This window comes from Bradyrhizobium sp. 27S5 (assembly GCF_037217225.1).
GTDB classification, from domain to species: domain Bacteria; phylum Pseudomonadota; class Alphaproteobacteria; order Rhizobiales; family Xanthobacteraceae; genus Bradyrhizobium; species Bradyrhizobium septentrionale.
Window position 1 is genome coordinate 1,249,294 of the sequence record NZ_CP147714.1, and the last position, 56,894, is coordinate 1,306,187.

Consider the following 56,894-nt stretch of genomic DNA (forward strand, 5'->3'; position numbering starts at 1 on the left):
TTATCGATCTGATCCAAGCCAGATGAGTCATGGGGCGATGGAGGCGGTCTAGCTGCAGCGGCCTCTTACACTCCGTGAGCGCGAAAGGGTTGTGTTAACACGGAGCGCAACATGGGCTCCGCTGTGTTACAGACGAGCCACTCACACTTGCTTGTCGGCGAAAAGCGTGTCGGCGGTCCCTGAAGGATTCGGAGGGCGACGACGTCGCTCTTCGCGTCAGTTTCCGCACGATAGCATTCATCATCTCATTACATCTGGAGACAGCCTGGGGCTTTTCCTTCGTGCGAACATCTCTCGAGATCATCTTGCGTCTTCTGGCCAAGCATTGACAATACGGGCTCGTCATCGAATCCGGCGTATCTTGCACCGTCGGCGTTGATCAGCGGGCGTCGGATCAGGAGCGGATCGCGCAGCATCAACGCGAGCGCGCTCGCCGCGTCGATTTCGTCGGGATTGATATCGCCCGACTTGATACGAGGCGCGGCTCGGTTGAACCAGGATGCGATCGGCTTATTGCCGAAGAAGAGGCGTAAATCCTCGGCGGTCCATGGCTCCTTCAAGATGTTCTTGGCTATCACGTCATGGCCAGCGGCCTTCAGCGCCTGCATCTGATACGCATTGGTGTCGCAGCCGGGTTTTTGATAAAAGATAATTGTCGCCATGGCCTGCTCCTTATGTAGGTACGCTGCGCTGAACGATCGGGCCGGCGACCGCCGCGTTCCAGAGTGCATTCGACCTTTTTTGAGAACCATCTCCAAGGTCAGCGGCTTTACCAACTGCCGCGGCTCATGCCGCCGACCGACTTGGCCTCCTCGAGCGTTTGCAAACGACCAAGATCCGGACATTTTGAAATTGAGCCGCTAACTCATCGATGAGCTCCTTTCGGTCTCGGAAAGAAGGCACCGAGCAGGAGTGCATTTGGCGTCAACCCATGGGTGACGCTTGAAAGGCGTCTTGGGCGGTAAGCTCGTGCGCCCCGATCTGGTTCATGCTGCATTGAATTTCAGGTCGCGCGGCAGATCGAACACCACCGGCGAAACACTACCTGCAAGGTTTCGCCGCCGACCTGTATCCTCACTCTCCTCCGATCGCCGACAAGGGGCTTGCAAGAAGAGTAGCAAGATCCGTTCCACACATGATGCATCGGACAAGCGCGCCAGACCGGCTTTTCCGATTGATTGGTTCTGGCCACTTGTTGGTTTCCTGACTGCTGCGCAGATCCTGTCAGGTCCAAAACAGCCAGGATCACGCATCGGCTCGCTGGCGTTTTTCAAAACGTAATCAGAAGCTTAATGTGCGCGGACAGGCGTTGGCATGGTGGTTGCTAATGAGCGGTAGCAACACTGAGTGAGGGCTGAGTGCGCGCCGACGCTTAAGACGAGCGATGCGCTCCTTCCCTTGAACCCGTGTGCCCCGTTTCTGAACGAGAACAAGCTGGCACGTACGAAGCGCGGAACTTTGGCAAATCGGTTGATGGAGAGCAACATGTCTTCACTGAGACAAATCGCGTTCTACGGAAAGGGTGGTATCGGCAAGTCGACCACTTCACAGAACACGCTGGCGGCGCTGGCCGAGATGGGTCAGAAAATCTTGATCGTAGGGTGCGATCCGAAGGCGGATTCGACCCGCCTGATCCTGCATGCCAAGGCGCAGGACACGATTTTGAGCCTTGCAGCGAGCGCCGGCAGCGTGGAGGACCTCGAGCTCGAGGACGTGATGAAGGTCGGCTACAAGGACATCCGCTGCGTGGAGTCCGGCGGTCCTGAGCCAGGGGTCGGCTGCGCCGGCCGCGGCGTCATCACCTCGATCAACTTCCTGGAGGAAAACGGTGCCTATGAGAACATTGACTACGTCTCTTACGACGTGCTCGGTGACGTCGTTTGCGGAGGCTTTGCGATGCCAATCCGCGAGAACAAGGCCCAGGAGATCTACATCGTCATGTCCGGGGAAATGATGGCGATGTATGCCGCAAACAACATCTCCAAGGGCATCCTGAAATACGCCAATTCCGGCGGCGTGCGGCTGGGCGGCCTGATCTGCAACGAGCGGCAAACCGATAAGGAGCTGGAACTGGCGGAGGCTCTGGCCAAGAAGCTAGGCACTCAGCTGATCTACTTCGTGCCGCGTGACAATGTGGTGCAGCATGCCGAGTTGCGCCGCATGACGGTGCTGGAGTATGCGCCCGAGTCGCAGCAGGCCGATCATTATCGCAATCTCGCGAAAAAGGTTCACAACAATGGCGGCAAGGGCATCATTCCGACCCCGATCTCCATGGACGAGCTCGAGGACATGCTGATGGAGCATGGTATTATGAAGCCTGTCGACGAATCCATCGTCGGCAAGACCGCCGCCGAGCTCGCGGCCTCGTAAAGGTCGCGAGTCGCGGCCTTGTGAAGGCGCGCGACGGATGCCGGTCTCCTCACCTACCCATCCGGGAGACCGGCATTCTGACGAACGACCGTGACCAAGATCAGGATGGGGCAGAGCAAACCAGATCGTGGAATCCATCGATTCATGTCCGAAGCGCACTTTCTTCCTTTTGTGGCTGCTTATGCCGTTGATGCGAGCAGCCGGATGCACAGAGCAATTGCAACCTACCGTCTGCTCACCGGTGTGCCTCCTGAAGATGCCGACATTGCCACTGACAGTAATTTCGATCGCCATGTCCTGGCGTCTATTCTGGCGGTTGCCTCGATGGATGGTGGCCCTCTTCCCGAGAAGGCGGGCCTGTCCGGCCACGAGCTAGCGGCCTTGCTGGAGCGGTACTTTCCCTCGGTAGGGGGCAAGCTCGTGGAGCGGCTCCTGTCGGTCGAGTGCGATGAGAACGACGAGATCGCAATGGTGCGCGATCTTTTGCTCAAGCAGCGCTCGACGGAAGGACATATCGGTCGCTGGCTGGCCGCGATGATCGCGCGCCGCGCCATTGAGCCGGACCACCTGTGGGAAGGCTTGGGATTACGAAATCGTGCCGAACTCTCTCGGCTGCTCAGCCGCCACTTCGCGCCGCTCGCCGCGCGCAATATCAACAATATGCGCTGGAAGCGCTTTTTCTACCGTACGCTGTGCGAGGATGAAGGCCTCGTAATGTGCACGACGCCCGTCTGTACGCAATGTAACGACTTTAGCCTCTGCTTCGGCGAGGAAAGCGGCGAGAGCCGGTTGGCCGAGCGCCGGCGCGACTTTCTGTCGCAGGCGGCTCGCCCGGTTGTCCGCGGCGACTGGCCCATCTGAGTTGCCACAGGAATCTTCGAACGCCTCGTCCGGATTTGGCGGGTTGGAGAGGGGGGGGGGGCTGGCTAGCGCCACTACAACGCGAGCCCATCATGTATCCAAGGCGATGCCGCGCCCAAGCGCTCCGCGACAGGTCGTGTATCCCGGCGCTCTGCAGTCGAGTTCGAATTGGGCGTGGCAACAAGCAAGGTGAGGCGTCTTTTCATCGGTGCTGAGTCGTCACCGGCGAGCCCGTGGGCCGCGGTATTGTGGACGCAGCTTTCCAGGGCCAGGCTTTGGCCGTGGAGAGCAGCCGCGCGAGCTAAGGCCTGCAGCAGGATCGTAGGTGCTGCCACAACTCGTCGAACGTCGACGAACTAACCCAAGGGAGATTTTTGCAATGAGCAACTCATGCTCGCCAGCCGGGATCCTGGATCGGCTCAGCAAGGCCTCGTCGGCGGAAGAGTTCTTTTCGCTGCTAGGCGTCGATTACGAGCCGAAAATCGTCAATGTTGCGCGCCTTCATATCCTAAAGCGCGTGGGACAATATTTTGCCAAGGAGCAGTTCGCCGGTGCCGCAGAGCCGGAGATCAGAGCTCGGTGCAAAGCGATGCTGGAGCAAGCCTATGCCGATTTCGTGGCATCGTCACCGATCGAGCAGCGAGTGTTCAAGGTCTTAAAGGAAGCCGTCGCAGACCCTAACAAGTCGGTGGCGTTTGTCCCGTTGAGCGCGCTGAAGTGATTTCGTGCTCCACTGCGGTGTGGTTTGTCCCACCTGGCCGGGTGACGGTGTCTTGTACAGCCTTCGTCTTCATTCAAATCAACCCCTCTGCAGCCTGACGCGAGCCGCGCTGTCGTATTCCCGACCCATGTCTGAGCTGCTGCTCGTGCCCTTGGTGTCAGGGGCCATTTTAAGTGTCTTCCAAGACGTTGCTTTCGCGCGAAATTCCATGGTTCTTTCGACTGGTACGACACTTGCTGTTGTCCTGCCGATCCCGTCTTCGATGCCGACAGATGGTGGCCGTCCGAGATGAGATTTGAAGGAGGACCTATGACATCGCTTCTACTGTCCGCCGAGCGCTGCGGCATGATCTTATGGCTCACGCCAATGCCGTTCGAAATAGCCTTTGACGCGACCGAAGCCGGCATGGACCGCGAGATGGTGGTCAATGGGTAAGTCACCCGTCCACGCTACGCCCGGAGCGGGTATGCACATGGTCGTCCGCATCGCGCAGGCCTCCGGTCATGCGCAGATCCGCATCCGCTCCATGGCTGATGGCAAGATGCGTCAAGAAACGGGGCCAACGTTGGCTCTTATGAGTTGTCGGCGCCGGAGGCAGGGCTGGGATTGCGTGTCAGGAGCGGTGGCCAGATCCCTCTGGCCGTCACAGTCAACGCGGAGCGCGGGGCCGAAAGCGAGACGCCGGTATTGCGCGATCACCGGACTGACTGACCCAAGGCTGGCAGCCGCCGGTCAGATTGACCGCGGCGGCCTGGCCGCCGCGGTGGCGCTCGTCGAAGGGAGCGCGCAAGGAACCAAGGTCGAGCATCTCTGCGAAGTCTGGCCCGTCCGCTACGTCTACCGCGGCGGCGCGTCTCGCCGCGTGGTGGGGCGCGCCGAACGGACGAGACGGGCGAGCGGCCGGTCAGGCACTGACCAAAAGTGATCTTCCGTTGAGCGAAGTAGAAAGCAATCCTGTGGTGCGTGCGCGCGTTATTTTGAGAGGATCTAGAGCATGAGCAATGTCATAAAAACGAGCACGCTGGCGGCTGGCGGCCGAGCGGCAGCGAAAAAGGAACTGCCCGAGCACTTTAAAGCATATAGGCATGTCTGGGTCTTCGTCGAGCAGGAGCGCGGCCAAGTGCACCCGGTTTCCTGGGAGCTGATGGGTGCGGGGCGCAGGCTCGCCGACAGGCTGAAGGTGAATCTAGCTGCGGTCGTTATCGGCCCGGAGGGACAGCCCACGCGTAACGCCGCGCTTGAATCCTTTTGCTATGGCGCAGATCTGGCTTATCTCGTGAGTGACAATGTCCTGTCAGATTATCGCAACGAGTCCTATACCAAAGCGCTAACCGAACTCGTCAACACCTACAAGCCGGAGATTCTGCTATTGGGTGCGACGACACTCGGTCGCGATCTCGCAGGTTCCGTGGCGACGACCTTGTCGACAGGGCTCACTGCCGACTGTACCGCGCTCGACGTCGACACCGACGGTTCGCTTGCAGCGACGCGTCCGACCTTTGGCGGCTCGCTGCTCTGCACGATCTATACCTTGAATTATCGTCCGCAGATGGCAACCGTTCGCCCACGCGTCATGCCGATGCCAGAGCGTGTGGTACGCGATGCTGCTCGTATCATTATCCACCCACTTGGCCTCGTTGAAGACGATATCATCACGAAAGTGCTCTCCTTCATCCCCGATCGCGATTCGGAAACGTCCAATTTGGCCTACGCCGATGTCGTGGTTGCCGGCGGCTTGGGGCTGGGGGCGCCTGACAATTTTCGGCTGGTGCGCGAGCTCGCAACTCTGCTTGGCGCCGAGTATGGCTGCTCGCGTCCTCTGGTGCAAAAAGGATGGGTTACGTCTGACCGGCAGATCGGCCAAACCGGCAAGACCATCCGGCCAAAGCTCTATATTGCTGCCGGAATTTCCGGCGCGATCCAGCACAGGGTCGGTGTGGAGGGGGCGGATCTGATCGTCGCCATCAATACCGACAAGAACGCGCCGATCTTCGACTTCGCCCATGTCGCGATCGTCAGTGACGCCCTGCATCTGCTACCGGCGCTGACAGCTGCGTTTCGGGCGCGGCTTTTGCCGAATTCCCGTGCTCGGATCGCAGTCTAGAGGAGACGATGATGATTGAGGAGAGGTTCGACGCGATCGTGGTCGGAGCGGGTATGGCAGGCAATGCGGCGGCCTTGACCATGGCCAAGCGCGGCCTGCAGGTGCTGCAGCTCGAGCGGGGCGAGTACCCCGGATCGAAGAATGTGCAGGGCGCGATCCTCTATGCGGATATGATGGAGAGGCTGATCCCCGACTTTCGCGAGGAAGCGCCGCTCGAACGTCATCTGGTCGAACAGCGGTTCTGGCTACTGGACGATCGCTCCCACGTCGGCATGCACTACCGCTCGGATGACTTCAACGAGGAGCGGCCGAACCGCTACACGATCATACGCGCGCCGTTTGACAAGTGGTTCTCGTCGAAGGTGCGGGAGGCCGGGGCGACCTTGTTGTGCGAGACGACAGTCACCGAGCTCGTGCGAGACGACCGTGAGAGGGTTGTGGGAGTTCGTACAGATCGCGGCGGCGGCGAAATACATGCCGACGTTGTCGTGCTGGCCGAGGGTGTCAATGGACTGCTCGGGACGCGCGCTGGCCTGCGCGCGCGGCCGACACCCGATAACGTCGCGCTCGCGGTGAAGGAAATGCACTTTTTGCCTCGCGAAACCATCGAGGCGCGTTTCAATCTTAAGGGCGATGAGGGCGTCGTGATCGAGGCGGCCGGAACCATTTCTCGCGGCATGACTGGAATGGGTTTCGTCTATGCCAACAAGGAATGCATTTCGGTCGGCATCGGCTGTCTCGTCGCCGATTTCCAGCGCACCGGCCAGACACCCTACGGCATGCTCGATCATTTCAAGCAGCATCCGTCCGTGGCACCGCTGATCGCAGGTTCTGAAATCAAGGAGTATGCGGCGCATCTCATTCCCGAAGGCGGCTACAAGGCAATCCCGCAGCTCTACGGTGATGGGTGGGTAGTGGTGGGGGACGCGGCGCAGCTCAACAACGCCATCCATCGTGAGGGTTCCAATCTTGCGATGACCTCAGGCCGGATCGCGGCGGAAGCAATCGCCGAGATGAAGTCGCGCCGCGAGCCCATGACGGCGAAAAATCTGTCGCTCTACAGGAAGATGCTAGCCGATTCCTTCGTGATCAAGGATCTCAAGAAGTACAAGGACTTGCCCATGCTGATGCACACCCATTCGCAAAACTTCTTTCTTACCTATCCGCAGCTCATCTCCAAGGCGATGCAGAACTTTGTGCGCGTCGATGGGACGCCGAAGCTTGAGAAGGAGAAGGCGACCCTGAAATCCTTTGTCAAGGCGCGGTCATGGAGGGGCCTGATCGGCGATGCGTCTCGCTTTGCTCGGGCCTGGCGCTGACCGCCAATAATGTGAGGTTCAGCAATGGAAGGTCAAAGCATGAATGTCGAGCCCTCGGTGCGCGTCGAAGACAAGCTGTATTACAACCGATATCTTGTCGACATCGGTCAGCCCCACGTCAAGGTACGCGCGCACACAACGCCGTCGGCGGAACTGCTTGCGCTCTTGAAAGTCTGCCCCGCACGATGCTACGAACTCAACGACAATGAACAGGTTGAGGTAACCGTCGATGGTTGCATCGAGTGCGGCACCTGCCGCGTGATCGCCGAGCCCACCGGCGACATCCAATGGAGCCATCCGCGCGGCGGATATGGGGTGTTGTTCAAGTTTGGCTGAAAGTGAACGAACAGAGCAGTATGATCGCCATGTAAAGGAGGATCTCGCCGTCACAGTTGCGCATTCCGCCTCTCTGCACGGGTTCAAGTTCGAACGAGGCGCGCACCTCGAGAGGACACCCCACAAGACAGACATTGCATCAGGATATCACGATCACTCGGGATGCGCGTAGGAATGGTTGTGGCGCCACTGAACTGCGCCACAACGGTGTCGAACCGGTGGAAAAGGAGGAATCAGCCGGTCGCCTAAGGGGGAGTAGACCCTGCGGCCTCGATAACAACTGCCACTGACTGCACGATCGCGGCAAAGCGCACGGCGGTCTGGATGGCTTCGGAACTTACGCCAGCGGCCCGCAGCGTCTTCTCGTGGGCGTCAATACAGGCACCGCAGCCGTTTATAGCCGAGACCGCCAACGACCAGAGCTCGAAGTCGGACTTGTCCGCTCCGGGATTGCCGATCACGTTCATGCGCAGCCGTGGTTGCATGGTATTGGAGACAAGGTGAACGAAGCGGTAGTAAACGTTGTTCATTGCCATCACAGAAGCGGCGGATTTCGCGGCGGCGATTGCCTCAGGCGTCATCACGGCGGCCGCAGCCGATTCCATCGCGGCACTAAGGGCCGCATTGCGGGGTGGCAATCGCGGTCGCGAGCATCAGGCCATATTGTCGCTGCGGCGAGAGCGTCTCATCGGCCACCAAGGACGTCAGATTGAGCCTGACGTCCTTGGCACAATCGGGAATCTTCTCGTGCAATTGCTCGATCGACGACATGGGGCCTCATGCAACCTTCAGGGTTTTGCCGCCGACTTCGCGGTTGCAGGGACAGAGCTCGTCGGTTTGCAGCGCGTCCAGAACGCGGAGTGTGTCCTTGGGGCTGCGCCCGACATTGAGATTAGTCGCATAGACGTGTTGGATTGTGTTGTCGGGGTCAACGATAAAGGTGTAGCGATAGGCGACACCCTCGGGTGAACGCACGCCAAGGCCATCGACCAGGGCCCCCTTTGTGTCGGCAAACTGCCAGATCGGTAGGTTGTGAAGGTCGACATGTGAGCGTCGCCAGGCGAGCTTGCAGAACTCGTTGTCGGTTGAACCGCCCAGTACGATCGCATCGCGGTCGGCGAATTCCTTGGACAGCCGGCCAAACTCGGCGATTTCGGTTGGGCAGACGAACGTAAAGTCCTTGGGATAAAAGAAGATGATCTTCCACTTTTCTGGAAAGCTTGTTTCTGTCAGCGTCTCGAACGCACTCTGTCCTTCTTCTTCTTGCGCTTGAAAGCCGGGCTTCACGCCTGTGACTTCGAACCGCGGCAACTGATTTCCAATTCCAAGCATGCTGTCCTCACGAGTTTGTTTTATGGTGATCGTGCCTCACCGGTGAAGCAAGCTATATGCCATCCGTTCTCAAGACCCGATTGCTGAGACGACGCCAACTAGTGACGTGGCTGCGTGCATTTGATCCATGTTTCGATTGAATCTCACACTCGCTTTCAATCATGCTTTGCGGATGCGCGATGTTCGCGTTGGAGTATCGGTTAGAGCCATGCTATGTGGCGATTGGGTTGCCGCGGTTCCGAAGATCCGCAGCCAGTGCACGGTCCGGGTTCGACGACTGCAGCGAAGACGGCAATCGGACCTGAACTTCGACGATCCGTCTTCGATCGACAGGCACTGCAAAACCGACTGAGGGGGTGATGCTAGCGTCGACCGGGTAAAGCACGCGCGCAGCTTGTCGAAGTGCGGCTTCTTGCCGATCAGGGTCCGCAATCAGCACGTTCACAGAGCATCACGGTGGCTCACAATGTAGGGCGGACGCCGGAGCTAAGCTTGCTTTCGTTGTCGGCGAAGTAGCCCGACGGGTGATTTCGGGGTCAACATATCCGAACTACACACATACGTCATCAAGCTGTCCGGTATCATAGCGCCCAAATGGCCGCAGCCGCGACTAACGCCCGCGCGGCGCGCTGGCGAGATGGAGATATCGCGCCACCATTCCTCGACACTAGTAGCAACCTACCAATGTCCCCAGTGAAAGTTTGCCAATCAGCAAGATATGTTCTTGGAACGGCCGTCAAGAGTGGCACACAGCGGGTGATGGCCTCTGTGAATTTGGCGCGCAGGCCGTGGCCAACGGCTTCTTGTCTGGCAAAATGTGCTGATCACAAGGAGATCGACCTTGTCGCAAAGCGCCCGGGAAGCGACAGCTGCGGCTTCGGCAAGTCCAGTCGTATTGAGATTACCGGACGTAGCTCCGCTGCCGAGTGACTGATAAATCGAGATCTCCTGCCCCGTCGCAACGTCCACTGCAAGCATAGGTGCGTACCGTTTGTTGCCCAGAAGCGACGCTGGACGATGCCGTCGACGCGTACGGCTTGCCGCGCAAGATCCTCAACGAAATCGGCGAGCAACCTATCGACGTCGTCTTTCGGCCGGTAGAAAATCGCAGCCACAGCACTCGGATCGATTTCTTCAAGGTTGCCGATCATGGCCGTGGTCCGATTTCTGTTTGTTTCTCGCGTCGACACTTACGTGTCGAGCTTCTCCTGCCGGTGTGGAAGGCGTTATGAGCAACCGCTCGGGGAGCACGGCCGGCAAGGCTCGCGCGACCTCGGCGAATACGCCCGTTCCATTGCTAAGGCCTAGTTCATCAAAGGAGCGGCGTGTGATGCGGGCCAAAAGTGGCGCGCCCGAACGGCCAGTTTCGAGAGCCAGAACCAACGTGACCTCAGCTTCGTCGAACGGCAGAGAGGCCTTGATGCGTGCCGGAAAGATATTGAGCATGGAACTTGCGCGCGGGGCCTCGCGCGCGATGCTGACGTCGCTGGCTGCGATGCGCAGCCGGAGCTGCGCGCCTGGTCTCAAGGGCGGTCCAGGTATCAACAGACGCGCACCTTGGAGGCGGAGGATGATCAGCCCGTAGCGCCCGTCATAGCCGCCGACTACGGTGTCGATGCAGACCGCCGCTTCGCCGCGCACGGCAAGCGCTGGATTGCTCTGTATGGCATGCAGGGGACCGACCGCAGTCACAACGCCATTTTTCATCATGACGAGATGATCAGCAAAGCGCTCGATGTCAGCCATGTCATGGCTGATATAGATCATCGGCAACGTGAGCTGTTCACGTATGCGCTCGAGAAATGGCATAATCTCGCGCTTGGCGGGGCGGTCGAGCAAAATGAGCGGGTCATCCAGCAAAAGTAGCCGGGGTTGGGCCAACAGCGCGCTGCCAAGGGCAAGCCGCTGTCGCTCGGCGCCCGAAAGGTGTGATGGCGAACTGTCAAGCAGTGACGCCAAGTCGAGCAATTCGACAACACCATCAAAGTCGATCAGTGCTGGCTTGGATTGTTTCGCGTTATACAAAAGGGTACGCTTGACGGATAAATGGGAAAAAAGGACCGGTCGGTGGAATACATACGTGACGGGACGCAGATGGGGCGGCCGAAACGTGGTCTCGTCCTGCCAAATCTCCCCATCGATCGCGCAGAATCCGCTCGGTAGACGCTGAAAGCCGGCGATGCAGCGCGCGAGCGTGGTCTTGCCGCACCCAGGGGGACCGAAAACGGCCGTGACACCTTTAGCTGGTACGCTGAATTGTGCATCTAGGGGGACTCTTGCGAGAGAGCCGTTGAAGGCGACTTCGATATGGCCAGGTTTTGCGTATCTCACTTGCCTGCACCTCTGCTGTAGCGATCAATCACGGTCGCGGGCGGAATGGCCGCAAGGGAGATGATCACCATGCCGCCGACAATCCAGTCTGTTTGGTTCCAGCGCGGCGTCTCCGCCCCCGGGGAGGCCACTAGGTGGTCGCTGGATTGCAGATTGACGGTGTTACGACAGCCGGCATCTTATGCGTCTCCGCGCCATCGAACATCGCGGCAATCGAACGCTCCCGCGCGCGTTTGCCGATGACACAGGTAAGGTGGGGTTCCAGTGTCGCGCAATTCGTAGCCGGGTTGGCCGGACGGAGATTATCCAATCGTTGAAATGGCACGGCTTGCGTCGTTTCGCTGTGGAGGCGTGGGCTATCGCGCCAGTTCAATACTGCCTCGCGGCTGGCAATCCAATTGCGCCACAGTGTTGATAGCCGAAATTAAAATGTGCGCCGGCGCCGATATTGATGGCTTCCGCTTTTTGCGGAGCAAGCAGCATCAAACTCAGATCGACCAGGATCAATCGGATAAGCCTCATTGGAACTCCGAGGGTGGTTCGCCGCGAGGAGCTTTCGACGCGGCAGCCCCTTGCTCCTTACCCAGCAATCCGCGTGCCGTTCAAAAATAGGGTGCGCGGCCTGCTCGGCTCATCGTGAACTCGCATAGGTCGGAGCACAGTGTGTGGAATGGCCGCATTGTATCGTTGGGTTTCAGACGTTCGCGTCGCCAACCGGCCATGCAGGGTAGACGAAATCAAAAGCTGAAGATGCTGCGGGCTTGCGTCGAGAAGTGGGCTGGTGACCGCACGGTCGTGACGATCGCTCTTGATGCAAAAGCTTAGATTATCCAATTTGTCGCCCGATCCGGTTAACGATCTATGATGATGGATATCCCCGGTTGCCTCCACAGCTGATCGGGTAAGTTCTCATCGGGTTGATCTATCGCGATCCTACGGTCAGCGTAGTCCGCGCTACCCGAAATCCTGAGGCGACTTGTTTGAGTGATTTGGCAACGGGCGCGACAAATACCTCCCATTCGCAATGACATTCCGGACATTGGTCGCTACAGCTGGCCGACACTGCATGCGTTTTGTGCTCCTCAGACTGGCGCCTTGTTTCAACAATGACCGATCTTGTCGGGTGACGATATCGTAGTCAAAAGAACGCGGAGGTACACTACTCGTTGGCATAGAGTCTGCACGCGATAAGCGGCGTGGAGGGAACACCGTAACGTCGGTGCTGCAGCAATCACAGGCGGATCGCGTGTTCGCGGAGCTATCGCCAAATTTTGGTGACGGCGCGGCCGGTCAGGCGGCGGCGGGTATGGGCTGACGGTCAGTCGGTTTGGCGATGACCTCGATCCCGTCGTTGAATGTCACACCGAGAACGAGTTTTGGCAACTGGTTGTGGCCATCGAGACGACGCCAGCTTTTCTGCGCGGCCTCAAGCAGTTTGAAGACCATCGCGAGCGCCGTTCTGTTGGACAGGCTATCGTGCGGTGGCGCACGGTAGCGAAGGTGCTTCCAATGGGATTGATGGTCCGCAGGTGTTTCCAGTGTTCGGCCGGGAAGTCGTAGAACGCCAGTAGCGTGTCCCGATCCTTGCTCAGGCAGTCGGCCGCCTTCTCGTATTTGGGCGTATAGCTCTCGATGAAGGCGTCGAACGCCAGCTCGGCGGCGGCCTTGGTTTCGGCCATCCAGATCTCCTGCAACGCGCGTTTGGCTTTAGGCTGCTGGCTCTTCGGCAACTTGGCGATCACGTTGGCGGTCTTGTGTACCCAGCAGCGCTGCTCGCGCGTTTTCGGCCAGACCTCGCCGGCGGCCTTCCAGAACCCGAGCGCGCCGTCGGCGATGGTGAGCCGCGGCGGCACGCCGAGCCCGCGCCGCTTCAGGTCGAGCAGCAGATCGCGCCAGTCCTGCGCGCTCTCGCGGGCGCCATCGGTGAAGCCGACCAGTTCCTTGCGGCCTTCCGGCGTCGCGCCGATCAGCACCAGGATGCAATGCTTTTCGTCTTCGAGGCGTGCTTGGAGATGGATGCCATCGGCCCAGATGTAGACGTAGCGCTTCGCCGACGGATCGCGCCTCTGCCACGCGGTGTGTTCGTCAAGCCAACCGTCCTTCAGACGGCCGCTGGCGGATGCCGACAACCCGGCAGCATCCTTGCCGAGCAGCGCCGCCAGAGCCTCGGAGAAGTCGCCGGTGGAGATACCCTTCAGGTAAAGGATCGGCAGCAGCGTCTCGATCGATTTCGAGCGGCGCATGTAGGGCGGCAGGATCGACGGAGAGAACCGGATGCGGTCGGGATCGGTAGCCTCCGCCTCGCGATCGCGTACACGCGGCTGGCGGACGCCGACCGGACCGATACCATCCATCACCTCGCGTTCCGGCAGGTGACCGTGGCGCACGACGCGCTGGTGGCCGTCCGCAGTCTTCAAATCGGCATGCTTGCCGAGAAAGTCCGCGACCTCGGCCTCGACCGCCTGGGCCAACAGAGCACGCGCCCCATTGCGCAAGATTTCGGTGAGTTGATCGTCGACGTTTCCTGGCTGAATCAACTTGATGATGTTATCTTTGGACACGGCATATCGCTCCTTCGGTGGAGAAGTGGAGGCGTCAAGCACCCCCACGATATGCCGCCTTCCCGATTCCCGCCGTCACCAACTTTCAGCGATAGCTCCTGTTCGCGTGGCGATATGCGATGTGGTGGATTGTTTGAGGCGCTTGCAGCTCTGGCGAGCCGCCAATGTCCATCAGAACACCGAACGGTTCTGTTCTTACCAAAGGCTAGTGCAGGCGTCACTAAAGAATCAAGGGCACGACAAAGGACAGCTGTGTCCACCGGAAATGGCATATCAATCGGGAAGTCACTCAGATTGACTTCAGCCTACAATTAGGAGCGGTGAATAAGAATGTACAAAGTTCTTGCCGTAACGGTGGCGCTGTTGGCCCAGCAAGAATGCAAGGCAGCGCAGAGCTCCTGCCAGAGGACATCGTGAATGCGCCGCTTGCACAATCCGATTACAAGCGGGCGCTCAGAACGGAGGACCGCTATGCCCGGCTTACTGTCAATGTGCCTGACGTGCCGTTCTGGCTCGGCGAGGGCGACGCGCTCGTCTACCGCCGGACAACGCGAGGCAAGCAGCAGTTCACTCTCGTTGATGCCGGCATTGGGGTAAGGCAGCCGGCGTTTGATCAAGCGCCTCGCGACGGCACTGAACAGGGCGAGCCACAAGCACTATAGGCCAGAGAATCTTCCTTTCGACCATTTCGAGCTGGCCGACAAGGGTGCCAAGATTACCTTCAATATCGAGCATATGCGTTGGAGCTGCGATCTTGTCAGCGATGCCTGCACAGGTGCTGCAATGCAACCGGGCGACAGCCAGCGGAGCCCTATGACGACACGCCACTGGCAGAGAACGATCCCGACAGGACAAGCGCCTCGCCTGACGGAAAATGGCTGGCCTACATTCGAAACTATAACCTCTACCTGCGCACCAGGATGGCTTGCAGGACATCCAGTTGACCTGGGACGGGTCCCAAGCCGACTATTATGCTCTCTTCACGCTAAGCTGGTCTCCGGCCTCAACGCACCTGGCTGCCTACCGAGTCCGTCCGGGTCTCCAGCGGGAGGTCCATTACCTCGAATCCTCGCCGGCGGACCAGCTCGAACCCAAGCATTCCACGATGACGTATCCTAAGCCGGGCGATGCCATCACACTACTCCAGCCCGTGCTGTTTGACGTCGCGAGCCGACGCGCGATTGCAATCGATAACGCCGCATTCCAAAATCCGTACAGTCTTTCGGCGGTCCAGTGGTGGAAAGACGGTCGGGGATTCACCTTCGAGTTTAATTAGCGTGGGCACCAGCTCTATCGTCTGATAGAGCTCGACGCCGCCACAGGTCAAGTGCGCTCGCTGATTGATGAGGTGAGCAAGACATTCGTCGACTTCCAGCCATTGGTGATGGACCAGGTGAATACTGGAAAAACGTTCCGCTACGACATCGATGATGGGAAGGAGATCATCTGGGCCTCGGAGCGCGATGGTAACGAGCATCTCGATTTATTCAATGGCAGGACAGGCGAGCTCCAAAACCAGATCACCAGAGGTGATTGGGTGGTCCGCGCGGTGTATCATATTGATCCGATCAAGCATCAGATCTAGTTTGGCGCGAGCGGAATGCACCCCGGCGGCGATCCCTATTTCGTCCATGCCTATCGCATTGACTTTGATGGGAAGGGACTCACGGCCTCACACCTGAGCCGGCAAATCATCACATCGAATTCTCGCCTAACGGTCGCTACTATGTCGACCTTTGGTCTCGCATTGATGTTCCGCCCCGCATGGTGCTGTACCGCGCAGTGATAATACCGAATTGATGCAGGTTGAGAGCGCCGAGATTGCCGAGCTCATCGCCGCTGGCTGGCAGCCACCCGTCAGTTTCAACGCCAAGGGGCGCGACGGCGAGACGGACATATGGGGCGTCATTCATCTGCCCGTTGATTTCGATCGAAACAAAAGATACCGCGTGGTGGAGCATATCTATGCAGGTCCGACAGGTTCCTTTGTTCCCAAATCCTTCTCGGCATCGTCTGAGCCGCTCACGCAGCTCGGCTTTATCGTTGTTCAGATCGATGGCATGGGTACGAATCATCACTCGCGCGCGTCCCATGATGTTGCTTTGAAAAATCTGAAAGACGCGGGCCTTCCCGACCGGATCCTATGGTACAAGGCGGCGAGCGCGAAGTATTCTTGGTACGATGTCGCCAGCGTCGGCATTTTTGGCGGGGCCGCTGGCGGGCAGAACGCGGCTAGCGCGTTGCTTTTCCATCCCGATTTCTACAAGGTCGCGGTCGCATACAGTGGCTGCTGCGACAACCGGCTGGACAAGATCTGGTGGAACGAACAGTGGATGGGCTGGCCGGTCGGGATCGAATATTCGCAGTCCTCCGCCATCGATAATGCCCACAGGTTAGAGGGCAAGCTGCTGCTCATTGTCGGCGAAATGGACCGCAATGTTGATCCGTCCGCCACCTTCCAGCTTGCAGATCGGCTCATTAAGGCGGGAAATACTTCGACATGCTTTATGTGCCCGGTGCAGATCATGGAGTTCCCGGCCGTTATGCGCAGCTCAAGCTCTTGCTTTTCTTCGTCCGCAACATTCTCGAGCAAGCACCGCCGAACTGGAACGCCAGCTCAATCGAGCGGCCGAAGAGCAAGTCAGGCCATGATGAATGAAGACCTATCGCGAGTCCGTCTAACAGCGCTATACCCGGCATTACCTGCTTCAATCCGGATCGGCGCGCGGCACCTTTCTGACACCGACGATCGAGGACGGATTGACGAGGGCCGCATCAGTTGCGCTCCCCAATCAGGAGCACGAAGGCCGCTCGCGCGACGGCGAGCATCGCGAAGCTGCGCGACATCGTGCTTGGTCCTCGCGACAAATAACAGTCGAAAGGAACTGACGGGCGAGCTGTTCGCGACCCGGATCGTGTGCACCATAATCGGAGCTAAATCCGTCTTGTCGGCCTTGTATCAAACTGCAAGTTCGGTCACGATCAGCGATCGATGACGTTTCACCCATCGTCGGAACGATCGCCTGAAGCGCTTTGACGATCTGGTCACTCGCGCTTGCCAGGTCAGGCGAGGGGGGCTGATGGAAGGAGAGATATAAGAGCTCACGGCACGCTCGGGCAATGTTTGCTTCTATGGCAAAGCCGATGGCACCCGCAGGAACTCGGAGCCGGATTGCTTTTTGCTGTCCAGAGTGTGAGCGAGCTCCAGCTTGAGACCGTGCCTTTTCACTTCGCCGCAGCGAACCGCATTCCTGCGCGACAAACGCCTGGTTCTGCTGCGGTGACGGCTCTATTTGTGCACGGAGGGCTTAGGCGTTGTGTCGGTACGCGTGGGCAATATCGGATAATCGATCTTAGGCAGCTGCCCGGTGAGTGAATTCAGAAATGCCACGATGTCATCTTTTTCTGTATCGCTAAGCTTCGCGCCGAGTTGACTCTCACTCATTACGCCAACCGCTTCTTTGAGGCTCCAAACCTGGCCGGAATGAAAGTAGGGCGGCCGCAATGCGACGTTGCGCAACGGCGCAGAGCGGAAAACATACTCGTCGCTGGGCATCTTGGTGACGGCGAAACGGCCCTTGTCGTTTCTCGGCAGTAGGCTTGCGGCGGGCCGCTCCACCGCCCCGAAAGCGAAGTAATCCTGCCCACCGACGTTGATACCATTGTGGCAAGACGAGCATCCCTTTTCGATAAACAGCTTTAATCCCGCTTTCTGCCGATCGCTAAGGGCATACGCATCACCCTCGAGGTACTGATCAAAAGGGGCGGCGGGCGTGATCAAGGTGGCCTCGAAAGCCTCGATGGCCTTGGCGAAATTTTCAAAGGTAACCGGCGTTGCATCGCTAGGGAACGCCTTACTGAACATAACGATATACTCGGCCATTGAATTCAATGTGTCGACCACGTGAACGGGCGTCGCATTCATTTCGACGCTAGCCTGGACGGGACCTTCGGCCTGGGCTTTGAGGTCTGCCGCTCGACCATCCCAGAACTGCGCCACATTGAAGACGGCGTTGTAGACTGTTGGTGCGCGACGTGAACCCAGCTGCCAGCGATGCCCAACCGATGTCGGGCCAGCATCCACTCCGCCGGTTCCAAGGTTATGACATGTATTGCAGCTAATGACCTCGCTCGCAGATAACCTCGGATCGAAGAACAGAGTCTTGCCGAGTGTGACCTTTTCGTGGGTGATGGGGTTGTCCTTGACCGCGGGAACGATTGAGGGGATCGGCCTGAAAATCCGCCTCGCGGCGCTCATCAAATCATTATCGGCGCCTGCCGCCGACGAAGCCAGGACCCCCGTGGCCAAGACATATAGCGTGCCCACCATGTAAAGCTCGCGTACCGCTGATTTCCTCATACTAAGCCTCACTCTCGTTGCCTTTGCCGGTATTTCGAACATCGGGGTGGGGCATGCGTGCCTGCTCGTCTCGCCCGGCTCGTGTTGCGGCTAGACTGCATACCAGGACTCATCCGCCGTCGTCGGAGTAGCAACCGCCGTGCCAGGGGAGCTTAAGGTCTAAGCCGCTGATCGGTCCAAGCAATTGCAGACTAGCAATTAGCAGAAGGCCGCTCGAATCTGCTGAATCGGGCGCCCGTCACAGACCGACAACCACTAGCCCCGACCAAAGGAGTTCTGGTCTACGCTTCGAACCTGTGTGCTCAGGTCGTGCGCTGTCGGTCCGGCGTTCTTCGACCGTGCAGGTTTCAAGACATTGGTCAGACGCCGAACAAAACGAGCAGCTTTGACGCAATCGGGCGATCGATTCGATGGATCCGCTGTGCCGTTGCGACGCCTTCAATAATACGCTGCGCTATCAACGGTGGGCCGCGATCATCGGCCGACATCAAATGGCGTTTTCGTGCGCGCTGCCGCGTGGAGTGCGCATTACTCGCTCACGTCAAGCTATAAATATTCCAGCCAAGAACGTTGTGACAGTGGCTTCGACGATCAAAGTGCTTGAATCGACCGTAGCGTCAGGTTGTAGGTGTGGGCCTTGCTAAGGAGGATCGGACGCCTTTGCAGAACGGAACATTAGTAAGGAACATAACATCGCGAATGTCTCAAGATCCAGAACGGGCTGCGGGATCTGCAAATGCAGCCAATCTCTATTGTTCTGTGGCCCGCAACAATTCTATTGCGCGTGGTGCAACAATGACTCGCAAGTGTTGCAAAGCCGGGTCCACAATAGCAGGACCGCTGCTACCGTTGCAGTGGCCTTTTCCATATGTTGCGCGTGGCGCAAAGAACGATAGTGAAGGATATGCAGTCTAGGGAGTTCTTGTTGAATGGGGAGCCACTAACGAGTTGGGCTTACCGGGCGCTTCGCTATCCAGCCGGCCTTGCAGCGATTGCGATTGCGGCCACGTGGTGTACAGGGAACGCCCGCGCTCGGGATCTGAGGTCAGAGGAGGTCTTGACGTCTTGCAGACCAGATGTGATGCGCTTCTGTGATCACTTCACAGGACGTGGAGATATAGACGCGGCCATGTTTTGTCTGAAGGACAATTTCAAAAGCTTGCGTATCGAATGTCGCCGAGTGATGCCCACCGCGGCGATGAGAAGCGGAAGATCGAAACCAGGCGTCAACAGCCAGCCGATCGTCCCGCATCGGGAATGATGCCGCCGGCGCGGCAATTTTGCAATATCAACCACAGTGACGTGCCAGAATTGATAGGGCGCCGGAGCTTTCGCCACGCTGGTTCTCGAAAGTCAATCGGGCTAAAAGCCTCGCCTAACTGGTTGCATCTGATCTTCCAGCGGGTACGTGCGCGCTACGACGCCATAGGCGTCGCTAGGCAATCAAAGCGCAAGCATGTGCGAGGTTTTAATGTGATCTAAAGATGGTAATTGCGGTGCTGTTGCGCTCGTTATCAGCGCTGCAGTCAATTCGGCGGCGTGCGAGGCCGCAGTAAATAAGCCATCGGTTCGCACCAACTGGTCCGGGGGATCTATCGGCTTGCATGTTTGGGTTAGGGTCGCGCGGTTCAACCCATGGCGGTCTTCAACTCAGAGCGCTCCGCGCTCGCCCTTCGAAGGGGCTTCTCGAGCACGAGCAGCCGTTCATATCAGCTACCAATCGACATTCCGAAGCGGTCGGTTGATGCCATTGCGGCGCTCTCGATGGGCGCTTCAGTGGAGCCGATTGTGGCGATCTTGGTCGAATTAACTTCAGAGCATAAAGTCAAGGGAATTGCGACCTGCAAGAGCCGCTTAAAGTCAGAAAGTTGTTCAAGCAGACGCTTCTCAACGACCTCGCGCTCCGCACCGGGCAGCTCCGTTTCGAGCAACCTACGACAGCGCCAGATCTCGTTCCGTATCCACCTGAGCTCACTTAATCGATCGTCAATCGAAATCATCGCGGATGTTCACCTGGCATTGGAGTATTAAGTGCACCGTCTGCAGTGCGCAGCCGATCCATGGCCCCACATTCACGCCGATTGATTGCGTCTGAGAACTTGCGGCTTGCTGCCATTCCCCGGCAAAATGTGGTGAGCGATTCAACGTATGCAAGGTTCTTATCAATCGCATATCATCTTACGATGTGCGTGGGACTAGAATTTGCAGCAGATTGCTGCGTTTTCCGGCGTTGAATCGTGTAGGTTGCATTATTCCTGCGTTCCATCTGTGTCCATAGAAGATTTAACAGTGAGGGGCGGCGCTTACCCCATCATGGGATTCGCATAGCGGTGATGTTTTCTCGCAAAGGGAATAAGATGAGCACCCGCAACTCGATCGAGTAAGCGGCACGCGCCGAGCTTGAGACCTCTGCGAGCAGATCGTAAAATGGCATTTAAAATAGTGTTGAACGAGAGAAGATCGGCGGCTGACGCCGTCCGCGTCGCAATGCCGATTTAGCAGCCTGAATCTAGCGTTGCGTCAGGTTGTAACCTCGCAGAGGTGTAAAGACAAAGGCGGTTGGCAGGCGTCTACGATTTATTGGCGATAATGATCGGGCAGGATGGCTCACTATTTGCCGATGTTCTCGCTTGGGCGACGGGCAGGAAAGTCGGCTGCATCCTCGGCGGGACGACGCCGTTCTGTCATTGTCGATCGGGGTGGAAAGAACGAAGTCGCGATATTGCGTGAGACGATAGAATGCTACGGACAGGAGTGACAACAGCTGCAACCGTGTGTCTCGTCGCGGCGACAGCGAGCTGAGTGAACAGCCGGGAGCTTGCAAGGAGATGCTCCAATTGCATAGGTGGCTAATTGCCAGCCAGAGGCGATGATCGGTCACATTGAGCGCGTGGCCGCACGGTGCGCCGTGGTGAAAGCTCGGAGGTCGTATGTCCGCTGAAGCTAACCTGACGACGGCGCTAAGCGAAATTGATCGTGCTCGTGACATCGTTGAATTCTCAACCGTAGTGGTCGCGCGCGACAAGCAGCTCCGCAAGGCAGACCAACTGGTGTTTCTGCAGAAAGCGGCCGTTGAGTTTCAATCTAGATTCTTGCCAAGCTTCGAGGACAGCATCCGTGCCGAAAGATCGTGGGGCTATGCCACGACGTGCAACGCGGTGAGTCGAAAAGCCGGAGGTCAGCCGGGGCGGGACGCTTGCGAAAAGATCGCTTCTCGCGTGTCGCAGATTGACCATGCTCTGATGGCGAAAATCGGAATCAGGGCCCTATCTATCTTTGCAGCGTCATTCGGCCGGCACTCCAGAAGCTCGGAATGTCACTATGGAGCGATCCGAATAGCTAGGCTTTGTCGCGAGGAAAGCAGGTCGCTTCAAGAGCTGAACAATCTGAGCCTGGCAGCGCTGATAAACGGTTTCAGCAAATGGCCAGAAGAGGCCGACTTTCGCCAGGCCGCCGTCGCAATCGCGGGTGAGGTTATTCGCCGTGCGAACCGCCACCACCAGCTCTCTGACTTTACACAGCAAGGGTTGGTGAGTCTGGTCAACGGTTTCAGCAAATGGCCGGAAGAAGTGACCTCGCGCCAAGCTGCGGCCGCGCTGGCACTTGAAATCGTGCGCCGTCCCGGTCGACTCCGCGCTTTTGCGCAGCAGGGATTGGCCATCCTGGTGAACGGTTTCAGCAAGTGGCCAGATGAGCGGCCCTACGGTCAAGTTACAGTCGCGATCGCGGGTGAAGTCCTTGGACGTGCCGCCCGGTTTCGTGAGTTTAGCGAGCAGGATCTGGCGAATTTGGTGAATGGCTTCAGTAAATGGCCAGATGACGCGGTCTCTCGTCAGGCGACAGTCGCGATCGCAAGTGAACTCCTGCGCCGTGCCACCCAGCTTCCTCATTATACCCAACAAGGGCTGGCGAACCTGGTGAACGGCTTTTGCAAATGGCCGGAAGATGCGGTCTGTCGTAAGGCTACAGTCGCGATCGCTGGGGAGGTTCTTCGCCGTGCTGCGCAACTCCGCGATCTTACGCAGCAGGGGTTGGCAAACCTGGTGAACGGTTTTAGCAAGTGGCCGGAGGAGCTGGCCGTTCGCCGCGCCGCGGTCGCACTCGCTCGTGAGGTCTTGCGCCGTGCTACCCAGTTAGACGATTTTTCACAGCAGGGGCTGGCGAATCTAGTGAACGGCTTCAGCAATTGGCCGGAGGAGCTGCCGTGTGCTCAAGTGACCGTTATGCTCGCGGGCGAGGTGCTTCGCCGCACCGAGCGCGGGACCGGGCTCTCAGATTTCTCTGCCCAGGACCTCAGGGGGATAGTGATCGGTTTCAACAGATGGCCGCGAGAGAGCGCCGCTCGCCAAGCCACGATCGCAGTCATCAATGAGGTCCTTGGCCGCGGTATCCGGCTCTTTGACTTTACCAAGCCGGATTCGGAGAATCTGCTGGATGGCTTCAGTAAATGGCCGCAAGACGCTGCCCGCCACCAGGCGATAGCGGAGATCATCAGGCAGCTGAAACTTACGCAAACTGGAGCAGCGCAGCTCCGTACTGAGGAGAAGTAGTCCCAGCAGCCGAGGTAATCGAGCAAAGAAATCTCCCGGTTGCGCTGTTCAATGCGTATCATGCAGCGACTCCGCGACACAACGAATCGACGCGGCGAGCTCCTAATGATGTGATCGGGAGCGTCACATCACACAGAAGTGAGTAAACAATCAGAAGGGACGCAATTGTTGATCGAGGCTGAAAAGGATGTCGTCGACCACATGCTCTCATCATTGACGACCAGCTTGTTGCAGAACCGTATCGTACCCTCCATCGAACAGGTCATGCATCATTTCGGGATCGCCTGCGAGAGTGCGGGACTGATCGCGACGGAAGAGGCGGCAATCCGGATATTGAATCGCGTCTCACGCGAGATCAGCAACGCGCAGTCGGTGCTTGAGTTCATCGGTCGCGGTGCGGATCGACTGCAGTGACTGGGCCTTAAGAAGCACCTATCGTATCGCTGCAGATGCTCAATTGTTGACCTGAACACGCGTGCGATCATGACTCGGGCCATGGGCGTTTGCCGGCCTCTATCTGTGATCGCCATGAGCGATGTTGGAAGATCGATCCTCGCGGCTGATGTCAAGCGAGACGGCAGTTCTTCATCCAAGAAGACATAGGATAGCTTTTGTTGATTACGTCGAGGGCGGGTGCCGCCTCGTGGTGGGGGTCAGCAACGTTACAGCGGATGAGCTTTGGGCTTTTCAAGAGCTGCGGCAGGTCGCTTCGGCATGCGGTTCCTGTCGCTAGAGTGTTTCACATTTTGACTGAAGCATAACCTGCGTTTGCGAAGTAGTTTGCGCATTCGCGAGGCTGGATGTCCTGAACGAGGTGACCGATGTGGCGCCAAGTGTCTTCGACGGTGCGCCTCTGAGCCTGCCGCATCCAGTGTTTGATCTTGGAGAAGGCCTGTTCGATCGGGTTGAGGTCGGGCGAGTATGGCGGCAGGTACCAGAGCCTGGCGCCAGCAGCCTGGATCATCTGCCTGACAGCTTTCGACTTATGGCTTCCGAGGTTGTCGAGAATGACGATGTCGCCTTCGCGCAGGGTTGGCAGGAGAAGGTGCTTCACATAAGCGCAGAAGCATTCGCCGTTGACCGGGCCGTCGAAGACGCAGGGTGCCGTGAGTTGGTCATGGCGGAGCGCGCCGAGGAATGTGAGGGTACGCCAGTGACCGTGCGGGGCGAAGCCGCGCAGGCGTGCGCCCTTGGGGCCCTAGCCCCGCAAAGGGGCCATGTTGGTCTTGATCCAAGTCTCATCGATGAAGACGAGCCGGCCCGGATCAAGTCCGGCCTAGCTGTGAAGCACCACTTGATGGAAGAGCCGTCGATACGTCTGGCTCCTCGCAACGTCAGCTGGTCACTGATCTTTCCGAGAGCCGGCGTGTCCGGATCGGCCGTTCGGCGTAAGCGCTGCCGCGGACGATCACGACAAAACGGAGTGCTCTCGACTCGGCGATCCCGGCAATGAATCTGGTAGTTGCATACGTTCATCTCTAATCGAAATGGACGGCGAGACAGAACCTCACGTGGCCCTTGTGCTCCTTAGGCTCGCGATGTTCGTCGCCCGAGATCGATAGGGGCCCCGCAGGATCATACTGGATTCCAGATCGCGAAACATAGTGTAATTTCCGCGGATCCACTGATGTAGTTCGGTAGACCAGTCCTTCTCGTTGCGCAGATACCCGGTGAATGAGAAGCTAAGTCGGTCGATATATCTCTTGAGAAACGGCGGCAGCGCGGCAATCCGAAGTACCCGCTCGCCATCCATCGCTCCAGGTAATTCTCCGCGGAGCACAAATTCATTGTGCACAGTGACTAGCGCCGGCGTCGGAATCCTTTGCCGCAGCATTTCATAACTTCGCATGGAGATGCGGTCAGTGCCAGCGACGAACAAGATGATAGGGGCGACATAGCAGCGCGCCGTCTCTTTGATGAAGCCAATCTCCTCGCACATCTTGAAGAACTCGTCGAAGGCATGAAAGCCGAGGTCGATCACCTTGGCTACCCGATCGTGGATGATCAGTGGGTCCATCAGCTGCATCTTGCCGTAAGTATCAATCACATTTGCGGTCTCCGTGATGTTGGGAAGGTAATCGAGCAATGACGGCTCCTTCAGATTGACATCAAACGACAACGCGGTGCCATGTTTCAGCAGCAAGAACTCGCTTACGAGGCGAGCGATGAGGGTTTTGCCGACCTGCGGGCTAGGAGAGCAGATGATGTAGAGTGGGGTCGCTAACATAGCCAGCAGATCAATGTTGTTTGGTACGTGGCTCAACCCGGAGCGCGCCGAGAATCGGATTACTTCTCGCCAGCCTGGGTGGCTGACCTGGCGCCGGCCAGCTCCGTCAAGTTGATACGGTCAAATTCCCTCCAGACATTTGCCAGCCAGTGCCGGACATAACCGCGCAGCACGAAGGAGTTGTTCGCTGGCTCATCGTTCCGCCCCTTGTTTGCGACGAAGTCCACGAATGGGACGGAAGCGACTTCGACCTGCTCATAGGCCATCTCGTTGAGTTTCGGTATGGTCAACTCGGTCGCATGCTTGATGCGGTGAAAATAGGAGTTGTAGGTCGATTGGTCCCACTGAAAGAACTGAGTGTCGTTGATGAAGTTCTTGACCAGATAGTACTTTGCGCCGCTCATGAAGGTCGCGGTCTCAGCGATCTCGTCCAGAGAAGCGATGGATGATCCCAAGATATGGAATACGGCAAAGGTGATCTGGCCGGACCGCGCCGAATCCAAAAAGCCGATGTCGCGCAAGGAGGCCAGTGCTGAGGACAATAAGCCGGCGCGAGCATCGATGACGGTGACGGATAGCCCTGAATTTAGGGTATCGAAAATCTTCATCTGGTCCGCGGTGGTTGTCATATCGACGATCTCGGTGATCTCGGGATAGAAGCGCTTCAGCGTTCCCCGCGGCGACTCCGTGTCGAATGCGCGTGTTTGCACCTTATTGACGCTGAAGTAGTCCAGAAGCGTTCGTGATACGGTCGTCTTTCCGACTCCTCCCTTGTCCGCACCCACCACAATCACAACTGGCTTCACCATGAAAATCTCCTGAGACACTCGCTGTTGCCGCGCGCGAAGTACGCGCTCGGCGAGCCTCTGCTTTGGACGCGAACATGGCAGAAAGAAGGGGCTATGGCATCTTTGATGCGGGAGCCGCGCAATTGATGAATATTCTGCAACAGCGAGCGGCAGAGGCCACTTGATTGCAGTGAGAATGTAGGTCGAGAACAGCAACTAATCACTCGTGATCGTACTCCACGAGAGGTTTGCGAGTAGCTGAAGGGAAGTTCTCGAGGAAACAACTGTGCGCGGGTGGTGATCACCGCGATCACCATTAGCTACTTGATGCTGCCGATTCTCGATCAGCATGAAATGGCGGGAATCGCACGTAGCGTCAGATTCAAGCGTTGATCGAACTGATCGAGGCGGTGCTATGAGGTGGGCTTGCGTCGAGGCTGCGGAGCAGGACCGAACGCTGCCCAGAAAACTTTGATGAAAGTCGTCCTCTGTCTGCAGCTCGGCAGATTGGCAGTCGTTGCAAGGTGTGCCGTTCCGCAATTCGCAGGACTTCCCTAAGACGCGCCTTGTGGTTTTTCCTCATCCACCAAGTTGACAGGAACATGTCGCGATGCAGAATAGGGCTAGGTCAGACGCATCCGCCAAACAGGCGGGCGCCGCCGCCTGCCGCAGCTTCAGCGATGACTGTTTCGGCGGATGTTATCCGGTCGGTGCCAGCCTTTCTTCGCGGGCCTGGACAGGAGGGCATCGGCCGAGTCACCTCAGCCGGGCTGGTCCGCAAGCCGCTGCTTGGGGGCTCGGCCCATTCCCCTGTGGGCTTCTCGGCCCAGTTGCCGTTCGTTAGCAGAGCTGGCGTCGCCGGCACGATGTGCGCAGCTCGACCCAGATGAATATTTGTCAGTGAGAGCCTTCATGGAGCTCAGCATCAAGCTGACTTTGGATTGTATGGTGTGCAGAGCCGCTCAGGCGGTGCGCGCCATCGAGTGGAGGGAACCAGGAGCGGCGCCTCGCACCTCGGTCGCCACGGAGCTCCATACTCAATGGCGATCGCCTTTCGTTACATCGGGGCCAAGTTCCGTCGCGGCCAAGGAAGCCGACAAAGCGGGAGCCGCACACCGTTCGCAAGCAGCCGAGCAAAGCTGGACCGATTGCTCGACGGCTCTCGATGGGCGCACTGCGTGGTCAAGTGACTGCAAAACAAAACGCGGAGTTTACCTTCTTGGCAGCGCGCTCAACCGTGAGAAGGTCACGAACACGATATTGCAGGTGAAATGGACGTGAACTCGGCAGCAACTGAGCAAGGATGGCGACTTGCGGCGCACGGCGGATCGCAGGGCAATGAGAGCGACGGTTTAGCTTTTCAGGCTCGCTGTGAGATTGATTTGGATGCGCATCTGTGCAAAGAGCCTATGAGGCTGCGCCGTCCAATAAGCTGTCCGGCTCAGGCCGTCGTGCACGGCTGCTCGATTGCTGCGCGGTGCCATGGGTCGTGGCCGATGGCTCCATCCACCTCTCTCTACACCGCGATTGGCTTGGCAACGTTTCTCATCACAGCGAGACGGGAGCTGGCAAACATCTCTCTATCGTACACTCCGCCGAAATAATCCAGGACGAAGGTTCTAGAATAATTCAGATTGTCGGTAACGCGCCTGATGAGGTTGTCGAGAATTGCGGCGACTTCGCCAATGCGGTCGCTGTATGAGCGCGAATAACGTCAACGGCGTTCATTGAGTGAACCGCCTCGTCGGCAATCACTTTCTCTGAGCCAATAATGGAACGTGTCGTTTCCAAGTCCATCATAGAACGACTTTTCGGCAGCATAGGCGGGGCAAGTGCACATCTCATCAAATGCGATCATAACCATCAAGGAGAATTCGTCATTCAGGTGTGCACCGATCGGATCAAAATCATGCGATCGAGTGTCTCGATAGCGCGCGTAGCGCGTTTTCGGATCCGTTAGCGACAAGTTCAATGATGCGGATGAATCCATCGGTGTGACGTTCTTCGTCGGCCGCCCAGCTTGAAAAAACGCCTCAGCGTCATCGGTAATGTCCAGATTTCGGACCTGTAATTCTTGCCTCTGATGCGTGGCGTCATATTCTGTGTACAGATCAGGCCACAATTTGTCCCAACGTGCGCGTACAACCGATGGTTCGGCGGTGAGCATTGTAAGACCATGGAACAATTCGTCTGGATTCCAGTTTCGGCGAACCGGCATGATCATCCGAGTGCTCCTGTCGTGGGCGGTGCGAGCGTCCCGGCGTACGCATGGTCTATAGTCCGAAAACCCGCAAAGCCTACTTACTACACGCAGAATGCGGGCGTCGCCTCCTTGTTCTGGCGGGGTGCAACGTCAGGCTGCGGAATCTTCGCAACTTGAGCAGTGTGGAGGTGCCTTCAGTGAAGCGTCAGGCCGCGGCGTCAAATGGCATGCCGTTCCTGGTGTGGTTTGAACTCCATGCCGCCACCGGGTCCATTCCCGCGCGGGATGCTTGGTGTCAGTGATCAAAGAGTACCTCGAATTGTATCAGAGTCGAGTCGGACCAGTGCGAGAATCCATCTTGCTGACCACCTGAGTTGTCTCATCGTGAGCGGCGCGATCTACATGAAGTCGTATCCATCATCGTACGGATCCTGCGCGGGAGTCGCTGAGTTCTGGGGCCGCCCAGCATCACTGCCGGCTCTGTCTTCAGTTGCGGCAAGATACAAGGGTGGTCTGCCCTCTCGCTGCCATTGTCCATCTTCGCTCTTCTTACACCTGTCCGCGCGCTTGGTAGGTTCAAGCACCATCATCGAATCGCTTACCTCAACGAAGCCCAATGCTCAGGCGCGAGCTTTCGCTTCCGGGTTGATCGAGTGAGACAGGACGGGCGGTTCGCCGCCATCGAGCCGAAGCTGATGTTCCAGCAGAATATCGCCTGCGTTATCGACAAGTGGATGGGTAACTCGGAAATCTATCCTTGACGTGATTTCATCTCGTCTAGGGAACTTCTCCCGCCACGCGTTGTCGCCTTTGAAGAGCTCGCTCATGAGGCCTCCGAGCTCGGTTCGAAGAAGTCCAACGCTTTTGTTGCCCAGCTGATAGCTGAAATATCGCGCCTGTTCCGATCCGGCTTTCCTGCCGAAGCGAAACGCGATATCCGCCGTGCGTTGGGCTTTTTGGGAGATTGGATCTGAGTACCGCTGCGGATGCGTAGCGATATGCCCGATATCGTCGCCATAAAACTCCTCTAACTAGCTCATTCTCGAAGGTGGACTTTGAGATCTCAACCACCGGGGCTCGGAACCGAGAAAGTACGGCCGGCTTCCCGTCGAAGATGAGCCAGCGTGCTGACCAGACGAGCCTAGCCGCATTTACGAAAACATGTCTGCGAAGCTTCGGCTATCCTCAGTGCGGTTTCCCAGTTCATCTGCCTCGGAAATGCTTGCGGGGTAGGCGATGGAAGAGTCACTAATGCGATTATACATGGCGAGTTGCATTCCTCTCGGCGACGTTGCTTGGCGGAGCCTGTCTCTTCAGTCTCCGCGCGACTCATAGGCAACATTTGCTGTCGGCAAGCTGACCGGCAGGCAGCATCGGCGCTTCGCTGCTGTTCGCCAACTCATCTCGAGCGGGTCAACGCCTGCCGGCCGTCCGTTAGCGGCCGTGGGTCTGTGTTCCCGCTCTCCGTTTTGCTTTCAAGTGCGAGCGAGAGTTTGAGGTTGTTACGCAACATCGCATTTGCGGGAGCTGTTTCAAGAGCTTGGCGGTATAGCGCTTGTGCCTCGCGATGGCGGCCCTCGTGGTCGAGCACAACACCCTTGGCATTCAGCGCGCGCAGGTCGCCAGGTACGACCAGTAAGAGTGCGTCGAGCACCTCAAGCGCATCATCTGGGGATCTGCGTCCCAGCAGGGCCCGAGCAAGAGGAATCGCCGCATCGACGTTGTCCGGTTGTTGCCTCAACGTGTCGCGTAAAGTCTGCTCGTCAGCATCCCGATCGATGGCGCGAACAATGCGCTCACGCATGGCAGGATCAATCTCCACGGCGCCTGCTGGATCTGATGTGGATGTCTGCTGCGGGGAGAGCGCCGACCGCTCCGAGCCGGCACAAGCTGATAGCAGCAATATGGCGAGAAGAGCTGGGCACGAGCCCGGACCAAAGGAGCACAAGCGCCGCCCGACGCTGATCGCATATGGAGTCATGGGCCATCTCGGGATAAGCGGCTGCGTTCTGTTAAGTCGGCGCGGTAAGGAGCCCGCCACGCTCCGAGGAAGCGGCCTTATCCTTGGCAGCCGGAAGCTTGACGGACCCAATCGGCTGGACGGTGAAATCCGAAGCGAGATCCTGATAGGACAGAACGGGCAAATCGATTCCGTTGCGGGTGAGAAAGCCTCGTACAAAACGACGGATATCCATCGAACCGAGAATAATGGGTTGGCTCTGACTTCGAGCGATGGTCGAATGGATCTGACGGAATTGTGCAAGCAGCTTCTCGCTCTGCCAATCGTCCAAAACGAGGTATGGACCGACAGCGGTTTCGCGCACCGCGCCGCGGACAATATCCTCGGTCTCGCGCTCGATGATAAAGGCGGCCACAACCCGATGGGCATTGGCATAGCGAAAACAGATCTGCCGTTTCAAGGTGGCACGAACATATTCGGTGAGCAGGACCGCATTTTGCTCGCGTTCACTCCATTCTGCCAGGGCTTCCAGCAGTAGTCGGGTGTTGCGAATTGGAATGCCCTCATCGAGTAGGCGGCGCAGGACCTCGGCGATCCGAGGAACGGTGGTCGTACGCAGCACTTCCTTGACCAGATCAGCGTATTCCTGCTCCATTCGGCCAAGCAATTGGCGGGTTTCTTGAATGCCTACCAAGCGCTGTGCATAGCGTGTCAATGTGAAGTGGAGACGCAAGGCAAGAATTTCGCTCGGACGGTGATATCCGATTCCCGCGGCTTTGAGGGCGGCCGCATGACCTTCTTCGATCCAGACCCGATTCGTCTCCGGCTCTTGTCGAAAGGGGATGCCGCTCAATTCGATGTTCGCCACATCGTCGTTGAGCGCGAGTTGCGTCGGATCGATTACATCCCGTTCCACCGGCACGCTGTCGACATCTACCCTGAACTGCGACTTGGACAGATGCTGATCGACCTGAGCCGGGATACGCGGGACCGTTATGCCAAGATCCGCCGATACCAGCGTCGAAACGCGCGCGATGCACTGTTCCAGCTCGTTCTTGTCGATTAAATACGTCAGGTCCGGCGCGAGGAATAGCGCGATCGGAAGTGCCTCCGCATGAACAGCTTGTTCCTGCGTCTGTGCTAGAGCCCGAGCGGAAGCGGCGGCATCTGCACTTGTCTTACCTGCCGTCTTGTCGCTTTTCGCCCCAACCCTGACATAGCTCGCTGCAGCGAAGAGCCCAGCTAGAATGACGAACGGCGGCAAAGGGAAGCCGGGAACGAGTCCCATCAAGAGCAAGACGCAAGCGGCTAAGCGAAGGGCTTGTGTGCTTGCCGTGAGTTGGTTGACAATATCGGCACCAAGTCTGAGCTTGGAAGGCCCGTTCACACGCGTGACGATGGTTGCGGCCGTGATCGACAGCAGCAGCGCCGGGATCTGCGAGATGAGCGCATCCCCTATTGTCAGCAGCGTATATTGGTGCAGCGCCTCATCGAGCGACATACCCTTGGACAGCAGGCCGATACTGATCCCACCCAGCATGTTGATGCAGATGACGATCAGGCCAGCGATCGCGTCGCCCTTGACAAACTTCATGGCACCATCCATGGCGCCATGAAGTTGGCTCTCTTGCTCCAGTGCCGCGCGCCGGCGACGCGCTTCGTGTTGATCGATATGGTTATTGCGCAGCTCCGCGTCTATCGCCATCTGTTTGCCCGGCAGCGCGTCGAGCGTGAAGCGCGCAGAAACCTCTGCGACGCGCTCGGCGCCTTTCGCAAGAACCATGAACTGCACCATGGTCACGATCAGGAATATGACGACTCCGACAGCGATATTCCCTGATATTACGAAGTCGCCAAAGGTGTGGATAATGCTGCCTGCGTCACCCTCCGCAAGAATAAGCCGCGTGGTTGCGATGGTCAGCGAGAGACGAAATACCGTCGAGATAAGGATGACGCCCGGCAACGAGGAAAAATCAAGCGCTGTGCTGAGATAGAGGGCAACCATCAGCAGCAATATGGCAAAGCCAAGATTGAAGCCGATCAGCATGTCGATCACGATGATCGGGATCGGCATGATCATCATGCCGATCGCCAGAAGCAGCATCAACGCGACCATAAAATCCGGATGAGCCGGCGCGCGCAGGATGAATTTACGCAAGGCGTTGGCCATGAAGGTCCCTATTTCTGCTTGATGAGAGCGGTGCTGCCGCGCAATGACACATAGCGTCGGAAGACATCGCGGGCCTCGGTCATGCGGCCAGCCTCCCGCAGCGCTTGACTGCGCAGGAGCGTCAAAGGCACGCGTGAAGACGGGTGAGCATCAACGGCGTCCAGCTGATCGAGCACCTCAAGTGCTTCGTCACCAAGGCCCTCCGAGATGAGGGTGTAGGCCAGAATTCGGAGCAGATCGACATCCTGGGAATGTTCGCGGGCTGCGATTCGTAGCAGGGCCAGACTTTGTGCGCTCTGCCCGCACGCGAGGTGGACATAGGAGAGGGCGCAGAGCAGGTCACGCTCCGGCCCGGAGATCAGCAGGATATCGCCGGACTTGGAAACGTCCGGGGCCGAGGTGCGGACATCCTGCACTCGATCCGATTCGATCATGGCTAGCCCTTGATCAAGCTGTTCTGATTTTGCCGGAGCAGAAGGAACCGCCGCAGTTCTTGCTGCAGGATCGCCAAGCATTCGCCGGCCGTCTTGTCGTCTGGCGTTGATTCCAGCGTTTGCGTTAAGCGCTCCAGAAGAGCACCATGCCTGTCTGCGCGCAGCACGTCCGGATGACGCAGGCGTGGAATGACGAAGGAGAGCAGGCCTTGTGACAGATTGTGGCCATAAAGTGAGGCAAGTACAGCGCGGGGGTCGATTTCATTTGCGCCAGCAGCCCTCTCGAAGAGAGTGACGCGCGAGATTGCATCGATCGGGCCGACCTCGAGCGCGGCTTCGCTCGCAGGATCAATTGTCAGATCCTGAGCGGATGCGTCTCGCCACGACGCCTGTTTCGTGGCGCCATCTGCATGAGCGCCCGCGACTTCGATGTGGTCGGCTTTCGGGGTGGTCGGGCCGTTGACCGATGCATGCTCCCCCGCGTCATACCCCTGCGACAAGGGGCCGGACCCTACAGGGTGCTGGGGCAGTCGGGCCATAGGCTTCTCCTTTCTTCCTGCAGGGCGAAAACATTAATAGGGAAGTGCAGCGAAGCGGCCGTTCCGACTGAGCAGCACTCGTCCATCCTCGATTCGATCGACGGTCCATCCATTGCTCAGCAGCGCTCCCACGAAATACTTCTGGCCGCCGATAAGAAGATAACGTTCGCTTCCGCGCCAAACCGCTTGGACCGAGATTGAGGGCGGCGCCTTTTCGTCCTTGACGGTGACCGCGTTCACAAGGGCAGGAGTTCCGTTGGTTTGATGATCAAACCATTGCTGGATTTCCTGCCATTTTGCGCCAAGGGCTGGGGTTACGGTTCCTTCCGCGGTCACGACGCCGTGCCCCGAACCGACCTTGATATTAAGAAGGCCCCCTCGTTCAACCTCCTGCCGCAGCAATTCGGCAGTTGCATCAGCGGCCTTCGCATCCAGACGATTGATGGCTGGTTTGGCGGCAATGTCGGCCACAGGCGATGCGTCTGTGCTCGGCGGCACTGCGTTATCGTCAGGGGCGAATATGGGCGAGACGGCGCCGATCGCCATGGAGCTGAGCAAGACGAGGCTGAGCACCACGATCCAGATAAAAGAGCGGTTGCTTGAGCCACCTTGCGGCAAATCTTGCGTCGACCAGCGAATGGACATGGCGCCGACATGAACGACGGCAGGAAGAGGAACACTAACGCGCTCGCCTGGGGGCATATTCTCGCGGCCGTCCAGTCTGATATTGGCTGCAAGGGCCTCGATCTCGATCGAATTGGTATGCGGGGTGATGCGAAGGTGGCGCGGTTCGAGCCCTTGTTCAAAGAAGATCAAATCGGCATCGAGGCCGCTGCCGATGAGGCTGGCCCCAATAGCGGTTTTGCCCCTAAGCCCGGCATAGAGTCCCGATAAGACCTCAAACTCGAGAGAAATCGATTCGCTCACGGATCATCTCCTGAATAACGAGACAAGCCGTACGGCAGTTCGCCGTACGGCTCTTGCAGAGTTCGTCATTCACTGCGCGGACACGGTAGCGACTCGGTGAGCCAACCGCCTTGCAGATTTACTGGACGCGTTCGTCGGCGACCTTCTTCTCGGAAGAGAGCTCGGTCGTAATTCTGCGCATTGCCACGGCCTGGGCCTGAACTTTTTGGCTAACACGCTCGAACTCAGCCATCTGGTTCTGGAAACCGGCATCCTGGGTCTGCTGAGTAGCAGGAGCGGCACCGTTACCGCCAACACTATTAACCGCCATGTCTATTCACCTTTCTTTGTCGTGTGTCGTAGTTGTGGCCTGCTACGTCGGGCGGGCCGATGATACGATGGCAGGAATAGAAAGAAAGACGTGCTCGCCCCCCAGACTGCTCAGGCTCAGCTCTGCGTTCTTGCCGAGACCATCGGTCTTGGGCTGTACGTTGCTCGCTTCAGCGTTCTTGTTGTCGGCAGCTTTGTCGGGGTGACTATCTTCGGACCCCAGCTTGTGGATCACCTTTCCAAAGGCGTGATCAAGGGCCCCGCCCACGGCGGAACCAATCGCAGCTCCGGCAGGTCCGCCCAACCGTCCGCCGGCAGCGCTTCCGATCATTTCTCCAATCATCGACTTCTCCTATGCTCGTCTTGTTACGCTCAATAGACGACTCCTCGCCTACAGTTCAGCGGCCTCATGCTAGGAGTGCTACCTTTCGAGAAGCTGACGAGTCTCGCGTTCCAGAACATTGGGCGGCACTTTGCAGAAGCTCATCACCTGCTGACAGCTTGCAAGCTTCATTTGCCTCCCTGGCCGCGCGTATGATCATCCTGACGCCGAGCCGATATCGGCGCGGCGAACGTGCCTGCGCGTCAGGCGCAATTCGTTGGTCTGGTGAAGCTTGCAGCGAAGCTCTGACGGGTGTGCGTGGTCCGGCGATCAGGCCCGGTCGCTGGGCCTACGGCCGGGTTGTTGCGTTTGTCGGTGAGCGTTGCTGCAGAGACTGATGGTGTGATCGCTGGCACTTAGAGATTGCATCGATAGCGCGCGACGGGGGGGGGGGGGGGGGGGGGGGGGGGTCCTGGTCCGACGGGGCGACTGGCGGCTTCGCGGTGAGACCTCGTCGCTTATTGAGGCCTCGCAAGGAACAGGGCCTGCTCAGTGTAGCTGACATCGGACAGTCGATCGTCGGCTGCGAGACTGCATGTTACCGGTGATCGGCGAGCGTGGATATTCCCTAAAGGTGGCCTGTCGTGGAAGGCGGCTGCGAGCAATCATGCGATCCCCAGCCCGTGTCTGCTGACGAGGGCTGTGATGTTCAGTCGATGGTTTGTTGTCGTCAGCTTTTCGACAGGTACTGCTGGTACAGTCTTGGGACTTGGATGTGTGCGACATGCTCGTGCCAAACCGACGAGAGGAGGGGGTGGGGCTCATCAGGGTTGCCGGCGCCGGCAGCGAGAAGCATCCATTCGCTCCCCATCGGGCAGGGGTGCGTTCTAAAATGGTTCCTAGTTGATTGAGCGCAACGCTCGCAATTTTACCGCTTTCTTCGATGCAACAGGAGTGAACTAAATGGCGTATCTTCCCGTGGCCGGTCTCCCCGTGGTCGGCGCACTCGATTCGACGGTGAATGGAGTGGGGTCTGACGGGGTGGTTGCCAGCCCCGCTTTCGGCGCGCTGTTGGGGCAGTATGCCCCGACGGGTGCCTACCAGTACCTGCCGGCAGGTGCTGCCGTCGTTGTCGCTCCGGTGGTCGTCGCTCCAGTTGTGGCTGCTCCCATGTACATGATGGCGCCGCCGCCTCCTCCTTCCATGCTGTTGAGCCAGCAAAGTTCGGGTTTGGAGCCTTCCGTCGATCCGGTATGGACGCATGAGGTCAAGGATGGTAAGGCCACGATCAACCTCGGCGACAAATATACGATCACGGCCGATGAGAAGGATGGCACCTGGACCGTTCGCAACAACCAGACCGGCCATGTCACGAAGATCCATGGCGATCCCCATGTTGACGCGGACGGGGATGGCAGGGATGACTTCGACTTCAAGAAAGATATGACCTTCCAGCTCGACGATGGGACCAAGATTACCGTCAATAATGTCGACTACGGTAATGGTGAGGCTATCTCCTCAAAGTTGACCATTACGAACGGTCACAACGCGATGGTTGTGGAGGGGCTCGGCGACGACAAGGATGGCAAAAACAATCTGAGGGTGACTCAGTCCAATGCTGGCATGACTCTTGATGAGCTGACACCCGATGGTGCCCAGGCGATCCATGAGAGCGGCCAAGGCTGGGTCGATGGCGCCGGCGGCGTGGTGAATCAGGCGAGTATCGATGCCGGCGAACAGGGTCGCGCGCCGGGCAGCTACCAGTCTGCAAGCGCAACGCCTGCCACTGCAACACCCGTGTTCTTCGTTCCTCCTCCACCGCCACCTCTTGCGATGGTTCCGCTTGCCGTCGCTCAGGCGCCAGCGCCGTCATCTCAGCCAGCGCCGTCATCTCAGCCAGCGCCAGTGTGGTCGCACGAGGTCAAGGACGGCAAGGCGACGATCAACCTTGGTGATAAGTATACGATCACAGCCGATGAGAAGGACGGCACCTGGACCGTTAGGAACAACCAGACCGGCCATGTCTCGAGGATCCACGGCGATCCTCACGTCGATGCTAATGGCGACGGCAAGGACGATTTCGACTTCAAGAAAGGTATGACCTTCCAGCTCGACGACGGCACGAAGATCACGGTGGACACGGTCGATTATGGCAAAGGAAAAACCATCTCCTCGAAGCTCACCATCACCAACGGCGACAATGCCATGGTTGTGGAGGGGCTCGGTGACGACAAGGATGGGAAGAACAATCTGAAGGTCACGCAGTCTAATGCTGGGCGGACGCTTGATCAGCTGACGTCCGATGGCGCTCAGACAATCCATGAGACAACTCAGGGGTGGGTTGACAACTCCGGACGCAAGGTGACGCAGGCGGTGATCAACCACAATGAGAACCCGGATGCGCCACCGGATTTCAAGACGATGATGCACGAGAGCATGTTCCAGCGCATTTTCCATCGCCATGCACAGCCGGCATGAGGCCCGATCCCGGGGCGTGTCGGAAACTCGTGGAAGCGGGCGCTAGCGCCCGCCTTTCATTTTCGCCAAACGGCCGCGAGAAGGGCAGCTTGGCGATCTATCGATTCAGGATCGACGGTAACAGTCAGATTGTCTCGGCAATCGCAGCCTTCGCCCCGACAAACGGGCGGAGGGCCTCCAGGCCCGGCTACCCGGCCAGAATTGCTGTGGCGCGTTCCCGCCCGTTGTCGGCGATGGAGGCGCTGCACAGGAACGGTGCTCTCAGGTTTGTCTGCATGTCAAAGGTAACCGGCATGAGGCCTCCACCTCGTCATGGCGCGGTTCGCTTGGGATACAGCCTGGGATGAGCTGATGGGTGGAGGTGAAGCGATGGCAAATGCCATGCTTGATGCCAGGCAGGAAGGTGACTCTTATCGCCGCGTTGAGGTGATCACTGGGGAGCGCCGGCGGCGACGGTGGACGCGCGAGGAGAAGGCCCGGATCGCGGCGGAGAGCTTTGAGGAGGGGACGAACATCTCCGAGGTGGCGCGGCGCAATGGTGTTTCCCGCGGACTGCTCACGGTGTGGCGACGCCAGGTAGCGGCGGCGATGGCCGGCAAAGCCCAGAACTTCGTGCCTATCCAAATTGGCGCCGAGAGCGATGGCGGGAGGGCTGGCGAGTCCGAGTGTATTTCGCCGGGTAAGATGAAGCCCTTGGAGATTGCCGCGCCGCCGGCCAAGGTCTGTGGAGCGGTCGAGATCGAGGTGAACGGGGCGCGCATCCGCGTCGAGCCGGGCGTGGAGCTGGCGACGCTTTCGATGGTGCTATCGGCGCTTCGAGGGATCCGGTGATTGCGCTACGGTCAGACCTCAAGGTGGTGCTGGCGGCCCAGCCGGTCGACTTTCGTAAGTCGGTGCATACGCTGTCGGCGCTGGTGAGCGAAGCACTGCGCGCGAACCCATATTGCGGCGACGTCTTCGTGTTCCGCAGCAAGCGCATGGACAGAGTGAAGCTTCTGGCGTGGGACGGCAGCGGCATGGTGTTGGTAACGAAGTGGTTGCACCAGGGGCGTTTCACCTGGCCACCGATCCGCGACGGCGTTGTGCATCTCAGTGCGACGCAGCTTGCGATGCTACTCGACGGCCTCGAGTGGACGCGTGTGTCGCCCAAGCCTGTGAAGCAGCCGGTCATTGTCGGCTGAGAAGTGAGGATTTCGCTGGAGCGTGGGTCACACGGATGTATCGTCTGATCATGGCGATTCGCCCCGACGCTCTTCCGGCCGATCCAGCAGCTCTGACCGAGATGGTGCTCGCGCTTGACGCTGAGAACGAGAAGCTGCGCGTAGCAATGCAGACGTTCAAGGACATGATCTTCGGGAAGCGCTCGGAGCGGCTTGCCGCGCTCGTGGCCGAGCAGCTCGCACTTGAGCTTGGCGACCTTGAGACCGGCGTCACGCCGCCTGCAGCTGCCAACGACGATGCAGCCGCGGCAAAGCCGCCCGGCAAACCACTGCGGAAGAAGGCGCGCCGCAACATCGGCGCGCTGCCCAAGCACCTGCCGCGCTGCGAGCAGGTGCTGGAGCCGGAGGCGACCGCATGCCCGTGTTGTCAGGGCCAGCTTCACAAGATCGGCGAGGACGTCAGCGAGGTGCTGGACATCATCCCGGCGATCCTGCGGGTGTTGCGGACGGTCCGTCCCAAGTACGGCTGCCGCCGCTGCACCGATGGTGTGATCCAGGCGAAGGTGCTGCCGCGCCTAATCGAGAGCGGCATGGCCTCGACGGCACTCGTGAGCCACGTGGTAGTCTCGAAGTTCGCCTGGTATCTGCCGCTTTACCGACAGGTGCAAATTCTGGCCGGCCAGGGTGTCCATCTCGACCGGGCGACGCTCGCCGGCTGGGTGAAGCGAGCGGCCTGGTGGCTCAGGAGCCTCTATGAGCTCCAGCTGCGCACCATCCAGGCTGCGCCGCGCCTGTTCTGCGACGAGACGCCGATGCCGGTGCTCGATCCCGGACGACATCGCCCGCGCATCTGCCAGTTCTTGGCGCATGCGATGGATGACCGGCCATGGGGCGGCCCCTCGCCGCCGGCGGTGGCCTACGTGTTCGCCGACGGCCGCGGCACGGCGGAGATCGCCAGACAGTTGACGGGCTTTTCCGGCATTCTGCAGGTCGACGGTTATGCAGCCTACAAAGCGCTCGCCCGCGATCATGGCGACGCGATCCAGCTCGCCTTTTGTCTCGCCCACGCCCGACGCAAATTCGTCGACGTGTATAAGACGACCCAGTCGCCGTTCGCTCGCGAAGTGATCGAGCGCCTGCAGGCGGTCTATGCCATCGAAGCAGAGATCCGCGGCAGCAATGCCGAGCAGCGGCTGGCCACCCGCCGCACCAGGTCCGCTCCATTGATGGAGGCGCTCAGGACGCGCCTGACCACAATGGTCGGCCAGCTCTTCTCCCAATCGAAGCTGGCGGAGGCCATCAACTACGCACTCAATCACTGGGACGGGTTGACGCTGTTTCTCCGCGACGGCCGTGTCGAGGTTGACAGCAACACAGTCGAGCGTTCCATGCGCCCGATTGCGATGGGAAGACGCAACTCATTGTTCAGCGGCAGCGAAGGCGGCGCCGAGAGCTGGGCGATCCTGGCGTCGCTCGTGAACACGGCAAAACTCCATGAGCTCGACCCGCAGGCCTACCTGGCCGATGTGCTGGAGCGCATCGTGTCCGGGCGAACCAAGAGCCATCAGCTGCACGAGCTGCTCGCCTGGAACTGGAAGGCGGCGCGCCGGCGCACACCGCAGGCAGCGGCATGAGCCCACGTCGCCATAAAGCAGCATCGTCGATGCCGTCAGCCGCGATGCCGCTTGCGGACCTCGAGCGATGGCTCCAGGCTCGCATCGATCGCCATCCTGCCGCCACTAGCATTCCCATGCTCGACGGCTATGCTGCCGCGATCGTAGCCGGACCGGTCTCGATGAGCCCGCTCGATTGGATCTGCCCGCTGCTCGCGATCGATGCCGACGCGTTCAACCATGGCGGCACGCCGGAGTTCGCCGCGATCTCCGCCGTTGCGCTGCGCCACAACGACATCAGCAACACCCTCTCGACTGCCCCCGATCGGTTCGAGCCGATACACCGGCGCAACCCCAATGGCGACGTCGATCCGCGTCCCTGGTGCCAGGGTTTCCATGCCGCGATGCGGCTCAGGCTGTCGGCGTGGGCGCCGATGCTGGACACCAGCAATGTCAATCACGGCCTGCTTCTGCCCATTCTGTTGCACTGTCGCGACGATCAGGGGCAGCCGATGCTCGGATCCCCCCGAAGCGGCCGCGAGACTGCCGACTTTCTGCGTAACGCCTACGCCGATATTCCAGCGGTCGTCGAGGCCATGCGCCAATATTGGATGCCGATCCGCTACCCACGCGCCCGCTGATCTCCGCAGACGTGGGAGCTCATACCGGTTACTGTCAAAGTCATGCCGACGCAAGCGTCGCAGTGAAAATCCCGTCAAGATCGCAAATTGGATTGAGGGCTGCCTCGACGGCGCGATCTACCCTCGGCTCAAAAGCACAAGCCCTGCCTCGCGTTGAGCTCTGCCTGTCTTTAGCCTCCGAAGCCGGGCGTGAACCCTTGCGCCCCCCGAACATCCATCAGCTTCTCAGGAAGCCGGAGGCGCTATGGGCTTTGAGCATCGCCATTCCCGTCAAAGTAAGCTGCTAGGGACGTTAAAAGGAAATCGCAGCAGCCCGCCGCCAAAAAGATCCCGGTGCATTCGGATTCGCGGGACCCGCTCGCAGCTCGGATCTGAGATCATTGAATGCGCATCTAATTGGTGGCACGTGCCAAGTTTCACTTGGCACGTCTTCGATTCGATTACTACGCGGGCTGTATCTCTATGTGGCGCCGAGCTTCGGCTCACCCATCATCAAGCTCGCTCATGGCCTCATCCATATCCGACTGGGAATCGCTTATGACTTGCGTGGCGACGGAAACGAGAGCCTTTTCGAATGCTCGGCGCAGTAGCGCTGCACGCGTGTCATCGCCGCCGCTCTCGGCGGTGTCGGAGGGGGCGCCAACCTGCGGCGCTGTTGCATTAATATCGGCTGCGTTCATGTCGTAACACCCGGATAGCGGCGTCGCCGCGAGATGACCTATCCGCTTCATGCTAGCAGGGACAGCTTGCGAAAAGCTGACTAAGATCGAGCCTCCTTGGCGGCTTCATCCATGACCACGCAAGTGAGGACAACCGTTGTGCCGGCACGGTCATTACTGCGATCGGAGCTCTGGTAAATCATGGCGCCAAAACACTTGGCCACGTCAGCAAGCGCGACGGCGACTGTTGCGCGTTGAAGGCTCAGTGGTACCACAAGCATTTGTGGAGCTATCGCGCTCGATCTGGCGCGCGCGGCAAGCCACCGAGATCGCACGATCATGGCAGGACGCACCTCACGCCAGTTCCACAAGAAGAGCAACACCTTGCTGGCGCAGCTCGATCGCATTCTCGACCGCTTTGAATTGCAAGCCAAACGTTGCGCGTCATGAGATTATCCCTCGCCAGCATCGCCCAGAACCTTCGCCGAACGGATTCCTATCCAACGCGGACTCGCATAGGCACCCGTCATCGCGACGGAGCATCGAAATCAAAATGCTGCCACTCTTTTCACAGAATGGGCCGAAGCAGGGGGGGGCATTTGCTCGAACACAGCGTTGCGGGCCCGGACCCGGAGCGGACGTGGCGTCCTGCGTCTCGACTCCCCTGCCACAAGCCTTGACGAATCTCGACGCGCGGCGTCTGTATGTAGATCTGCCACGGTCTTCCATTCTGCATCTAGTAGGGTGGAAGCTAAGAGAGAACCCGGTGCGCCGGTAACGGCTATTCCGGGGCTGCCCCCGCAACTGTAAGCGGCGAGCGGTTGTCATAATGGTCACTGGCCGCGACAGCACCGGGAAGGCCGACAGCCGCAGCGACCCGCGAGCCAGGAGACCGGCCGCGACAGAATAGAACGTCCTCGGGCGGGGTGCCCCGTGCGTCGCTTGCAGCCTGGGACGTTTGACCCGTCTCCTCGCAAGTCGTGCGCGTGGCTTCACCCCCTAACATCGCGGGGTTGCCGATGTCGCCGTCTTACGATTTCAATCAGCATGGTCATCTAATTGAGTGGCCGAGTGTGCGGCCGTGGCCGGCGCGGCCAAAGTCTGCCGCGCCTCAGCGGTGTGTTGTGCCGCCGCCGTCATCGCCTCCGCTGCCGCGGCCTCTCGCGCCATTGCCAAAGCCGTCCGATCTCACGCTCGATCGATCGCGCGACGGCCTGCTGACCGCGTTCGGCAAGCTAACGCGCCGATCGTTCTGCTCGTCGGCGAAAGCGTCCAGGACATGTTCGCGCGGGTGTCCTGTGCCTTCGCGGACGATGTTGCGCACGCCCAACGTCTCTATGACGCGATGTCTCGGCTGTGGTTCATGCCAGCCACGCCGGTGCTGTCCAATGGCGGCACCACGCGCGGCCTGCCAATCTCGTGCTTCCTTAACTCGGTGTCGGACTCGCTCGAAGGCATCGTTGGCACCTGGGACGAAAACGTGTGGCTTGCCTCCAACGGGGGCGGTATCGGCACGTACTGGGGCAATGTTCGCTCGATCGGAGAGAAGGTGAAGGGCGGCGTCAGCTCAGGCGTCATCCCGTTCATCCACGTCATGGACGGCCTGACGCTGGCGATCGGCCAGGGCTCGTTGCGGCGCGGCTCGGCGGCGGTCTATCTCGATATCCAGCATCCCGAGATCGAGGAGTTTCTCGAGATCCGCAAGGCGTCCGGCGACTTCAACCGCAAGAGCCTCAACCTGCATCACGGCATCAACCTCACCGACGAGCTCATGCGTGCCGTGGGCGCCGGCACCGCGTTCGCTCTGCGCAGCCCGAAGACGAACGAGGTCGTCCGCGAGATCGACGCGCGACAGCTATGGCAACGCATTCTTGAGAACCGGTTGCAGACAGGCGAGCCTTATCTCTTGTTCATCGACACTGTGAATCGCGCGCTTCCCAAGCACCAGCGCGAGCTCGGTCTCAAGGTCTCGACCTCCAACCTGTGCAGCGAGATTACGCTCCCGACCGGCATCGACCATCGCGGCGAGGAGCGCACCGCGGTGTGCTGTCTGTCATCGCTCAACCTCGAGACTCGGGACCAATGGAATGAGGAACCCGGCTTCATCGAGGACGTCATGCGCTTCCTCGACAACGTGCTCACCCACTTCATCACGACGGCGCCGGAGGGTATGAAGCGGGCCCGCTACGCCGCCCTGCGCGAGCGCTCCGTCGGACTTGGCGTCATGGGCTTCCACTCGTTCCTCCAGGCGAATGGCATTCCAATGGAGAGTGGCTTGGCGAAATCATTCAATCTAAAGATGTTTCAGAAGATCCGGGGTGATGCCGACGCGGCATCCGTCGCCCTTGCTCGCGAGCGTGGCCCGTGCCCGGACGCCCTGGAACGTGGCGTGATGGAGCGCTTCAGCCAGAAGATCGCGATCGCGCCGACTGCTTCGATCAGCATCATCTGCGGCGGCACCAGCGCATGCATCGAGCCGATCCCGGCCAACATCTACACCCACAAGACGTTGTCTGGTGCCATCTCGGTACGTAATCCTCATCTGACCAGGGTACTGATCGCCAAGGGCGCCGACACCCCGGTGACCTGGCAGTCGATCATTGCGCAGGAGGGGTCGGTCGCCCATTCCGACATTCTGTCGGAACACGAGAAAGCGGTGTTTCGCACCGCTTTCGAGGTCGACCAGCGCTGGATCGTCGAGCTTGCAGGCGACCGGGCCGCATTCATCTGCCAGAGTCAGTCAATCAACCTCTATCTGCCGGCCGAGGTCGATAAGTGGGATCTCCACATGCTGCACTGGACGGCGTGGAAGCGTGGGGTGAAGAGCCTTTATCACTGCCGTTCAAAATCGATCTCGCGCGCGGCGTTCGCCGGCAAGATCGTCGACGATGACGAGGCCGCGCCGCGGCAGCTGCCTGCGCAGCGCACCGATTATGAGGAGTGCCTCGCATGTCAATGATCGATCTCTCGTGTGTCGATCCGCGCACGCTGATCGGCAAGGGACGCGTTGGTCTCCTTGACTCGATGGGCAGCTATGACGTTGATCGCTACGCTTGGGCCTACGAGTTCTGGAAGCGTCAGCAGCAGACGCATTGGATGGCCGAGGAGGTGCCGCTCGGCAACGACCTCAAGGACTGGGCGTCGGACCGCGTCACCGCCAGCGAGCGCGCGCTGCTCACCCAGATCTTTCGCTTCTTTACTCAGTCGGACATCGAGGTCGGTGACAATTATCTCAAGCGATACATCCCGATTTTCCAGCCGCTCACCGTCCAGATGATGATGGCGGCCTTCACGAACATGGAGACGGTCCACATCAACGCCTATGCGCTGCTGCTCAAGACGCTCGGCATGCCCAAGACCGAGTTCGAGGCATTTCGCAGCTATGCGCAAATGCGCGCCAAGGCGGACTACATGCACGAGTTCGGCGTTGACACCGTGGCCGATGTCGCGCGCACCCTGGCTATGTTCGGCGCCTTTACCGAAGGCATGGCGTTGTTCGCGAGCTTCGCTATGCTGCTCAATTTTCCGCGCCACAACAAGATGAACGGCATGGGACAGATCGTAAGCTGGTCGGTGCGCGACGAGAGTCTCCACTGCGAGGGCGTCATCAAGCTGTTTCACGAATGGCACCGCGAGACCGGCGCCGTGACGCGCTCGGTCCGTGACGACATCGTCGATGTCGCCAGAACGATGGTAAAGCTGGAGGAGAACTTCGTCGATCTCGCCTTTGGCCTGGGCAAGATCGAGGGCATGCGTCCTGAGCAGATCCACGCCTACGTCCGTTATGTCGCCGACTGGCGACTGACCCAACTCCGGATTGCCCCGGTTTTCGGCTTCTTCAAGGCGGAGGAGGATGGGTTCACGCAGCTCAAGCCGCATCCGCTGCCTTGGCTCGTCGAGATTCTCAATGGCGTCGAGCACGCCAATTTCTTCGAGCAGCGCGCCACGGAGTACTCCAAGGCGGCGAGCCGAGGCAGCTGGGACGGCGAGGACGGGGTGTGGGCGGCTTTCGGCCGTATGTAGGCAGCCGGAACAGCATGCGTCCGTTCATACATCTTGGAGGTTCGCGGAAGTCCTCTGCTGCGGCTTCCGGCGGCACAGCGGACCTCAAGCGGCATCATCCACGCCGCTCGAAAATCATAATGGGGAACACCCGCCCACGGGGCTGATGTACGAAAGTGAAGTCTGATCTTGTGCTGAGTTGCTTCGGTGCGGCAGACTTCGAAAAGGCGATCACAATCGTTGCAATTTGCAGATTGGCGAGACGTCCGTCCCGCATACGGAACTCGGAAAGTTCTGGCGGTACAACTTCGGAAGGCCGAGCCTGAGATGGTCCGGCGTGCGAAGGCCGGGCGTGAGAGGGGCCGGCGGAGGATGGCCGGCGTGCGAGGGATTTTTATCCATATCCTGCCATAGCAAATCTTGGTCGAAATCAGGATGCGCCTCGATCGCCTGAGCGATCGTCTGCTGCGAGAGGTGATGCGGGGACGGTTCTGGTGCTGGATCTGCACCGAGCGCAGCCGGCGCATGCGAATCATCCTCCCAACGCAAGCCTGGCGAATAGGGTTGCGCTATATCCAGGTACGGCGAATAAGGGTGCCGAGCATCCAAGTACGGCGAATAGTGACGGCCTGCGTCCAGATATGGCGAATAGGGCTCCCCCGGCAGCGCGGGCGAGGCGGTACGATGTGGCGCAGCACCACCCTGAGCGCCGTTGAGCTGCTGCTCAAAGCCGGTAGCGTCCGTGGGCGGTAGCGGTGAATTGGTGTCCGGGCTCGTGTTCGATGGTCCGAATTCGTTGAAATCCATCTGTCACTCCCGCATGATGGAGCAGCTCGAGCAATGCGAAGGCTCCTGTCCTGCGAGACCGAAGCAGCTGTTTCGGAGGTTCGCGTTGATCTTCAAGCTCTCCTGGATGCACACGTCTGGCGCGGTCGATGCGAGGCGCCGCCATCCAGACAGGCTCGTCCTGGGTAAGGCGGCTTTCGAAAAGCTGACGACCAGATGGATTTAAGCGAATGCAGTTCGGATCCTCGGCTCTCTCGTATTGTTAAGTCACTTCTGGCCTGCAGCTTCGCGCGCGATGCCGTCCTGATGCTGCGCTTCTGAGGAATAGTGGCTTTCAGGTCGTCCGTCGCGAATGACCGTGCTCGAGGAGCCACGAAACAACATCAAAACCGACCCCAGTGGCGGCTTTTCGGCAGCGGTTGGATTCCGCCGCGCCTGCGCCTCCGCCACAAGGCCCTTGAGCGTTTGGTCCACGAGCGCGATGAAGCGCGGCGGGCCCGAAGCCAGGACGAGGCCATCTCCTGGAGCCGGCTTCACGATATAGCGCTCATCGGAGATGTTGAGCACATCGAGCGCGGTCCTGAACGCATCGAAGCTGATCGGGTTCAACACAATGAGACGGCTTTGCGCCTCTTGAGCCGCGGATATGTAAAGCACGAGACCGTCGTAATACCATTGAAGATTGTACAGATTGGTCAAGCGCTCGAGGAACTCTCGCGGTGGCTGGTCCGGCATTCGCCCACGAATCCGGCCCTTTACCTCGGCGCTGACATTGACCCTGATATTGTGATTGTTGCCGAACTCCTGCAGCGCGGCGGAAAGGTCCTGATCCAGAACCGTGTAGCTGTAAGGAGCCGACGGCAGTGAGAGGGACGCGCCGAGCGCGCTTACCGATCCCAGATAGACAAAAACTCCGACATGGAGAACTCTCCTCAAAATGTAGACCGTTGTGGATCGGATGAGCATTCCCGAAGGCCTTCCGCCTGAAAAAAACCTAGAATTTCATTCCAACGTGAAGGCCAAACGTGATCTTTAGATGACGTAACCAGCGGCATCTTCGTCAGGTTTTCGTCAGCTCGCCAATCTACGCTCATGATCCGTTCGTCGTTCAACCATGCCTGATCTCATCACACGAGCACAATGACTCCTTATATTATGATGGTAGGCGCGACGCCGATCTCTCCCCATTCAGCTGACTGTGTTTCCAGTGCCTGCTCGCCGGCCGCCACTGGCGAGCAGGCCCACTTTGAGCAGTCCCTTGCGCAAGCGTCTTCCAATGAGGTCGTCGCCTCGTCAGTCTCAGCTAGAGCGGCAGTCGCTCCGCCGGTATCAGAGGTTCAGCGTGCGGGTGCGCTCGCAAGTCCGCCGGGCGATCGCGTCCTTCATGCACTTTCCACTATGTACCGGAGTCATGCCGTTTCTCCCGCAGTCAGCGGCGCGCCTGCTCCGAATGGCGTGCAAGGGGGGGCGGCTGCGCAGCTGCTTGTGCAGGTGGATGATGTCGGCGCACATGCGGCGGTTAAGCCGATAGGTTCGGATTTCGATTCGATGATGGTTGGTCTGCGCGATGTCTACAGAGACGTCGTTCAGGTTTCACTTGTCTCCAAGAGCACCAGCGCTGTCAGTTCGTCGCTGAACAAGCTGCTATCGGCCGGCTGAGCGAGGATGATGACTGACGTGGTCCAGAGGCGTGGCGGTGGCGGCCATCGATCGTGGCGGCGGCTTCGCATTTGTCTTGCCCTGCCGCTCCTTCTTGCTTTGATTGGCTGTAAGACCGATCTCTATACCAAGATTCAGGAGCGTGAGGCTAATGAGATGCTCGCGCTTCTTCTTGGTAGGGGTGTCGATGCGGTCCGTGTTGTCGCCAAGGATGGAACCAGCGCAATCCAGGTCGAGGAAAAGCAGCTTGCGTATTCGATTGACCTGCTGAATGTCGAGGGGCTGCCTCGCCAATCCTTTAAGAATCTTGGCGAGGTGTTCAAAGGGTCGGGACTGGTTGCCTCACCGATCGAGGAGCGCGCTCGTTACATCTATGCGCTAAGCGAAGAATTATCCCGCACGATCAGCAACATCGATGGCGTCCTTTCAGCGCGTGTTCATGTCGTTCTGCCGAAGAACGATCTGTTGCGGCAGGATGCGACCCCATCCTCGGCGTCGGTCTTCATTCGACATGGCTCTAACGCGAAGCTCTCGGCGCTCTTACCGCAGATCAAGATGTTGGTCGCCAACAGCATCGAGGGGCTCTCCTACGACAAGGTGGCGGTCGTCTTTGTGCCGGTTGAGCGGGCGCCGCTTGAGTCGTCACGGGCAGTCAGTTCCCCTCAACCGGCAAAATTTGCTTCAACGCCGTTGCTTGCGTTCGGGGTGGGCGGTGCCGGCGCCGCATTCGGCATCGCCTCTTACGTGTTGTTGGGCGCGCGTATTCGTCAATTCGGACAATCGTCGCGTAAGCTGACCATGTTTGGCGGAGGTTCGAGCGTGCCGGCCGTCCGGGTTGCTGACAAGAAGACCACTTCTGATGCGACGTAGTCAGGACGCTTATGTCGGCATCGATGTCATTCACCGAATCCAATCGTTCGTCCATGTTGGCTTCCGATCGGCTGCGCGAGCTTGTTGCCTCCATCCATCCGAGCCGCTTTGCTGCGCGCCTTGATCCGCTGCTGTCGCCTCCCACGTTGCTGCGGCTACAGCAGAGTTCCAGACTGCAGCCAAAACTGGCCGGGCTGCTGCTTGGCGGCGAAGTCGATGTGAGCGGAGCCGACTGGAACGAAGACCTGCTGCTCGGGCATGATCCGCGTCGAGCTGCCCTGCTCGCAGGTAGTATCTGGCATGCGCGCTCGGTCCTGAAGCTGGTTTCAAGGCACGATCTATCAATTTTGGTCGAACTGATCGGTGCCGAAGCGCATGCTTTTGGGATCCGGCATTTATCAAGCGCGGTCGCAACGACGCCCGTTGCCGACCCGGAGCAACTATCGCGACAGATTGAACATGATGGGCACGTCTGTCTCGGCACCTGGCTCGACGAGGCTCCAGCGCTTGAGCGTACCCGCGTGCTTCTACGCTTGCCCGTTGGGACCGCCGCGGACAATCCGGCAGCCGACTACCGTGGTGCCGCAGGCCCGCTGCTTTCCTTGGTCATGGCTCATTTGAGGACGGAGGTTGCTAGGGGATGACCGCCGATGTCCCAGCATTGCCGGTGGCGCCGCGGATTCGCCCGCTCGGGCCCCTGATACGGGCAGCCGAACTCAAGGTTTGGCACGATGCAGTGCAAGCGCTCGCCGCTGCCGAGCGACATCTGCAGCGCGTTCGTAGCTGGGGACGCAAAGCTTTTGAGCTGGAACGGATGCGCGGCCATGCCGAGGGCAAAAAGACGGGAGCGGAGGAAATGACACGGCTGATCGCGCAGGCTGTTTGTGAACTGGCGCAGCGAAAGGCCGCTCTGGATCAGGAATTGCCGCAGTTGGTCATTGAGATCGTGAGCAATTTGCTGGGTGCCTTTGAGCCGAGCGAGATGCTGGTGCGGGCCGTTCGTCACGCCATCGAGCAAAAGTATAAGAACACGGAAGTGTGCCTTCACGTATCGCCCCTGAAAGCCGATCTGCTGGCCAGTGAGTTCGCGGCCTACGATGGACTTGACGACCGACCTAAGGTCAGGATTGAGCCGGATCCTGCGCTGACGGCGGACCAGTGCGTTTTGTGGAGCGAGTTTGGCAATGTCGACCTTGGACTTGCCGCGCAGGTCCGCGCGCTTCGTCTTGGCCTTGGTTTGTCCTCGCAGGAGAGCGAGCCGTGACCATGCAACGACCAGCCCATGAGGCTGCGGCAGGGGAAGGGAATGTTCACGTCGCGCTCTCGTCCTTAAGATCTTCCGCAAAGCATATCGACACCCGCGCCGTTCGTGGTCGGGTCACGCGGGCAATAGGCACGCTGCTCCACGCCGTTCTGCCGGAGGCCCGTGTTGGGGAACTGTGCCTCCTGCAAGATCCTCGCAGCGGATGGTCACTAGAGGCCGAGGTGATCGGTCTATTGCCGGACGGGGTGTTACTCACCCCGATCGGCGACATGGTCGGATTGTCCAGCCGTGCAGAAGTGGTCACGACCGGGCGAATGCAGGAAGTGCCAGTCGGTCCCAATTTGCTCGGCCGCGTAATCGACAGCTTCGGCCGTCCACTCGATGGCGGGGGCCCGATAAAGACTGGTGAAGTTCGCCCGCTGCGCGGCAGGGCGCCCAACCCCATGAAGCGACGCGGCATCGAACAGCCTTTTCCGCTTGGCGTTCGCGTCCTGGACGGGCTTCTGACATGTGGAGAAGGCCAGCGGATCGGAATCTATGGTGACGCTGGTTGCGGCAAGTCGACGCTGATGTCGCAGATCGTCAAAGGCGCGGCCGCCGATGTCACCATCGTCGCGCTGATCGGCGAACGTGGCCGGGAGGTGCGTGAATTCATCGAGCGCCATCTTTGCGAGGCCATGCACCGTTCGGTCGTCGTCGTTGAAACCTCCGACAGTTCGGCCATGGAGCGGGCGCAATGCGCCCATATGGCAACCGCGCTGGCCGAATATTTTCGTGATCAAGGATTGCGCGTCGTTCTGATGATGGATTCATTGACGCGCTTTAGCCGCGCCATGCGTGAAATCGGCCTTGCCGCAGGAGAGCCTCCGACTCGACGCGGATTTCCGCCCTCGGTTTTCGCGCTGTTGCCAGGCCTATTGGAGCGTGCTGGCATGGGCGAGCACGGTTCAATCACGGCTTTCTATACCGTGCTCGTCGAAGGTGACGGCACGGGCGATCCCATCGCCGAAGAATCGCGCGGCATTCTTGACGGCCATATCATTCTCTCACGCGCGCTTGCCTCGCGAGAGCAGTTTCCGGCCATCGACGTGTTGTCGAGCCGAAGCCGCGTCATGGACGCAATCGTGTCTGTGCCGCATCGCAAGTCGGCATCCTTCTTCCGTGATCTGCTCTCGCGTTACGCCGAGGCGGAGTTTTTGATCAAGGTCGGCGAATACAAGCAAGGCTCCGATCCGTTGACGGACCGGGCGATCGCCTCGATTGATGAGTTGCGGGCATTTTTGCGCCAGGGTCAGGACCAGGCATGCAGTTTTGAGGAGACTGTGGCATGGATGTCACGTCTGACCGCCTGAATGGCGTTCATGCGTCTAAACTGCGGCTCGTCAAGGACATGAGGGAGCGAAGCGCCCTTCGTGAACTGTCCAACATGGAAACCAGGCGCCACATCGCGGTTGATGCCGTCGAACAGGCTTCCAAGCATCTTGCAAATGCCGAACGACGCCGCGCAAGGGTTGAAGCCGAGCTTTATCGGGAAATGTTGTCGGCCGATGCGATATCGGTCGCCGACCTCAAGCGGCGCCACCATCTCATCATTGGGCGGCTCACAGAAGAGATCGCAGCGACGCAACGGGCGTTTGATGAGGCACGTTCCGCTCAAGACCAGGCCGAGGCTGCCGTTCTTGAGGCGCGGACCCTCTGGGCCAAACGTTCAACGGCGAGCCAAAAATGGCAAGAGATCGAGCGCGACGTTCAGCGCATGACCGACGCGCATTGCGAAGCTGCGGCCGAAATTGAAGCCGATGACGAGGTCGTGCTTCGGTACCGGAGGGGATCAGATCGCCAAGTGGGAGGCGAGCCGACCTGATGGCCACTTCTCCAACGCCAGGACGCCCTGATGTGGAAGGGAGGGTTGCGTCGCGATCGTCGGGGGAACCCGCACCGTTCAGACCAGCGCTGATCCTCTCTCATGCTGTGGTCTCATGGCTCAATGAAATCGCAGCGTTCCGCGTCGCTCTGCAAAGCCATCTAGGAGATAAACCGCTGTCGCTGGATCATAACCGGCTGGTCTGGCAGGCCGAGCCGGCTGCGGCATCGATGCTTGACTGCGTCTTTGACGCCGGCGGCGAAACGGTCGTCTTGTCCTTGCCCGGTTCGCTTGTGGAAGCGTTGATTGCGAACGTGCAGAGTGGTTTGACCTTACCTTCCGAGCCAAGTCGTTCGCTGATCCTTGAACTCGCGCTTGAACAATTGCTCGCTCCACTGGAGAGATTGATCCAACGGCCGTTGCAGCTTATCCGCACCCATAAAGCAGTGATGTCGGGTCCATATATTGAATTCGACGTCTCCTATGGTCCGCTTACAGCGAAGGCTCGCCTGCTTCTATTCCCGTCTCTCGACGGTCCCGTTCCACCTGCGTTCAGCGCCCTCGGCGAACTGCTTGGCCGATTGCCGCGACAGCGGCCCAAGCTTCGTTCTGAGCTGCCTGTCATCGTTGCAGGCCAGATTGGCTCGCTCCGCGTCACGATTGGGCTTGTTCGTCAAGCACAGCAAGGTGACGCGCTGCTGCCGGACGCAATTCCCCTCGCTTGCGGCCAGATCATCCTTGCCGCTGACCAATTATGGGCTCCTGCCGAGATTGCCCGCGACAGGCTGGTCCTGCGGGGGCCATTCCGCTTGCAATCCCACCCCCTGAAGAGTGGACATATGACGACACAACCAGAAGCGCAGCAGCTTCCCTCTGAAGCCGACATCGACAGCCTTGAGATCACACTTGTATTTGAATGCGGCCGCTGGCCGCTGCCGCTGGGAACCTTGCGAACTATCAACGAAGGTCATGTGTTCGAACTTGGCCGGCCGCTTGATGGTCCGGTCGATATCCTTGCCAACGGCCAACGCATTGGACGCGGCGACCTCGTGCGGATTGGCGAGAAACTTGCCGTCAGGTTACGCGGCAGGTTGGCGGTCAATGACTGAGATTCAACCCAGCATCCTCGCGCTTCTGGCGGTGACAGTCGGCCTCGGCCTGCTCGCGTTCGCCGTCGTCACAACCACCGCCTTCATAAAGGTCTCCGTTGTTCTCTTCCTGGTTCGCAATGCGCTCGGGACCCAATCGATACCGCCGAACATTGTCCTGTACGGCGCGGCACTGATTCTGACCGTCTTCATCAGCGCTCCGGTCTTTGAGCAGACCTACAACCGATTGACTGATCCCCAACTTCGCTACCAAACCTTCGATGACTGGATGACCGCCGCCAAGGAAGGACAGGAGCCGCTGCGCGCCCATCTGAAGAAATTCACCAATGAAGAGCAGCGCCGGTTTTTCTTGTCCTCGACTGAACATGTCTGGTCGGAAGAGATGCGCGGCAGCGCTACGGCCGATGATTTTGTGATTCTGGTTCCGTCCTTCCTGATCTCCGAACTCAAGCGTGGTTTCGAGATCGGGTTTCTTCTCTATCTTCCCTTTATTACCATCGACCTGATCGTCACGACGATTCTGATGGCCATGGGCATGTCGATGGTGTCCCCGACGGTGATATCTGTTCCCTTCAAGCTCTTTCTGTTCGTCACCATCGATGGCTGGTCACGTCTCATGCACGGGCTGGTATTGAGCTACACAACGCCGGGAGGCGGACAATGAATGAAGCCGGTATCCTCACGCATCTGAGCGAATCGCTCGTCCTGTTCATGATCTGGGTTCTGCCACCGCTCCTCGCAGCCTTGGTCTCCGGATTGATCATCGGCCTCATCCAGGCGGCGACGCAGCTCCAGGATCAAACCTTGCCCCTGACGGTGAAGCTTCTGGTCGTCGTCGCCGTCCTCGCTGGGTTTTCTCCGGTGCTCAGTGCTCCCCTCATCGAGCAGGCCGAGCGCATCTTCAGCGACTTTCCCGCACTCACCGGCAGATACTAGCAGAGCCTGGATGGCTGGACTGTCCCCCACAGATGCGCAAGCTCTGGTCCAGGGCGCGATAGAACTTGTCGCCGCAACGGGTCTTGGTGCGGCCCGTGCCTTGGGAATCATGCTGGTCCTTCCCGTCTTTACGAGGCCACGTATCAGTGGCTTGGTTCGAGGAAGCCTGACGATTGCGATCGGACTGCCGTGTCTGGCGCAGATCAAGCTCGGCCTGGAGGCGCTGGATCCAAACACGCGACTGGTCAGCGTCACCATGCTCGGTCTGAAAGAGGTGTTCGTCGGCCTTCTGCTCGGAATCCTGCTCAGTATCCCATTATGGAGTATCCAGGCGGTCGGCGACATCATCGATACTCAACGGGGAATTTCGAGCCAGGTGGCGGCGGAGGATCCCGCAACGCATAGCCAAGCGTCGGGAACCGGGCTTTTTCTCGGCATCACGGCGGTCACGATTTTCGTTCTGGTGGGCGGCCTGCAGACCATGGTGAGAAGCCTTTATGGCAGCTACCGGATCTGGCCCGTGTATCAGTTTCTGCCCGCGGTGACGGCGCAAGGGGCAATGCAATGTCTGAGCCTACTCGATCACATTATGCTGACGACGCTTCTGGTCGCCGGGCCGGTGCTGGTCCTGCTGCTGCTGATCGATGTATCGGTCATGATGCTGGGGCGCTTTGCATCGCAGCTCAAGTTGAACGATCTCTCTCCGACGATCAAGAATGTCGCCTTCGGTCTCATCATGGTCAGCTACACCGTCTATCTTCTTGAATACGCGGGAACTGAGATCCTCACGTCGGACAACGTGCTGGAATATCTGAAGAAGCTCTTGAAATGAGCGGCTCGAGCGAGGAGAAAAAGCTACCTCCAACTCCCAAGAAGCTGCGCGATGCGCGCAAGAAGGGGCAGAGCGCGCGCAGCTCCGATTTGGTGAGCGGTGTCAGCGCATGCGCCGGTTTCGGCTGTCTGTGGTGGAGAGCCGGGCCGATCGAAGACAAGTGGCACGAAACGGTCCGGCTGATCGACAAAGTGCAGGAGCAGCCGTTCACGAGCGCGGTCCCGCAAGCGCTCAGTGGCTTGCTGGAGCTTTCGCTGGCAGCCGTCGCGCCATTGCTCGCCTGTGCCGTGGCAGCGGCCCTGTTGGCGAATATCCTGGCCAATGGCGGCTTTATGTTTGCCTCGGAGCCGCTCAAGCCGAAGCTGGAGAAATTGGATCCCGTCAAGGGCCTGAAGCGGATCGCATCGAAACGTTCGTTGATCGAACTTGGCAAGACGCTGGTCAAGGTGGTGGTCCTCGGGACGAGTTTGTTCCTCACCGTGATGGCAAGCTGGAAGACGCTGGTGTACCTGCCGGTCTGCGGCATGGGCTGTCTTGGCTTCGTCTTCACCGAGGTCAAACTGCTAACCGGAATTGCCGCTGCGGCTTTTCTGGTCGGCGGATTGGCCGACCTTCTGATCCAGCGCTGGTTGTTTCTGCAGGACATGCGCATGACGGAAACCGAGGCCAAGCGCGAGAACAAGGAACAGCAAGGCAATCCGCAGATAAAGCGTGAGCACCGCCGTCTGCGGCAGGAGGCGGCGAACGAGGCTCCGCTCGGCGTCCATCGCGCCACTTTGATATTGAGAGGAGCGGCAACCTTGATTGGGTTGCGCTATGTTCGCGGCGAAACCGGCGTGCCGATCCTGGTCTGCCGTGGCGAAGGCGACGCTGCGTCACAGCTGCTTCATGAGGCGCGCGCGCTCCGCCTCCGTATTGTAGATGACGACATCCTGGCGCACCAGCTCCTCGGCAAAGCAAGGCTGGGCAACCCGGTTCCTACAGAGTATTTCGAGCCGGTCGCAAAAGCGCTTTACGCTGCCGGACTGGTCTAGATCGTTTTGACCGGGGGCTGCGATTGCGAAAGGCCGTCATCGAGGCGGCTGTATGTCCCTCGTTCCGCCCGCTGGGGCTTCCGGCGCTGCCCTGTTGGCTCCATCGTCGCCATTGCTCTTGTTGCGCGCGGTAAATGTCCCGTAGTTCGCAACGGGACCGGCGGCACGATCGCCATTGCTTGGCATAACCGATCGATTGTCCAGCAAATCGAGCGGATCGTTGACCATGGCTGCCAGATTGCTTCTGGTCGAGCAGCCGAGCGTCGGGTCAAACGAATTATCGTCAACTGCAGGCCCGACGATGGAAAGCGACGGACAGACAGGAGGATGGACTTGATAGGTGATTGCCTCGATCCTCACCCCGAAACGGGCAGGCAGATCGAGCGGGGAGGCCGACAGGCGGATGTTGTAAGGGGCAACGCCCATGGCACGGGCCTCGTGCGTCACCTGGGCGATGAGACGGGGCGAGCCGGTGACCTCGATATGAAGTGCATCCCGCCGGCCGCCACTCGCAGCTGCAATGAAACTGTGCAGCCGGTGCCTTTCGGAGCCGCGAAGGCTCTGCAGGACCAACACGCTGTTCTTCTGCTCCACCTCAATCGCTTGTTGAGCCGATCCAGAATGGGTCGAAGCATTGTTTGCGCATCCGCCTAATGCTGCCGCAACAGCGATCAAATGGCACAAATGTCGTAGGGGCATTTGACGATCCTCACTCGATGATAAAGCCGGCACTGCCAGTCAACCCTGGTGCGCTCGTGCGGGGCCCATCGCGATCTCGGGACGGCCGTGCCAGCGTGTTCGTCAGAACGCGGCCCGCATCTGAGGGCGGCGCGATGCGATCGTTCGGCGCACTCATTCGAGTCGGGTTCGATCCCGGCCGAACGATGTAGGGTGTGACGACAATGACGAGCTCGGTTTCGCGCTTTTGAAACGATGAGGAGCGAAAAAGCGCGCCAAGAATCGGCACGTCGCCGAGCCAAGGAAACTCGCCGATGTCAGTGTTGAAGTTGCGCCGGATGAGCCCCCCGATTGCAAAGCTCTGACCGCTGGCGAGCTCGACAACGGTGCTGGCACGCCGCGTCGAGAGGGCGGGCACGGCCATGCCATTGATTTTGACTTCACCTTCTGTGGACAATTCACTGACTTCGGGCTTCACGCGCACGTTGATCTGGTTGTTGCTGAGGACCGTGGGGACAAACTCCAGGCTCACGCCGAACTGGCGGAATTGGACCGAAACCTGCCGGTTATCCTGCATGACCGGAA

At 59.1% G+C, this 56,894-nt stretch carries 51 protein-coding genes, 6 pseudogenes and 1 riboswitch (1 of these 58 running past the window's edge); of the genes and pseudogenes, 30 read left to right on the plus strand and 27 right to left on the minus strand.

From position 1 onward, the window contains the following. Positions 1-248 precede the first annotated feature (248 nt). Complete coding sequence (locus WDM24_RS06075; protein ID WP_338695981.1) at positions 249-662, minus strand: ArsC/Spx/MgsR family protein; 414 nt, start codon at positions 660-662, stop codon at positions 249-251. A gap of 823 nt (positions 663-1,485) precedes the next feature. On the opposite strand from WDM24_RS06075, the gene nifH reads away from it, so the two are divergent. The 7 genes from nifH to WDM24_RS06110 all read left to right on the plus strand — a co-directional run bounded on the left by nifH (position 1,486) and on the right by WDM24_RS06110 (position 7,711). Continuing rightward, positions 1,486-2,370, plus strand: coding sequence for a nitrogenase iron protein (nifH, locus tag WDM24_RS06080; protein ID WP_029084287.1), 885 nt, complete (start codon positions 1,486-1,488; stop codon positions 2,368-2,370). 144 nt (positions 2,371-2,514) lie between these two features. Beyond that, entirely contained in the window at positions 2,515-3,231 is a 717-nt protein-coding gene (locus tag WDM24_RS06085; protein WP_414645814.1) for a nitrogen fixation protein NifQ, read from the plus strand. Between the two features lie 379 nt (positions 3,232-3,610). Beyond that, positions 3,611-3,952 carry a nitrogenase stabilizing/protective protein NifW gene (gene nifW, locus WDM24_RS06090; RefSeq protein WP_338695984.1) on the plus strand — a complete coding sequence of 114 codons (342 nt, stop codon included), beginning with the start codon at positions 3,611-3,613 and terminating at the stop codon, positions 3,950-3,952. Positions 3,953-4,261: 309 nt separating this feature from the next. Then, positions 4,262-4,387 (plus strand): hypothetical protein, encoded by a 126-nt coding sequence (locus WDM24_RS06095; protein ID WP_256375202.1) that lies wholly within the window; start codon positions 4,262-4,264, stop codon positions 4,385-4,387. Positions 4,388-4,946: 559 nt separating this feature from the next. Then, positions 4,947-6,056, plus strand: coding sequence for an electron transfer flavoprotein subunit alpha/FixB family protein (locus WDM24_RS06100; RefSeq protein ID WP_338823042.1), 1,110 nt, complete (start codon positions 4,947-4,949; stop codon positions 6,054-6,056). A gap of 11 nt (positions 6,057-6,067) precedes the next feature. Then, entirely contained in the window at positions 6,068-7,375 is a 1,308-nt protein-coding gene (locus WDM24_RS06105; RefSeq protein ID WP_338701891.1) for an FAD-dependent oxidoreductase, read from the plus strand. 39 nt (positions 7,376-7,414) lie between these two features. Beyond that, on the plus strand, positions 7,415-7,711 hold the full coding sequence (locus WDM24_RS06110) for a ferredoxin family protein (RefSeq protein WP_338695987.1): 297 nt from the start codon (positions 7,415-7,417) through the stop codon (positions 7,709-7,711). A gap of 245 nt (positions 7,712-7,956) precedes the next feature. Here the strand turns inward: WDM24_RS06110 and WDM24_RS06115 are convergent. The 7 genes and pseudogenes from WDM24_RS06115 to WDM24_RS06140 form a co-directional block, all read right to left on the minus strand. Beyond that, positions 7,957-8,482 (minus strand): annotated as a pseudogene (locus WDM24_RS06115) (carboxymuconolactone decarboxylase family protein). Between the two features lie 6 nt (positions 8,483-8,488). After that, entirely contained in the window at positions 8,489-9,043 is a 555-nt protein-coding gene (locus WDM24_RS06120; RefSeq protein WP_338695988.1) for a peroxiredoxin, read from the minus strand. 581 nt (positions 9,044-9,624) lie between these two features. Further along, positions 9,625-9,837: pseudogene (locus WDM24_RS44370) on the minus strand (DUF2478 domain-containing protein); the annotation flags it as partial. Continuing rightward, a pseudogene (locus WDM24_RS06125) lies at positions 9,752-10,194 on the minus strand (DUF2478 domain-containing protein). The pseudogenes WDM24_RS06125 and WDM24_RS44370, both read right to left, overlap by 86 nt. Further along, positions 10,178-11,374 (minus strand): molybdenum ABC transporter ATP-binding protein, encoded by a 1,197-nt coding sequence (modC, locus tag WDM24_RS06130; RefSeq protein WP_338695991.1) that lies wholly within the window; start codon positions 11,372-11,374, stop codon positions 10,178-10,180. Before modC ends, WDM24_RS06125 begins: the two are co-directional and overlap by 17 nt. A 369-nt stretch (positions 11,375-11,743) precedes the next feature. After that, complete coding sequence (locus WDM24_RS06135) at positions 11,744-11,896, minus strand: hypothetical protein (protein WP_338695993.1); 153 nt, start codon at positions 11,894-11,896, stop codon at positions 11,744-11,746. Between the two features lie 768 nt (positions 11,897-12,664). Further along, positions 12,665-13,935: pseudogene (locus tag WDM24_RS06140) on the minus strand (IS256 family transposase). Between the two features lie 413 nt (positions 13,936-14,348). On the opposite strand from WDM24_RS06140, the gene WDM24_RS06145 reads away from it, so the two are divergent. From WDM24_RS06145 to WDM24_RS06155, 3 genes and pseudogenes are all read left to right on the plus strand, one after another. Next, complete coding sequence (locus WDM24_RS06145; RefSeq protein WP_338695995.1) at positions 14,349-14,597, plus strand: hypothetical protein; 249 nt, start codon at positions 14,349-14,351, stop codon at positions 14,595-14,597. Between the two features lie 278 nt (positions 14,598-14,875). Further along, positions 14,876-15,520, plus strand: a pseudogene (locus tag WDM24_RS06150) (DPP IV N-terminal domain-containing protein). 214 nt (positions 15,521-15,734) lie between these two features. Further along, positions 15,735-16,931 (plus strand): prolyl oligopeptidase family serine peptidase, encoded by a 1,197-nt coding sequence (locus WDM24_RS06155; RefSeq protein WP_338695998.1) that lies wholly within the window; start codon positions 15,735-15,737, stop codon positions 16,929-16,931. Between the two features lie 293 nt (positions 16,932-17,224). On the opposite strand, the gene WDM24_RS06160 is transcribed toward WDM24_RS06155, so the two are convergent. Next, complete coding sequence (locus WDM24_RS06160) at positions 17,225-18,295, minus strand: cytochrome-c peroxidase (protein ID WP_338696000.1); 1,071 nt, start codon at positions 18,293-18,295, stop codon at positions 17,225-17,227. Positions 18,296-20,004: 1,709 nt separating this feature from the next. Further along, positions 20,005-20,295, minus strand: a complete 291-nt coding sequence (locus tag WDM24_RS06165) for a hypothetical protein (protein WP_338696002.1) — start codon at positions 20,293-20,295, stop codon at positions 20,005-20,007. Positions 20,296-21,225: 930 nt separating this feature from the next. On the opposite strand from WDM24_RS06165, the gene WDM24_RS06170 reads away from it, so the two are divergent. Next, complete coding sequence (locus WDM24_RS06170; protein WP_338830714.1) at positions 21,226-22,845, plus strand: hypothetical protein; 1,620 nt, start codon at positions 21,226-21,228, stop codon at positions 22,843-22,845. Positions 22,846-23,013: 168 nt separating this feature from the next. Then, on the plus strand, positions 23,014-23,259 hold the full coding sequence (locus tag WDM24_RS06175) for a hypothetical protein (RefSeq protein ID WP_338696009.1): 246 nt from the start codon (positions 23,014-23,016) through the stop codon (positions 23,257-23,259). Between the two features lie 325 nt (positions 23,260-23,584). Here WDM24_RS06175 and WDM24_RS06180 read toward each other — a convergent pair. The 12 genes and pseudogenes from WDM24_RS06180 to WDM24_RS06235 form a co-directional block, all read right to left on the minus strand. After that, a pseudogene (locus tag WDM24_RS06180) lies at positions 23,585-24,112 on the minus strand (IS630 family transposase); the annotation flags it as partial. A gap of 240 nt (positions 24,113-24,352) precedes the next feature. Continuing rightward, positions 24,353-25,072: a hypothetical protein gene (locus tag WDM24_RS06185; RefSeq protein ID WP_338701893.1), complete on the minus strand. Its 720-nt coding sequence runs from the start codon at positions 25,070-25,072 to the stop codon at positions 24,353-24,355. 59 nt (positions 25,073-25,131) lie between these two features. After that, entirely contained in the window at positions 25,132-25,881 is a 750-nt protein-coding gene (locus WDM24_RS06190; protein WP_029084301.1) for a hypothetical protein, read from the minus strand. Between the two features lie 1,693 nt (positions 25,882-27,574). Beyond that, positions 27,575-28,084 carry a hypothetical protein gene (locus WDM24_RS06195; protein WP_338830715.1) on the minus strand — a complete coding sequence of 170 codons (510 nt, stop codon included), beginning with the start codon at positions 28,082-28,084 and terminating at the stop codon, positions 27,575-27,577. A gap of 599 nt (positions 28,085-28,683) precedes the next feature. Continuing rightward, the gene (locus WDM24_RS06200) at positions 28,684-28,890 is read right to left on the minus strand and encodes a hypothetical protein (RefSeq protein ID WP_338830716.1); all 207 of its coding nucleotides are present in this window, start codon (positions 28,888-28,890) and stop codon (positions 28,684-28,686) included. Positions 28,891-29,462: 572 nt separating this feature from the next. Beyond that, a complete protein-coding gene (locus WDM24_RS06205) occupies positions 29,463-29,867 on the minus strand; it encodes a tetratricopeptide repeat protein (protein ID WP_338823062.1) in 405 nt (134 codons plus the stop codon). Between the two features lie 208 nt (positions 29,868-30,075). Further along, positions 30,076-32,193 (minus strand): type III secretion system export apparatus subunit SctV, encoded by a 2,118-nt coding sequence (gene sctV / locus WDM24_RS06210; protein ID WP_166104774.1) that lies wholly within the window; start codon positions 32,191-32,193, stop codon positions 30,076-30,078. Positions 32,194-32,201: 8 nt separating this feature from the next. Beyond that, positions 32,202-32,627, minus strand: coding sequence for a tetratricopeptide repeat protein (locus WDM24_RS06215; protein ID WP_166106204.1), 426 nt, complete (start codon positions 32,625-32,627; stop codon positions 32,202-32,204). 2 nt (positions 32,628-32,629) lie between these two features. Beyond that, a complete protein-coding gene (locus WDM24_RS06220) occupies positions 32,630-33,166 on the minus strand; it encodes a hypothetical protein (protein WP_176529068.1) in 537 nt (178 codons plus the stop codon). A gap of 33 nt (positions 33,167-33,199) precedes the next feature. Further along, positions 33,200-34,093 carry a SctD/MshK family protein gene (locus WDM24_RS06225; protein WP_176529069.1) on the minus strand — a complete coding sequence of 298 codons (894 nt, stop codon included), beginning with the start codon at positions 34,091-34,093 and terminating at the stop codon, positions 33,200-33,202. A 118-nt stretch (positions 34,094-34,211) separates the two neighbouring features. After that, entirely contained in the window at positions 34,212-34,403 is a 192-nt protein-coding gene (locus tag WDM24_RS06230; protein ID WP_014498042.1) for a hypothetical protein, read from the minus strand. Between the two features lie 42 nt (positions 34,404-34,445). Beyond that, positions 34,446-34,745 carry a hypothetical protein gene (locus WDM24_RS06235; RefSeq protein WP_338696022.1) on the minus strand — a complete coding sequence of 100 codons (300 nt, stop codon included), beginning with the start codon at positions 34,743-34,745 and terminating at the stop codon, positions 34,446-34,448. A gap of 942 nt (positions 34,746-35,687) precedes the next feature. Between WDM24_RS06235 and WDM24_RS06240 the strand changes: the two genes are divergently transcribed. The 5 genes from WDM24_RS06240 to WDM24_RS06260 all read left to right on the plus strand — a co-directional run bounded on the left by WDM24_RS06240 (position 35,688) and on the right by WDM24_RS06260 (position 40,616). Continuing rightward, positions 35,688-37,202, plus strand: coding sequence for a DUF1521 domain-containing protein (locus WDM24_RS06240; protein WP_338830717.1), 1,515 nt, complete (start codon positions 35,688-35,690; stop codon positions 37,200-37,202). Between the two features lie 369 nt (positions 37,203-37,571). Beyond that, positions 37,572-38,033, plus strand: a complete 462-nt coding sequence (gene tnpA, locus WDM24_RS44375) for an IS66-like element accessory protein TnpA (RefSeq protein ID WP_166208700.1) — start codon at positions 37,572-37,574, stop codon at positions 38,031-38,033. Continuing rightward, entirely contained in the window at positions 38,030-38,383 is a 354-nt protein-coding gene (tnpB, locus tag WDM24_RS06250) for an IS66 family insertion sequence element accessory protein TnpB (RefSeq protein WP_166208697.1), read from the plus strand. Before tnpA ends, tnpB begins: the two co-directional genes overlap by 4 nt. A gap of 50 nt (positions 38,384-38,433) precedes the next feature. Continuing rightward, positions 38,434-39,996 carry an IS66 family transposase gene (gene tnpC / locus WDM24_RS06255; protein WP_166213760.1) on the plus strand — a complete coding sequence of 521 codons (1,563 nt, stop codon included), beginning with the start codon at positions 38,434-38,436 and terminating at the stop codon, positions 39,994-39,996. Positions 39,997-40,025: 29 nt separating this feature from the next. Beyond that, the gene (locus tag WDM24_RS06260) at positions 40,026-40,616 is read left to right on the plus strand and encodes a YecA family protein (RefSeq protein WP_166213761.1); all 591 of its coding nucleotides are present in this window, start codon (positions 40,026-40,028) and stop codon (positions 40,614-40,616) included. A gap of 482 nt (positions 40,617-41,098) precedes the next feature. Here WDM24_RS06260 and WDM24_RS06265 read toward each other — a convergent pair whose 3' ends face one another. Next, the gene (locus tag WDM24_RS06265; RefSeq protein ID WP_166071913.1) at positions 41,099-41,296 is read right to left on the minus strand and encodes a hypothetical protein; all 198 of its coding nucleotides are present in this window, start codon (positions 41,294-41,296) and stop codon (positions 41,099-41,101) included. Positions 41,297-41,976: 680 nt separating this feature from the next. Further along, positions 41,977-42,190, plus strand: a riboswitch (cobalamin riboswitch). A gap of 364 nt (positions 42,191-42,554) precedes the next feature. On the opposite strand from WDM24_RS06265, the gene WDM24_RS06270 reads away from it, so the two are divergent. Continuing rightward, positions 42,555-44,234 (plus strand): ribonucleoside-diphosphate reductase subunit alpha, encoded by a 1,680-nt coding sequence (locus WDM24_RS06270; RefSeq protein ID WP_414645693.1) that lies wholly within the window; start codon positions 42,555-42,557, stop codon positions 44,232-44,234. Then, complete coding sequence (locus tag WDM24_RS06275) at positions 44,225-45,298, plus strand: ribonucleotide-diphosphate reductase subunit beta (RefSeq protein ID WP_338823070.1); 1,074 nt, start codon at positions 44,225-44,227, stop codon at positions 45,296-45,298. The genes WDM24_RS06270 and WDM24_RS06275 overlap by 10 nt, the downstream gene beginning before the upstream one ends. 210 nt (positions 45,299-45,508) lie before the next feature. Here WDM24_RS06275 and WDM24_RS06280 read toward each other — a convergent pair whose 3' ends face one another. Next, the gene (locus WDM24_RS06280) at positions 45,509-46,084 is read right to left on the minus strand and encodes a hypothetical protein (RefSeq protein WP_338696031.1); all 576 of its coding nucleotides are present in this window, start codon (positions 46,082-46,084) and stop codon (positions 45,509-45,511) included. A 246-nt stretch (positions 46,085-46,330) separates the two neighbouring features. Further along, positions 46,331-47,029, minus strand: a complete 699-nt coding sequence (locus tag WDM24_RS06285; RefSeq protein WP_173643971.1) for a nodulation protein NolW — start codon at positions 47,027-47,029, stop codon at positions 46,331-46,333. A 192-nt stretch (positions 47,030-47,221) separates the two neighbouring features. Between WDM24_RS06285 and WDM24_RS06290 the strand changes: the two genes are divergently transcribed. The 11 genes from WDM24_RS06290 to WDM24_RS06340 are packed head-to-tail and all read left to right on the plus strand — an operon-like array spanning position 47,222 to position 55,631. Next, the gene (locus WDM24_RS06290) at positions 47,222-47,722 is read left to right on the plus strand and encodes a nodulation protein NolB (RefSeq protein ID WP_338701017.1); all 501 of its coding nucleotides are present in this window, start codon (positions 47,222-47,224) and stop codon (positions 47,720-47,722) included. A 9-nt stretch (positions 47,723-47,731) separates the two neighbouring features. Then, positions 47,732-48,592: a type III secretion system inner membrane ring lipoprotein SctJ gene (gene sctJ / locus WDM24_RS06295; protein WP_338823072.1), complete on the plus strand. Its 861-nt coding sequence runs from the start codon at positions 47,732-47,734 to the stop codon at positions 48,590-48,592. A 23-nt stretch (positions 48,593-48,615) separates the two neighbouring features. Further along, positions 48,616-49,236, plus strand: coding sequence for a nodulation protein NolU (locus WDM24_RS06300; RefSeq protein ID WP_338696035.1), 621 nt, complete (start codon positions 48,616-48,618; stop codon positions 49,234-49,236). Further along, positions 49,233-49,856: a type III secretion system stator protein SctL gene (gene sctL, locus WDM24_RS06305; protein WP_166071918.1), complete on the plus strand. Its 624-nt coding sequence runs from the start codon at positions 49,233-49,235 to the stop codon at positions 49,854-49,856. The genes WDM24_RS06300 and sctL overlap by 4 nt, the downstream gene beginning before the upstream one ends. Positions 49,857-49,858: 2 nt before the next feature. Beyond that, positions 49,859-51,208: a type III secretion system ATPase SctN gene (sctN, locus tag WDM24_RS06310; protein ID WP_338824911.1), complete on the plus strand. Its 1,350-nt coding sequence runs from the start codon at positions 49,859-49,861 to the stop codon at positions 51,206-51,208. Then, the gene (locus WDM24_RS06315) at positions 51,184-51,720 is read left to right on the plus strand and encodes a hypothetical protein (protein WP_338696038.1); all 537 of its coding nucleotides are present in this window, start codon (positions 51,184-51,186) and stop codon (positions 51,718-51,720) included. Before sctN ends, WDM24_RS06315 begins: the two co-directional genes overlap by 25 nt. Then, on the plus strand, positions 51,720-52,829 hold the full coding sequence (sctQ, locus tag WDM24_RS06320; protein WP_338696040.1) for a type III secretion system cytoplasmic ring protein SctQ: 1,110 nt from the start codon (positions 51,720-51,722) through the stop codon (positions 52,827-52,829). The genes WDM24_RS06315 and sctQ overlap by 1 nt, the downstream gene beginning before the upstream one ends. Beyond that, positions 52,822-53,493 (plus strand): type III secretion system export apparatus subunit SctR, encoded by a 672-nt coding sequence (gene sctR, locus WDM24_RS06325; RefSeq protein WP_166071922.1) that lies wholly within the window; start codon positions 52,822-52,824, stop codon positions 53,491-53,493. Before sctQ ends, sctR begins: the two co-directional genes overlap by 8 nt. Further along, positions 53,490-53,765 (plus strand): EscS/YscS/HrcS family type III secretion system export apparatus protein, encoded by a 276-nt coding sequence (locus WDM24_RS06330; protein WP_166071923.1) that lies wholly within the window; start codon positions 53,490-53,492, stop codon positions 53,763-53,765. The genes sctR and WDM24_RS06330 overlap by 4 nt, the downstream gene beginning before the upstream one ends. 10 nt (positions 53,766-53,775) lie before the next feature. Next, complete coding sequence (gene sctT, locus WDM24_RS06335) at positions 53,776-54,597, plus strand: type III secretion system export apparatus subunit SctT (RefSeq protein ID WP_173643928.1); 822 nt, start codon at positions 53,776-53,778, stop codon at positions 54,595-54,597. After that, positions 54,594-55,631 (plus strand): EscU/YscU/HrcU family type III secretion system export apparatus switch protein, encoded by a 1,038-nt coding sequence (locus tag WDM24_RS06340; protein ID WP_166071925.1) that lies wholly within the window; start codon positions 54,594-54,596, stop codon positions 55,629-55,631. The genes sctT and WDM24_RS06340 overlap by 4 nt, the downstream gene beginning before the upstream one ends. A 36-nt stretch (positions 55,632-55,667) precedes the next feature. On the opposite strand, the gene WDM24_RS06345 is transcribed toward WDM24_RS06340, so the two are convergent. After that, a complete protein-coding gene (locus WDM24_RS06345) occupies positions 55,668-56,330 on the minus strand; it encodes a CpaD family pilus assembly lipoprotein (protein ID WP_338696045.1) in 663 nt (220 codons plus the stop codon). Positions 56,331-56,340: 10 nt separating this feature from the next. Then, on the minus strand, positions 56,341-56,894 hold the final stretch of the coding sequence (locus tag WDM24_RS06350; protein WP_173643930.1) for a type II and III secretion system protein family protein. 901 nt of this gene lie beyond the right edge of the window; the window shows 554 of its 1,455 coding nt (coding positions 902-1,455); its start codon lies off the right edge, out of view — the gene reads right to left on this strand; its stop codon occupies positions 56,341-56,343.

Excerpts from the sequence above, each read along its gene's own strand:
- WDM24_RS06075 (WP_338695981.1), bottom strand. The coding sequence starts at position 662 with ATGGCGACAATTATCTTTTATCAAAAACCCGGCTGCGACACCAATGCG.
- nifH (WP_029084287.1), top strand. The coding sequence starts at position 1,486 with ATGTCTTCACTGAGACAAATCGCGTTCTACGGAAAGGGTGGTATCGGC.
- WDM24_RS06085 (WP_414645814.1), top strand. The coding sequence starts at position 2,515 with ATGTCCGAAGCGCACTTTCTTCCTTTTGTGGCTGCTTATGCCGTTGAT.
- nifW (WP_338695984.1), top strand. The coding sequence starts at position 3,611 with ATGAGCAACTCATGCTCGCCAGCCGGGATCCTGGATCGGCTCAGCAAG.
- WDM24_RS06095 (WP_256375202.1), top strand. The coding sequence starts at position 4,262 with ATGACATCGCTTCTACTGTCCGCCGAGCGCTGCGGCATGATCTTATGG.
- WDM24_RS06100 (WP_338823042.1), top strand. The coding sequence starts at position 4,947 with ATGAGCAATGTCATAAAAACGAGCACGCTGGCGGCTGGCGGCCGAGCG.
- WDM24_RS06105 (WP_338701891.1), top strand. The coding sequence starts at position 6,068 with ATGATTGAGGAGAGGTTCGACGCGATCGTGGTCGGAGCGGGTATGGCA.
- WDM24_RS06110 (WP_338695987.1), top strand. The coding sequence starts at position 7,415 with ATGAATGTCGAGCCCTCGGTGCGCGTCGAAGACAAGCTGTATTACAAC.
- WDM24_RS06120 (WP_338695988.1), bottom strand. The coding sequence starts at position 9,043 with ATGCTTGGAATTGGAAATCAGTTGCCGCGGTTCGAAGTCACAGGCGTG.
- WDM24_RS06135 (WP_338695993.1), bottom strand. The coding sequence starts at position 11,896 with ATGAGGCTTATCCGATTGATCCTGGTCGATCTGAGTTTGATGCTGCTT.
- WDM24_RS06155 (WP_338695998.1), top strand. The coding sequence starts at position 15,735 with ATGCAGGTTGAGAGCGCCGAGATTGCCGAGCTCATCGCCGCTGGCTGG.
- WDM24_RS06160 (WP_338696000.1), bottom strand. The coding sequence starts at position 18,295 with ATGAGGAAATCAGCGGTACGCGAGCTTTACATGGTGGGCACGCTATAT.
- WDM24_RS06165 (WP_338696002.1), bottom strand. The coding sequence starts at position 20,295 with ATGATTTCGATTGACGATCGATTAAGTGAGCTCAGGTGGATACGGAAC.
- WDM24_RS06170 (WP_338830714.1), top strand. The coding sequence starts at position 21,226 with ATGTCCGCTGAAGCTAACCTGACGACGGCGCTAAGCGAAATTGATCGT.
- WDM24_RS06185 (WP_338701893.1), bottom strand. The coding sequence starts at position 25,072 with ATGTTAGCGACCCCACTCTACATCATCTGCTCTCCTAGCCCGCAGGTC.
- WDM24_RS06190 (WP_029084301.1), bottom strand. The coding sequence starts at position 25,881 with ATGGTGAAGCCAGTTGTGATTGTGGTGGGTGCGGACAAGGGAGGAGTC.
- WDM24_RS06195 (WP_338830715.1), bottom strand. The coding sequence starts at position 28,084 with ATGATCATGCCGGTTCGCCGAAACTGGAATCCAGACGAATTGTTCCAT.
- WDM24_RS06200 (WP_338830716.1), bottom strand. The coding sequence starts at position 28,890 with ATGAGCGAGCTCTTCAAAGGCGACAACGCGTGGCGGGAGAAGTTCCCT.
- WDM24_RS06205 (WP_338823062.1), bottom strand. The coding sequence starts at position 29,867 with ATGCGTGAGCGCATTGTTCGCGCCATCGATCGGGATGCTGACGAGCAG.
- sctV (WP_166104774.1), bottom strand. The coding sequence starts at position 32,193 with ATGGCCAACGCCTTGCGTAAATTCATCCTGCGCGCGCCGGCTCATCCG.
- WDM24_RS06215 (WP_166106204.1), bottom strand. The coding sequence starts at position 32,627 with ATGATCGAATCGGATCGAGTGCAGGATGTCCGCACCTCGGCCCCGGAC.
- WDM24_RS06220 (WP_176529068.1), bottom strand. The coding sequence starts at position 33,166 with ATGGCCCGACTGCCCCAGCACCCTGTAGGGTCCGGCCCCTTGTCGCAG.
- WDM24_RS06230 (WP_014498042.1), bottom strand. The coding sequence starts at position 34,403 with ATGGCGGTTAATAGTGTTGGCGGTAACGGTGCCGCTCCTGCTACTCAG.
- WDM24_RS06235 (WP_338696022.1), bottom strand. The coding sequence starts at position 34,745 with ATGATTGGAGAAATGATCGGAAGCGCTGCCGGCGGACGGTTGGGCGGA.
- WDM24_RS06240 (WP_338830717.1), top strand. The coding sequence starts at position 35,688 with ATGGCGTATCTTCCCGTGGCCGGTCTCCCCGTGGTCGGCGCACTCGAT.
- tnpA (WP_166208700.1), top strand. The coding sequence starts at position 37,572 with ATGGCAAATGCCATGCTTGATGCCAGGCAGGAAGGTGACTCTTATCGC.
- tnpC (WP_166213760.1), top strand. The coding sequence starts at position 38,434 with ATGGCGATTCGCCCCGACGCTCTTCCGGCCGATCCAGCAGCTCTGACC.
- WDM24_RS06260 (WP_166213761.1), top strand. The coding sequence starts at position 40,026 with ATGCCGTCAGCCGCGATGCCGCTTGCGGACCTCGAGCGATGGCTCCAG.
- WDM24_RS06265 (WP_166071913.1), bottom strand. The coding sequence starts at position 41,296 with ATGAACGCAGCCGATATTAATGCAACAGCGCCGCAGGTTGGCGCCCCC.
- WDM24_RS06270 (WP_414645693.1), top strand. The coding sequence starts at position 42,555 with ATGTTCGCGCGGGTGTCCTGTGCCTTCGCGGACGATGTTGCGCACGCC.
- WDM24_RS06275 (WP_338823070.1), top strand. The coding sequence starts at position 44,225 with ATGTCAATGATCGATCTCTCGTGTGTCGATCCGCGCACGCTGATCGGC.
- WDM24_RS06280 (WP_338696031.1), bottom strand. The coding sequence starts at position 46,084 with ATGGATTTCAACGAATTCGGACCATCGAACACGAGCCCGGACACCAAT.
- WDM24_RS06285 (WP_173643971.1), bottom strand. The coding sequence starts at position 47,029 with ATGCTCATCCGATCCACAACGGTCTACATTTTGAGGAGAGTTCTCCAT.
- WDM24_RS06290 (WP_338701017.1), top strand. The coding sequence starts at position 47,222 with ATGGTAGGCGCGACGCCGATCTCTCCCCATTCAGCTGACTGTGTTTCC.
- sctJ (WP_338823072.1), top strand. The coding sequence starts at position 47,732 with ATGACTGACGTGGTCCAGAGGCGTGGCGGTGGCGGCCATCGATCGTGG.
- WDM24_RS06300 (WP_338696035.1), top strand. The coding sequence starts at position 48,616 with ATGTCATTCACCGAATCCAATCGTTCGTCCATGTTGGCTTCCGATCGG.
- sctL (WP_166071918.1), top strand. The coding sequence starts at position 49,233 with ATGACCGCCGATGTCCCAGCATTGCCGGTGGCGCCGCGGATTCGCCCG.
- sctN (WP_338824911.1), top strand. The coding sequence starts at position 49,859 with ATGCAACGACCAGCCCATGAGGCTGCGGCAGGGGAAGGGAATGTTCAC.
- WDM24_RS06315 (WP_338696038.1), top strand. The coding sequence starts at position 51,184 with ATGGATGTCACGTCTGACCGCCTGAATGGCGTTCATGCGTCTAAACTG.
- sctQ (WP_338696040.1), top strand. The coding sequence starts at position 51,720 with ATGGCCACTTCTCCAACGCCAGGACGCCCTGATGTGGAAGGGAGGGTT.
- sctR (WP_166071922.1), top strand. The coding sequence starts at position 52,822 with ATGACTGAGATTCAACCCAGCATCCTCGCGCTTCTGGCGGTGACAGTC.
- WDM24_RS06330 (WP_166071923.1), top strand. The coding sequence starts at position 53,490 with ATGAATGAAGCCGGTATCCTCACGCATCTGAGCGAATCGCTCGTCCTG.
- sctT (WP_173643928.1), top strand. The coding sequence starts at position 53,776 with ATGGCTGGACTGTCCCCCACAGATGCGCAAGCTCTGGTCCAGGGCGCG.
- WDM24_RS06340 (WP_166071925.1), top strand. The coding sequence starts at position 54,594 with ATGAGCGGCTCGAGCGAGGAGAAAAAGCTACCTCCAACTCCCAAGAAG.
- WDM24_RS06345 (WP_338696045.1), bottom strand. The coding sequence starts at position 56,330 with ATGCCCCTACGACATTTGTGCCATTTGATCGCTGTTGCGGCAGCATTA.